The organism is Enterobacter sp. MGH 16 (assembly GCF_000493175.1).
Lineage (GTDB): Bacteria > Pseudomonadota > Gammaproteobacteria > Enterobacterales > Enterobacteriaceae > Enterobacter > Enterobacter roggenkampii.
On sequence record NZ_KI535695.1, the window covers coordinates 1,826,679 to 1,882,771 of the forward strand.

Sequence of the window (56,093 nt, forward strand, 5' to 3'; positions counted from 1 at the left end):
CAGGCAAAAGCAGAAACAACAACTCCAGCATCGTCGATTATTCCTTCACGACCGGCACGCCAGAGCTTTCCGGCATGTCGGACGCAGGCGCAATGTGATGTTCGAGTCGTTTGATTTTACGTTCAGCGCGCGCAAGCGAAACACGGACTTTTAACCAGAACAAACCGCAAACCAGCCAGCCAATGGCAAAGCCTGCAGCAAATAAGACCGCGAGCAGGCTCGACACGCGATACTCGCCCTGAGCCAGCAGATAGTTAAACGTCACCTGCTGATCGTTTTGTGCACCCAATGTGACTGAAATGACAAAAATCGCCAATACCAGTAAGAAAATGAGTAAATATTTCACATTACTTCCCGTTATGTGGTTCAAGCGAATAAAGTATGTTCAACTTACCGCAATCAGCCTTATAAACTACCATTTTAGTGACGGGCGCGAAATGGAAAAAGTGACGCGCCAGTCATGGATCTATGGGCAAAATGCGCAATATCAACCTTCAGGCGTCCGTTTGGTCCCTTTCGGCTATTTCTTCTTTCTCTTCCGGCGGTGGCGTTAGCGGGCCGCAGAATCGTTCAGCCAGCCAGGTCGCCAGCATAACCAGCATCCACGAAATGAGCGTGGCGACGACCAGGTCCCGTGGCCAGTGCATCCCCAGCAGTAAGCGGCTGCCCATCACTCCCGTCGCCCAGACCAGTAAAATCACGATGGTGACCGTTCGACGTCTAGGCCAAAGCAGCCCAACCCCCAGCAGCGCCCAGCTGGCCGCAAACATGGTGTGGCCGGAGGGAAACGCGAACCCGGTCTCTTTCTGCCAGTGTTTACGCAAGAATTTCGGGATATCCTGCTGTTCCGCAAGCTGTTCTTTCACCAGTGCGCCACGATCTTTACGCTTTAAAGTGTAGAACTCATCCACCGGAACATGGTGCGTTTTTTCCAGCCAGACGACAAAAGGACGCGGCTCCTGAACGCGATCTTTCACCCAGGATTTTACGCCCTGACCGATAAGGATAGCGCCACCGAGGATCGCAAAGAGCATTAGCGCCGCGCGCAGACGAAAGCGCAGGCACCACAGAAACCAGGCGCACAGGAGGACGTGAGTGATAACTCCCCAGGGCTGGGTGACCGTTTCCGTAATCCAGTATAACGTTTTCAGCCACGTGGCGTTCTGCCCGGGCTGCCACATCCACCCTGAAAGCCATACGGCCAAAGGCATAATCAGTAAAATGGCCGCACCTGCTGCCGTACGTCTGGCGATTGAATGCATGTCTTCTCCTTTTTGCTAAGCGTCACAATCATAACTGAAATTTGTTCGCTGGGTGGAGATGTCGGATCGTGCTTTTAACGGTCATATCGCATGGTGCCCATTAGGCGAACCTGCTGAGCTTGTGGCAAAATAAACTGATACAGAAAGCAAAACAGGGCACAGGCACGAAACGTGTCAGCCTACTCTGGAGAATCACATGCAGCTTAAACGTGTGGCAGAAGCCAAACTGCCAACCCCATGGGGCGATTTCCTGATGGTGGGTTTTGAAGAACTGGCAACCGGACAGGATCATGTCGCACTGGTTTATGGCGACATTTCAGGGCAGACGCCGGTGCTGTCCCGCGTCCATTCAGAGTGTCTCACCGGCGACGCGCTGTTCAGCCTGCGCTGTGATTGCGGTTTCCAGCTGGAAGCGGCCCTTTCTCATATTGCTGAAGAAGGCCGCGGCGTGCTGCTTTATCACCGTCAGGAAGGGCGTAATATTGGTTTGCTGAATAAAATTCGCGCCTACGCGCTTCAGGACCAGGGCTACGATACGGTTGAAGCCAACCATCAGCTCGGTTTTGCCGCTGACGAACGTGACTTCACCTTATGCGCCGATATGTTCAAGCTGCTGGGCGTAGACGAAGTTCGTCTGCTGACCAATAACCCGAAAAAAGTGGAAATCCTGACCGAAGCCGGGATCAACATCGTTGAACGTGTACCGCTGATTGTCGGCCGTAACCCGAAAAACGCCCACTATCTTGATACCAAAGCTGCCAAAATGGGCCATCTGCTGAAAGAGTGATGCTACCTGAAATTGATGACAAACCCTGTTATCAACAACTTAGCCGTTTTTTGCCGGGTGACGCTGCGCTTACCCGGCCTACTGTAATTTGTAGGCCCGTGAAAGCGTAGCGCCGACGGGCGAAACGTACATCAAGCACTTTGTCAGCAGTCTGAGCCCGGCACGCGTGCCGGGCTCGTTTCATCAATCCAGCATCTTACGAATCACATAATGTAAAATGCCGTCGTTCTGGTAGTAGGTCAGCTCGGTTGCCGTATCAATACGGCACCGACAATCCAGCACCTCGGTTTTCCCGTCTGCCCGCGTTAACGTTACCGGCACCGTTTTACCCGGCTGCAGGTTTTGCAGACCGCTAATATCAATCTGCTCTTCCCCGTTCAGGCCCAGCGTTTTACGCGTCACGCCCTGCGGGAACTCAAGCGGCAGGATCCCCATGCCGATCAGATTCGAACGGTGAATACGTTCGAACGATTCGGCGATGACCACCCGAACGCCAAGCAGGCGCGGGCCTTTCGCCGCCCAGTCGCGGCTGGAGCCGGAACCGTACTCTTTCCCGGCAATCACCGCCAGCGGCGTCCCTTCCTGTTGGTATTTGACCGCCGCATCATAAATCGACACGACTTCCGTCCCCGGCAGATGGCGCGTCATGCCCCCTTCCACGCCCGGCACCATTTCGTTACGAATGCGGATGTTGGCAAAGGTCCCGCGCATCATGACTTCATGGTTACCGCGGCGCGAACCGTAGGAGTTAAAATCGCGGCGTTCCACCCCCCGGCTTTGCAGATAGCGGCCTGCCGGGCTATCGGCTTTGATGCTCCCCGCCGGAGAGATATGGTCCGTCGTGACAGAATCCCCCAGCATGGCCAGGATGCGCGCGCCGTGAATATCCTTAAGCGGCGCCGGCTCGGCCAGCATCTCATCAAAGAACGGCGACAAACGAATATAGGTCGAGTCATCCTGCCAGCCATAGGTATCCGAACCTGCAACGTTGATGGCTTTCCATTCCGGCGTGCCTTCAAAGACTTCCGCGTACTCTTTGCGGAACATCTCGGTAGAAACCTTCTCAACGGCCAGCGCGATTTCACGTGAAGAAGGCCAAATATCTTTCAGATAGACAGGATCATTCTTACGATCGTGACCAACCGGATCGGTCACCAGGTTGATATTCATGTTCCCGGCCAGGGCATAAGCCACCACCAGCGGCGGCGAAGCAAGCCAGTTGGTTTTCACCAGCGGGTGAATGCGCCCTTCAAAGTTTCGGTTACCGGACAGTACGGCGCCGACCGTCAGGTCACCCTGCTTGATCGCCGTTTCGATAGGTTCAGGCAGAGGCCCGGAATTACCAATACAGGTCGTACAGCCGTAGCCCACGAGGTTAAAGCCCAGCTCGTCCAGGTACGGCGTCAGTTTGGCCTGAGCCAGGTAATCCGACACCACTTTGGAGCCCGGTGCCAGCGAGGCCTTAACCCACGGCTGAGGTTTTAGCCCAAGCTCTACCGCTTTCTTAGCCAGCAGACCGGCCGCCATTAATACGCTGGGGTTGGACGTGTTGGTGCAGGAGGTAATCGCGGCAATCACAACCGCGCCGTCCGGAAGCTGATACTGATGTCCGTTCAGAACATAGTCGACGGGACGATGGTCTTTCTGCGCCACGTTCACTTCAAGGGCATTGCTGTCGGCAAACGCTTTCGGCACGTCGGTCAGCGCAACCCTGTCCTGCGGGCGTTTCGGCCCCGCGAGGCTCGCTTCGACGCTTCCCATATCGAGTTCAAGCGTGCTGGTGAAAACAGGCTCATCGCCCGGATTGCGCCACATGCCCTGCGCTTTGGTGTACGCTTCCACCAGCGCGACCTGCTCTTCGCTGCGGCCGCTGAGGCGCATGTACTCCAGCGTGACGTCGTCAATGGGGAAAAAGCCGCAGGTGGCACCGTATTCCGGCGCCATATTGGCAATGGTGGCGCGGTCGGCCAGCGGCAGCGAATCCAGTCCGTCACCGTAGAATTCGACAAACTTGCCTACCACACCATGCTTGCGCAGCATCTGGGTGACGGTCAGCACCAGGTCGGTGGCGGTAATGCCTTCAGAGAGCTTTCCGGTCAGCTTGAAGCCCACCACATCCGGAATAAGCATGGATACCGGCTGGCCGAGCATGGCGGCTTCCGCTTCAATACCGCCGACGCCCCAGCCCAGCACGCCCAGACCGTTGATCATGGTGGTATGTGAATCCGTGCCCACCAGCGTGTCCGGATAAGCCACCCACTCTTTATCCTGCAATTCGCTCCAGACGGCTTTCCCCAGATATTCAAGGTTTACCTGGTGACAAATGCCGGTGCCTGGCGGTACCACGCTAAACCGGCTGAACGCCTGCTGTCCCCACTTCAGGAAGACGTAGCGCTCGTGGTTACGCTCCATCTCGAGACGAACGTTTTCACCAAAGGCATCGTCATCACCGAAGTGGTCAACGGTCACGGAGTGGTCAATGACGAGGTCAACGGGGGAAAGCGGGTTAACCTTTGCCGTATCTCCGCCGAGACGCTTCACGGCTTCGCGCATCGCGGCTAAATCAACCACGGCCGGAACACCGGTAAAGTCCTGCATCAGCACCCTTGCCGGGCGGTAGGCGATTTCTCTGTCGGCATGGGCCTTCTCAAGCCACCCTGCCAGCGCCTGGATATCATCGAGCGTGACGGATTCACCGTCCTGCCAGCGCAAGAGATTTTCAAGTAAAACTTTCAAGGACTTGGGTAAACGCGAAATGTCCCCAAGCGTTCTGGCAGCCAGCGGCAGGCTGTAGTAGTGCCAGGTTTTATTTTCTGCCTGTAACGTATCCTTACTGGCTTCGCGTAGGGTTAACGACATAAGCTCCTCCTTAATCACAGAGATGTCCCGACAATCATCAGGGCTGTAATTAAAGATAACACAAAGATGTCGTAACGTTTTGATAACAACCCAAATTGATAAATTTCGGATTGGTCCACCAGGGGAAACAAAAAACCCCGCCGTAGCGAGGTTTTACAATTTAGTGGAGCGCCAGCCAGATGAGCTGACTCCAGAACAGAATCGACACGCTAAAAACGCCGATCCACGACCAGTATTTGTGAGACGTCATGTTATTCATCATAGGGACACCAGGCATTATTTATAAAAATTCCGAGGTTGTTCCTCAGTGCTATATTGCTGATGTGTATTTATTAAAGAGTACAAAAGTGCAGAGTCGATATTCAGACTATTTGCATCATTACGCAATAAACTAAATTATTGTTTTTTGGGTTCGTCTTCTGCGAACACATCAATAAAAGCCTGCTGCTGCGGCGTCAGTTTCCAGGACGCAGGTACAACAGTTGCAGGTGCTTTACGCCCTCTGTGGCCGTTGTCACGATGCTGACACATCTGTTTTACCGAAGCGGTACGTACCGTCACTGCCATATTTAACCCCAATATCTCCAGGCCAGGAGAGCAACAGCCACCCAAAACAAGGCGGAGACGAGAAAGACCGCCAGCCAGGCTTTACGCTTGAGCGCAGGATCCCTTTGCGGTTCTTCACTTCCTGAAGGCATTGCTAACCTCATACAATCGACATCGCTTATCATTTAGGACCAAACAATTGGTACAATTAATCATCTGTTGAGATAAATCCTAAAGAAACTTTAGCCGAAAAGCCAGTGAATTTACGCACCGGGAGGTATGAAATATTCAATCTTTTGACCAGAAATAAATTATTGAAAAGAAAAATTTGCGGAGGCGTAAATTAGTTTCTACTTTTGTCGCCAATTCACGACATTAAAACCTTACAAAGCAAATGGCTAATGACATTATATGGCAGGGAAAGCAGATGATGATAATTCTAATTTAGCTTTGAGGCGTTATTTCGGTATCTTTCCCTGGGGGAAAGATACCGGGTGTGATTATTTTTCGGGGAGTTTGATGTCTTTAAACATCTCTTCAATATCTTCATTTGAGCGTAATGCCACGGCGGTATCCACCACGTCACGCGTTAAATGAGGGGCAAAGCGCTGAATAAAATCATACATATAGCTGCGCAGGAAGGTGCTGCGGCGGAACCCAATTTTTGTGGTGCTATGGCTGAAAACGTCGTGCGCATCAAGACGCACCAGGTCAGGGTCTGACACCGGATCGACCGCCATGCTGGCGATGACGCCCACGCCCAATCCAAGCCGGACATAGGTCTTAATCACGTCGGCGTCGGTCGCGGTAAAGACAATGCGCGGCGTTAACCCTGCCCGGTTAAATGCCGTATCAAGCTCGGACCGGCCGGTAAAGCCAAACGTATAGGTCACCAGAGGATACTGGGCCAACTCTTCGATAGTGACCGACCCTTTACCCGCCAGGGGGTGATCGGGGGTCACCACAATAGAACGGTTCCAGTGGTAGCACGGGAGCATCACCAGATCGTCATACAGGTGAAGCGCTTCGGTGGCGATGGCAAAGTCTGCATTCCCCTTAGAGACGGCTTCAGCGATTTGCGTTGGCGAGCCCTGGTGCATATGCAACGAGACGCGAGGATAACGCTCGATAAAGCCTTTGATCACGCCGGGTAGCGCATAGCGCGCCTGAGTATGCGTCGTGGCAATATACAGCGAGCCTTTATCCGGCCAGGTATGCTCCCCCGCCACAGACTTAATCGCATCGACTTTAGAGAGGACTTCACGCGCAATGCGGATGATTTCCTGCCCTGCAGGCGTCACCTGAGTGAGATGCTTACCGCTGCGGGCGAAGATCTGAATGCCTAACTCATCCTCAAGCATACGAACTTGTTTGCTGATGCCCGGTTGCGAGGTATAGAGCCCCTCGGCGGTAGAAGAGACGTTAAGGTTATGATTCACCACCTCAACGATATAACGAAGCTGCTGTAATTTCATGCCAGACCATCCGATTTAGCGCATGCGGTCAATCGCTTAAGACGATTTAATAATAAGAAACAGGTTAACTATAACCACTATATCATTTATAGCCTGACTGTATAGTACGGAACAAAAAATAATAACAAGGTAATAAAAAAGGGCCGGAAATCCGGCCCTTTTACAGGTAAGTTACGGTTAGGGAAGATTATTTCTTGCCTTCAACCCATTTGCCATCGACAAAGAAGGCTGACCATCCGGTCGCTTTACCCTCTTTCTCTGCCGCAACATACTGCTGCTTTGTTTTACGGCTAAAACGCACCACGGTTTTGTTGCCTTCCGGATCCTGCTGCGGCGCATCGGCCAGATAACGCAGTTTCTCCGGCAGACGATCGCGGAAGCGATATAGCTCTTCCACCAGCGGCGCGCGGGTTTCGCGCGATTTCGGGAAGGTGTTGGCGGCCAGGAAGACACCTGCCGCGCCGTCACGCAGCACGAAGTACGCGTCGGATTTCTCACACGGCAGCTCCGGCAGCGGAACCGGATCTTCCTTCGGCGGGGCCACTTCACCGTTACGCAGAATTTTGCGCGTGTTTTTACATTCGTCGTTGGTACAGGCCATGTACTTACCGAAACGCCCCATTTTCAGGTGCATTTCAGAACCACACTTCTCGCACTCCACAATCGGGCCGTCATAGCCTTTAATGCGGAACTCGCCCTCTTCGATCTCATACCCGTCACACGTTGGGTTATTACCACACACGTGCAGCTTGCGTTTTGGATCGATCAGGTAGCTGTCCATTGCCGTGCCGCATTTTTTGCAGCGGCGTTTGGCACGCAGAGCGTTAGTTTCCGCATCGTCACCTTCCAGCACGTTGAGAACTTCGTTCTCAGGCACCAGGTTGATGGTGGTTTTACAGCGCTCTTTTGGCGACAGCGCGTAGCCGGAGCAGCCCAGGAACACGCCCGTGGTGGCAGTACGGATCCCCATCTTGCGGCCACAGGTTGGGCAGTCGATGCTGGTCAGTACCATCTGGTTAGGCAGCATGCCGCCCTCTTCAGGGTCTTTCTCCGCTTTTTCAAGCTGGTCGGTGAAGTCGCTGAAGAAGCTGTCGAGGACCTTTTTCCATTCCGCCTGGTGGCTGGCAACCTGGTCGAGACTGTCTTCCATTTGCGCGGTGAAATCGTAGTTCATCAGCTCGCGGAAGTTGGCCTCCAGACGGTCGGTGACGATCTCACCCATTTTTTCCGCATAGAAACGACGGTTTTCAACGCGGACGTAGCCACGATCCTGAATCGTCGAGATAATTGACGCGTAGGTCGACGGACGGCCAATACCGCGTTTTTCCAGCTCTTTTACCAGGGAGGCTTCACTGAAGCGTGCCGGTGGCTTGGTGAAGTGCTGAGCCGGAATCAGCTCAACCAGAGACAGTTCATCACCTTTGTTCACCGCAGGCAGCGTTCGGTCTTCATCACCTTTACGCAGCGCAGGCATCACTTTTGTCCAGCCGTCGAAACGCAGAATACGACCGCGCGCCTTGAGACGGAAATCACCCGCGCCAACGGTCAGCGTGGTGGAGTCGTACTGGGCCGGGGTCATCTGGCACGCCACGAACTGACGCCAGATCAGCTGATACAGCTTCTGCGCGTCGGATTCCATATCTTTCAGCGATTCAGCCAGCACAGAGACGTCAGAAGGACGAATCGCTTCGTGCGCTTCCTGAGAATTCTCTTTGCTGGCGAACTGGTTAGCGCTTTCCGGCAGGTATTTCTTACCGAAGTTGTCGCTGATATAGCCACGCACCATGTTGACCGCGTCCTGACTCAGGTTGGTTGAGTCGGTACGCATGTAGGTGATGTAACCTGCTTCATACAAGCGCTGGGCCATCATCATGGTCTTCTTCACGCCGTAACCCAGACGGGTGCTCGCCGCCTGTTGCAGGGTGGAGGTGATAAACGGCGCACCAGGCTTGCTGCTGGTCGGCTTGTCTTCACGTTCCAGCACCTGATAGCGTGCCTTTTCCAGCAGCGCCACGGCGGCCATGGTCTGGTCGCGGTTTTCCGGGCGGAAAGGCTTATCGTTCTGGTGGCTTACCTGCAGCGGCAGAGCGTCACCGCCCGGCGTGGTCACATTGGCATCGACTTCCCAGAACTCTTCCGGCACGAAGGCTTTAATTTCGCGCTCGCGCTCAACGACCAGACGCACGGCGACGGATTGCACACGACCTGCGGACAGGCCACGGGCAATCTTTTTCCACAGCAGTGGAGAAACCATGTAGCCCACAACGCGGTCCATAAAGCGACGCGCCTGCTGGGCGTTAACACGGTCGATGTTTAGCTCGCCCGGCTTCTCAAACGCCTGACGAATCGCATTCTTCGTAATTTCGTTAAACACTACGCGGCTGTAGCGTTTGTCATCACCCCCGATCACTTCCCGCAGGTGCCACGCAATGGCTTCCCCTTCGCGGTCAAGGTCGGTTGCGAGATAGATGTGGTCTGCTTTTTCAGCCAGCTGCTTCAGCTCGTTAACGACTTTTTCTTTCCCTGGAAGCACTTCATATTGTGCATCCCAGTTATGCCATGGGTTAACACCCATGCGGTTGACAAGCGCGCTACGTTCATCCTTTTTAGGCTTTTTAGCCCCTTTGGTGGAGGTAGAGTCTGCGCTCTTTTTGCTGGCTGAGCCACTGGTCGGCAAATCGCGGATATGACCAACGCTGGACTTAACCACGTAGTCATTACCCAGATACTTATTGATCGTTTTGGCTTTTGCCGGGGACTCAACGATGACGAGAGCTTTACCCATATTCACCTTTACCTAATTTAATTCTTCCAGGAATACGCCGCACGTTGATTTCCCTTCCGCTGACGACGAGCCAATGATATTGCGACTGCGTCAGGAGATATCAACCCCTTTGTCTTACCGGGCGTTAAAGAAAAGACGCCCAGGTGATTGAGTTCTCGGGTATTTTTCTCACATCTCGTGTAATTCGTGACGAATTCCCGGTTGAATGTCAAGCAATTCTGTTGCCAGAATGACGAAAGCGCACACTCTACCTGATAAAATTCGTTACGCAACTTTATTAGCATGCAAAAGCAAATCCTGCCAGCCAGGTCCCTGCACCTTATCCCCTCACATTACAGGGAAAATTTGCCCCCAAAGCGCCCTCGGCGTAGACTATTGTCACTGTTTAAGGAGTGGATTATGCAGAATACGACCCAACCTATTGACCGAGCCTCTCTGCTTATCGAAGCAAACAAGCTTATTCGTGACCATGAAGATACGCTGGCAGGCATTGAAGCCACCGGCGTTGAGCAGCGTAATGGCGTGCTGGTTTTCAGCGGCGAATACTTCCTTGATGAACAGGGCTTACCGACCCCGAAAAGCACCGCCGTGTTTAACATGTTTAAATACCTGGCACATACGCTTTCCGAGAAATATCACCTGGTCGATTAACGCAAAACGCGAGGCATAAGCCTCGCGTTTTTGTTTACAGCAGCGGTTTTTGTCCCCGCTGTAGCCAGCGGAGCAGCAGGCGGTCCGCGCTTTCTGCCGCACTGTTGGTAAAGCGGTCAAGGAGTCGCTTGCGCTGAGCAAAGCGGACGCCCACCAGTTCCCGGCCTTCCATCAGGTTGAGCAGCAGATCGTCGCTGGTTCCGACTTCATCCACCAGCCCTTTCTCCTGCGCCTGAACGCCGTACCAGTGCTCACCCGTTGCGACCTGCTCAATGTCCAGCGTCGGACGCATACGGTGCACAAAGTCTTTAAAGAGATCATGCGTTTCGTTGAGATCCTCACGGAATTTTTGGCGCCCTTCTTCCGTGTTTTCCCCCAGCAGCGTCAGGGTACGTTTGTACTGACCCGCGGTGTGAAGCTCGATATCAATCTCTTTATTTTTCAGGAAGCGGTTAAAGTTCGGGATCTGTGCGACCACGCCGATCGAGCCAATAATCGAGAACGGTGCGGCCACAATTTTGTCCGCCACGCAGGCCATCATGTAGCCACCACTCGCCGCCACTTTATCTACGGCCACGGTCAGCGGGATCTGTTTTTCACGCAGGCGCTGCAGCTGAGAGGCCGCCAGGCCGTAGCCGTGCACCACGCCCCCCGGGCTTTCAAGGCGTACAACGACCTGGTCCTGCGGCGTCGCCACGGCCAGCACGGCAGTGACCTCTTCGCGCAAAGACGCGACTTCATGCGCATCCATGCTGCCTTTAAAATCGAGCACGTAAACCCGTGGCGTGACCTTATCCTGTGGCGTATTGAGCTTCGCCTTTGCCTTTGCCGCTTTGGCTTCCTGCTTATGCTTTTTCTTCTGCGCTTTGAGCCACAGTTTCTGTTGATGACTGTCAAGCAGCGCGAGAGACATCTCTTCCTGCATCTCTTTATACTGCTCGCTCAGGCGGGTGATGCGTAACTCCCCTCGCTGACGCTTGCGCTGCGTCAGGTTGACAATCAGAACGGCAACCACCGCAATGGCAATCACCACCGTCGCGATTTTCGCCAAAAACAACCCATATTGAGAAAGTAATTCCACGCGTTCCACCTTGATTTAACCACGAATCTTTCACGGCAGTGTACAACACCCCCTGCCCATGCGTCTCGCTCGTGACATTACCTCTGCGAGGCGCCTTCAGGAATCCCCGGTCTGGCGCTTAAATATTTGCAAATTGTTAATTTTACAGCAATGCGTCCTGTAGACTGATTGAATTATCAGGCGAATTCGGGCATAAAGCCGAAAAGTCACAAAAGAAGGCGTGTTTAAGTCACCGTGCGCCGAGGAGTCACCTTGCATTATCAACCGCAAAAAAATCTGCTGCAGAACCGCATCATTCTTGTCACTGGGGCCAGCGACGGGATTGGCCGTGAAGCGGCGCTGACCTACGCTGAGTATGGCGCGAGCGTCATCCTGACCGGCCGCAACGAAGAAAAACTTAAAGGGGTGGCGCAGGAGATTGAAGCCGCAGGTGGGATTCCTGCTCGCTGGTACACGCTCGATCTGCTCACCTGCACGCCCGCGTCATGTCAGGAGCTTGCTCACCGCATCAGCACCCATTACCCGCGCCTGGACGGCGTACTGCATAATGCCGGCTTGCTTGGCGAAGTTCGCCCGATGGATGAACAGGATCCCGAGATCTGGCAGGAGGTCATGCAGGTCAACGTCAACGGGACGTTTTTCCTGACCCAGGCACTCCTTCCTTTATTACTCAAATCGGATTCGGGTTCACTGGTGTTCACCTCCTCCAGCGTAGGCCGTGAGGGGCGCGCAAACTGGGGTGCCTATGCCGTATCAAAATTCGCAACCGAAGGCATGATGCAGGTGCTGGCAGAGGAGTACCAAAGCCGCCATCTTCGCGTAAACTGCATTAACCCGGGCGGTACGCGCACAAAAATGCGCGCCAGCGCCTTCCCGACGGAAGACCCGCAGAAGCTGAAAACGCCGGCAGACATTATGCCGCTCTATCTCTGGCTGATGGGCGACGACAGCCGCCGCAAAACCGGGATGACCTTTGACGCCCAGCCGGGCCGTAAACCAGGAATCTCGCAATGAGTGAAGAACGTCATCAGCAGCGCCAGCAGCGGCTGAAGGAACAGGTCGATGCACGCGTCGCGGCCGCTCAGGACGAGCGCGGGATCGTCATCGTCTTTACCGGCAACGGTAAAGGGAAAACCACGGCCGCATTCGGCACGGCGACACGCGCCGTCGGCCACGGGCAGAAGGTTGGCGTTATCCAGTTTATTAAAGGTGAGTGGCCTAACGGCGAGCGTAATCTGCTTGAGCCTCACGGCGTTGAGTTCCAGGTGATGGCGACCGGATTTACGTGGGACACCCAGAACCGCGAAACCGATACCGCAGCCTGTCTGGCCGTCTGGGAGCACGCTAAAAGAATGCTGGTCGATCCTTCACTCAATATGGTTCTGCTGGATGAAATCACGTATATGGTCGCCTACGACTATTTGCCGCTAGAAGAGGTGCTTAATGCACTGAAAAACCGTCCCGCCCATCAGACGGTCATCATCACGGGCCGCGGGTGTCATCGGGATATTCTGGAGCTGGCAGATACTGTCAGCGAGCTGCGTCCGGTTAAACATGCGTTTGATGCGGGCATCAAAGCGCAGATGGGTATTGATTACTAAAGAAAAAAGCCCGGTGTCTTCACCGGGCTTTTACATTAACCGTTGTTATTACGGCTGCCAGAGCGGCGGTTGCTGCTCACCTGGCTGTGACGCTTCACCGCACGGCGAATCTGGTTCGCCTTCATGCGGCGACGATCTTTCTCCACCGCCACTTTAGAAGTAGTTTCCGGCGTCAGGCCGACCAGCTCGCGCAGATAGTTGGTCTGGGTCAGATCCAGTTCGGTATACCCCCCACGCGGCAGGCCTTTTGGCAGCAGGATGTCGCCGTAACGGACACGGATCAGGCGGCTAACCTGCACGCCTACCGCTTCCCAGAGACGACGCACCTCGCGGTTGCGGCCTTCGGTCAGGGTCACGTTATACCACTGGTTGATGCCTTCCCCACCGGTAAATTTGATGGTTTTGAACGCCGCAGGACCGTCTTCCAGCTGAACGCCACGCGACAGGTCGCGCAGTTTATTCTCGTCAACCTGGCCGAACACACGCACGGCGTATTCACGTTCCACTTCACGGCTTGGGTGCATCAGACGGTTTGCCAGTTCACCATCGGTGGTAAACAGCAGCAGACCGCAGGTATTCACGTCCAGACGACCAACGGCAATCCAGCGAGCGCCACGCAGTTTAGGCAGACGGTCAAACACCGTCGGGCGACCTTCCGGGTCATTGCGGGTACACAGCTCGCCTTCCGGCTTGTAGTAAGCCAGCACGCGGCAGATCTGCTCAGCGGACTCTTTCACGGAGATAAGATGACCGTCGATACGGATCTTCAGCCCCGGTACGATTTCTACGCGGTCACCCAGCGTGGCGATTTTACCGTCCACACTCACGCGGCCCGCTTCAATAATGGCTTCGATTTCACGGCGTGAACCGTGGCCGGCACGCGCCAGCACTTTCTGTAACTTCTCGCTCATTGAGCTTCCTCAGGTGTCGCCTTCACAGGCGTCGAATCAGGTCAAAAGAGGGCCGAGCCCTGCTTTGATGGCCGCGTAGTATATCTGCTTATACCATTACAAGAAAGGCTTTACATCGCCCACGCCTTCACGAATCACTTCCGGTGCATCTTCGGTTAAGTCGACCACGGTGGTCGGCTGCTGGCCGAGATAACCGCCGTGAATAATCAGCTCGACCACCTTCTCCAGACGATCTTTGATCTCTTCCGGATCGGACTCGGTAAACTCGCTGCCGGGCAGCATCAGCGAGGTAGACAGCATCGGTTCACCGAGGGTTTTCAGCAGCGCCTGCGCAATCGGGTTCGACGGCACGCGCATGCCAATAGTCTTGCGTTTTTCCTGCAGCAGACGGCGCGGCACCTCTTTCGTCCCTTTCAGGATGAAGGTGTAGTTGCCCGGCGTGTTGTTCTTAATCAGGCGAAACGCCACGTTATCCACATAAGCATAGGTCGACAGCTCAGAGAGATCGCGGCACATCAGGGTAAAGTTATGGCCGTCCGGCAGCTGGCGAATACGGCAAATGCGTTCCATCGCCCCTTTATCTTCAATTTTGCAGCCCAGCGCGTAGCCGGAATCGGTCGGGTAGACAATCACGCCGCCTTTGCGGACGATCTCCACGGCCTGGTTAATCAGGCGTGGCTGCGGGTTATCCGGATGGATATAGAAAAACTGACTCATACTTCCCTCTCTTCAATTTGCTGCGGCTGTTCCCAGAGCTGCCAGACCGGCTCAACGCCAGCGGGCAGCCAGAGCTTGCGCCCCAGTTCGATCCAGGCGCAGGGCTGATGGAAATCAGAACCCTGTGAGCCAAGCAGGCCGTACTGTCGGGCATAGGTCGCGAGCTGCGCGCGCTCGTTGGGTGCCTGCTGACACTGGGCGACTTCCATCGCCTCGCCACCGTTTTCGGCAAAGTGCGACAGCAGCCTTTTCAGCCATTTAGCAGAAAGATTATACCGCCCCGGATGGGCCAGCACGGCCTTACCGCCAGAATGATGAATCACATCAATAGCTTGTTTTATTGTACACCACTGTGGCGGAACGTATCCGGTTTTCCCGCGCGCCAGATACTTTTTAAAGACATCCGCCATCGTCGTGGCTTTACCCGCCTCTACCAGAAAACGGGCGAAATGACCGCGCGTAACCGCCCCGCCGTTCGCCAGCTTTTGCGCACCTTCCAGCGCGCCAGGAATATGTGCCTTTTCCAGACGCTCGCCGATCATCTCTGCGCGCTGGTTGCGGCGCGTTTTTTGTTCTTGCAAAAACTCAATAAGTGCCGGATGGTCTATATCGATGTTCAGGCCAACGATATGAATCTCATGGTTTTCCCAGACGGTCGAAATCTCGACGCCGGGCACCAGATTGAGTGCCAGCCCGCAGCGGGCAATCTCGGCGCGCGCCGCCGGAATGGCATCCGTCGTATCGTGATCGGTTATCGCCAGCGTGCCGATGCGCATTTCAACGGCACGATGAACCAGGGCTTCGGGTGTCAGCAGGCCATCAGAGGCCTGAGTATGGCTGTGTAAATCATAAATAATAGCGTAGGTGGTATCGCTCAAAGCACTTCCCATAACAGGTTGGAGACATCCGAAACCATCATGATACCGACTTATATCGAAATTCTGAAATCAAGGGTTGACAACACGCCATCGAACTAGTTAACTAGTACGCAAGTTCACACGAGAAAGGTATCTGAAAATGACAGCACATTTCACTCTGCACGGTTGGTGGCGTACTTCCTGATCATCGGGCAGTGTCACGCGTCTGCGAAATGCAAACAGATACCCGCCCGCTACCCAGCGGGCTTTTTTTTGAACAGAATAAATGAGAACACCAACATGCAAACAGCCAAACCCCATCTCGAATTGCTGACCTGCGAGGCGGCCTATCGCCACAACCCGACCGCGCTGTTTCATCAGGTGTGCGGGGCACGCCCGGCAACGCTGCTGCTGGAATCTGCGGACATTGACAGCAAGGACGATCTCAAAAGCCTGCTGCTGGTCGACAGCGCGTTGCGCATTACCGCTCTAGGTGACACTGTCACAATCAAGGCCTTATCAGACAACGGCGCCTCGCTGCTGCCACTGCTGGATGCCGCCCTGCCTTCAGGCATCGAAAACGAACGTCATCCAGAAATGCGTATTCTGCATTTCCCGCCGGTTAGCCAGTTGCTGGATGAAGACGCGCGCCTGTGCTCCCTTTCCGTCTTCGATGCCTTCCGCCTGCTGCAGAACCTGGTTACCGTTCCACACGATGAGCGTGAAGCGATGTTCTTTGGCGGGCTGTTTGCCTACGACCTGGTCGCCGGATTTGAAGATTTACCGGAAACCGAGCAGGGCAATCGCTGCCCGGACTACTGTTTCTATCTGGCCGAAACCCTGCTGGTGATCGACCATCAGAAACAATACACCCGCATTCAGGCCAGCCTGTTCACGCCTTCTGGCGCTGAGAAAACCCGTCTGGAGCACCGCATTGCCCAACTGCAGCAGCAAATGACGGAAGCGCCGCCTGCGCTACCGGTGCAGCGCGTCGAGAAGATGACCTGCGATGTGAACCAGACCGACGATCAATACGGTGCCGTGGTTCGCCAGATGCAAAAGGCGATTCGCGCCGGGGAGATTTTCCAGGTGGTGCCTTCCCGCCGCTTCTCTCTGCCCTGCCCGTCCCCGCTGGCGGCTTACGACGTGCTGAAAAAGAGCAACCCAAGCCCGTACATGTTCTTTATGCAGGACAACGACTTCACGCTGTTCGGCGCCTCGCCGGAAAGCTCGCTGAAATATGACGCCACCAGCCGCCAGATTGAGATCTACCCGATCGCCGGAACCCGTCCGCGCGGACGTCGCGCAGACGGCTCGCTGGATCGCGATTTGGACAGCCGTATCGAGCTGGAAATGCGTACCGACCATAAAGAACTCTCCGAGCACCTGATGCTGGTTGACCTGGCGCGTAACGATCTGGCCCGTATTTGCACCCCGGGCAGCCGCTACGTGGCGGACCTGACCAAAGTTGACCGTTACTCCTTCGTGATGCACCTGGTCTCCCGCGTGGTGGGTGAACTGCGCAGCGACCTCGACGTGCTGCACGCCTACCGCGCCTGCATGAATATGGGCACCCTGAGCGGCGCGCCGAAGGTGCGTGCCATGCAGCTTATCGCCGAAGCGGAAGGACGTCGTCGCGGGAGCTACGGCGGCGCGGTAGGTTACTTCACCGCACACGGCGACCTTGATACCTGCATCGTGATCCGCTCCGCCTACGTCGAAGACGGTATTGCCACCGTTCAGGCCGGCGCCGGGATTGTTCTTGACTCTGTTCCGCAGTCTGAAGCTGACGAAACCCGCAGTAAAGCACGCGCGGTATTGCGCGCCATCGCTACCGCACACCACGCACAGGAGATTTTCTGATGGCTGACATTCTGCTGCTCGATAACATCGACTCCTTTACCTATAACCTGGCAGATCAGCTGCGTGCGAATGGTCACAACGTCGTTATCTACCGCAACCACGTTCCGGCTCAGACCCTGATTGACCGTCTGGCGACCATGCAAAACCCGGTGCTGATGCTCTCCCCGGGGCCGGGCGCGCCGAGCGAAGCGGGCTGTATGCCCGAACTGCTGACCCGCATGCGCGGCAAGCTGCCGATTATCGGTATCTGCCTTGGTCACCAGGCAATCGTGGAAGCCTACGGCGGTTACGTCGGCCAGGCGGGCGAGATCCTGCACGGTAAAGCCTCCAGCATTGAACATGACGGCCAGGCAATGTTTGCCGGGCTGCCGAATCCGCTTCCGGTCGCGCGCTACCACTCGCTGGTCGGCAGCAACATTCCCGCCGGGCTGACGATCAACGCCTCGTTTGAAGGGATGGTGATGGCGGTACGTCACGACGCGGATCGCGTCTGCGGGATGCAGTTCCATCCGGAATCCATCCTGACCTCCCACGGTGCCCGCCTGCTGGAGCAGACCCTCGACTGGGCGTTACTGAAGCTGGAGCAGACCAACACCCTGCAGCCGATTCTGGAAAAACTGTACCAGGCACAAACCCTGAGCCAGCAGGAGAGCCACCAGCTCTTCTCCGCCGTGGTTCGCGGCGAGCTGAAGCCTGAGCAGCTGGCAGCCGCTCTGGTGAGCATGAAGGTCCGCGGCGAAAGCCCGCAGGAAATCGCCGGTGCCGCAACGGCCCTGCTGGAAAATGCCGCCCCGTTCCCGCGCCCGGACTATCCGTTTGCCGATATCGTCGGCACCGGCGGTGACGGCAGCAACAGTATCAATATTTCAACCGCCAGCGCCTTTGTGGCCGCAGCGTGTGGCCTGAAGGTGGCGAAGCACGGTAACCGCAGCGTTTCCAGCCGGTCGGGCTCGTCTGATTTACTCGCGGCATTCGGCATTAATCTCGATATGAACGCCGAACGTTCCCGTGAAGCGCTGGATGACCTGGGCGTCTGCTTCCTGTTTGCGCCGAAGTATCACACCGGTTTCCGCCACGCAATGCCGGTTCGTCAGCAGCTGAAAACCCGCACGCTGTTTAACGTGCTCGGCCCGCTGATCAACCCGGCCCATCCGCCGCTGGCGCTAATCGGTGTCTACAGTCCGGAACTGGTCCTGCCGATTGCCGAGACCTTGCGCGTGCTGGGTTACCAGCGTGCCGCCGTGGTGCACAGCGGCGGAATGGACGAAGTGTCATTGCATGCGCCGACGCTGGTAGCCGAACTGCGCGACGGTGAAATCCTGAGCTACCAGCTCGAAGCCGCTGACTTTGGTTTAACTCCGTATCACCAGGAAGCGCTGGCCGGCGGTACCCCGGAAGAAAACCGTGACATTCTGACGCGCTTATTACAAGGTAAGGGAGAGGTCGCCCATGAGGCCGCCGTTGCCGCCAACGTCGCCATGCTGATGCGTTTGCACGGTGAGGAAGACCTTAAGGCCAACGTTCAAAAAGTTCTGGATGTACTGCGCTCCGGTGCAGCTTACGATCGCGTTACCGCACTTGCGGCAAGAGGGTAAAGAATGCAGACCGTTTTAGCGAAAATCGTTGCCGATAAGGCCATCTGGGTGGAAGCCCGCAAGCAACAGCAGCCGCTTGCCAGTTTCCAGAACGACGTCGTCCCGAGCAGCCGTCGTTTCTATGACGCCCTGCAGGGTGCGCGCACCGCGTTTATTCTTGAGTGCAAAAAAGCGTCTCCGTCCAAAGGCGTTATCCGTGACGATTTCGACCCGGCGCGTATTGCCGGCATTTATAAGCATCATGCTTCAGCCATCTCCGTGCTGACGGATGAGAAATATTTTCAGGGCAGCTTCGATTTTCTGCCCATCGTCAGCGGCATCGCGCCGCAGCCGATCCTGTGCAAAGACTTTATTATCGACCCGTATCAGATCTGGCTGGCGCGCTTTTACCAGGCCGACGCCTGCCTGCTGATGCTCTCGGTGCTTGACGACGAGCAGTACCGCCAGCTCTCTGCCGTCGCGCACAGCCTGAACATGGGCGTGCTGACCGAAGTGAGCAACGAAGAGGAGCTGGAGCGCGCGATTGCGCTGGAAGCTAAAGTGGTCGGCATTAACAACCGCGATCTGCGTGACCTGTCCATTGACCTGAACCGCACGCGCCAGCTGGCGCCGCGGCTGGGCTCTGGCGTCACGGTCATCAGCGAATCCGGCATTAACAGCTACGCCCAGGTGCGCGAGCTGAGCCACTTCGCCAACGGTTTCCTGATTGGCTCCGCCATGATGGAACATGACGATCTCAATGCGGCAGTACGTCGCGTGCTGCTGGGTGAAAACAAAGTCTGCGGCTTAACCCGCGAACAGGACGCCCAGGCCGCGTATGAAGCCGGAGCGATTTATGGCGGGCTGATTTTTGTGGATTCCTCTCCTCGCGCGGTCAGCGAAGAGCAGGCGCGTAAGGTCATCGCCGCGGCTCCACTCAGCTATGTTGGCGTGTTCCGCAATTCGGATATCGCCGAGGTGGTTGAAAAAGCCGACGCGTTATCACTGAGCGCGGTGCAGCTTCACGGCGATGAAGATCAGGCCTATATCGATGCCCTGCGCGCCACGCTGGCGCCGCAGGTACAGATCTGGAAAGCGCAAAGCGTTGAGGATACGTTGCCCCCGCGTAACCTGAACCACGTGGATAAATACGTTCTCGATAACGGTCAGGGCGGAACCGGCCAGCGTTTTGACTGGTCCCTGCTGAACGGCGAAAAGCTGGACAACGTTCTGCTGGCGGGCGGATTAAGCCCGGATAACTGCGTAGAAGCCGCGAAAACCGGCTGTGCAGGCCTCGATTTCAATTCAGGCGTAGAGTCCCAGCCGGGTAGTAAAGATGCCAGCAAACTGGCCTCGGTTTTTAAAACTCTGCGTGCATATTAAGGAAGAGAAGATGACGACATTACTTAACCCGTATTTTGGTGAGTTCGGCGGGATGTACGTCCCGCAAATCCTGATGCCCGCGCTGCGCCAGCTGGAAGAAGCGTTTGTAAGCGCGCAGAAGGATCCGGCATTTCAGGCGGAATTTACCGACCTGCTGAAAAACTATGCAGGCCGCCCAACGGCCCTGACCAAATGCCGCAATCTGACGGAAGGCACGAAAACCACGCTGTATCTTAAGCGTGAAGACCTGCTGCACGGCGGCGCGCACAAGACTAACCAGGTGCTGGGCCAGGCGCTGCTTGCGAAGCGTATGGGCAAAACCGAAATCATCGCCGAAACCGGCGCAGGCCAGCACGGCGTGGCCTCGGCGCTCGCCAGCGCCCTGCTCGGCCTGAAATGCCGCATCTATATGGGGGCGAAAGACGTTGAGCGTCAGTCTCCAAACGTTTTCCGTATGCGTCTGATGGGTGCGGAAGTGATCCCGGTGCACAGCGGATCCGCGACGCTGAAGGATGCCTGTAACGAAGCGCTGCGCGACTGGTCTGGCAGCTACGAAACCGCGCACTATATGCTCGGTACCGCGGCGGGTCCGCACCCGTTCCCGACCATCGTGCGTGAATTCCAGCGCATGATCGGGGAAGAGACCAAAGCGCAGATCCTCGAAAAAGAGGGTCGTCTGCCGGATGCGGTCATCGCCTGCGTCGGCGGCGGATCTAACGCCATCGGTATGTTCGCAGACTTTATCGACGACACCCGCGTGGGTCTTATTGGCGTCGAGCCTGCGGGTCACGGCATTGAATCGGGTGAACACGGCGCGCCGCTGAAGCATGGCCGCGTGGGGATCTACTTCGGCATGAAATCCCCGATGATGCAGACCGATGAAGGCCAGATTGAAGAGTCTTACTCTATCTCCGCTGGCCTCGACTTCCCGTCCGTCGGACCGCAGCACGCCTATCTGAACAGCACCGGTCGTGCGGACTATGTCTCCATTACCGATGACGAAGCGCTGGAAGCGTTCAAAACGCTGTGCCGCAGCGAAGGGATCATCCCGGCGCTGGAATCTTCGCACGCTCTGGCCCATGCGCTGAAAATGATGAAAGACAATCCGGAAAAAGAGCAGCTGCTGGTGGTCAACCTTTCCGGACGCGGTGACAAAGATATCTTCACCGTTCACGATATTCTGAAAGCACGAGGGGAAATCTGATGGAACGCTACGATAACGTATTTGCAGAACTGAAATCCCGCCAGGAAGGCGCGTTCGTTCCCTTCGTCACCCTGGGCGATCCGGGCCCTGAACAGTCGCTGAAGATCATCGACACCCTGATTGAATCCGGTGCCGATGCGCTGGAGCTGGGGATCCCGTTCTCTGACCCGCTGGCGGATGGCCCGACTATCCAGAATGCGACGCTGCGCGCGTTTGCTTCGGGCGTGACGCCAACCCAGTGCTTCGAAATGCTGGCAGCGATCCGTCAGAAGCACCCCACTATCCCGATTGGCCTGCTGATGTACGCCAACCTCGTGTTCAACCGCGGTATCGATGAATTTTACGCCGAGTGCGCACGCGTGGGCGTCGACTCTGTTCTGGTCGCCGACGTGCCGGTCGAGGAGTCCGCGCCGTTCCGCCAGGCGGCGATGCGTCACAACGTCGCCCCGATTTTCATCTGCCCGCCGAACGCCGATGACACACTGCTGCGCCAGATAGCCTCTTACGGGCGCGGTTACACGTACCTGCTCTCCCGCGCAGGCGTGACCGGTGCCGAGAATAAAGCGGCCCTGCCGCTGCATCATCTGGTGGAAAAGCTGGCCGAGTACCATGCCGCTCCGCCGCTGCAGGGCTTCGGGATCTCTTCTCCGGATCAGGTCACCGCGGCGATTGACGCGAAGGCTGCAGGTGCCATTTCCGGCTCTGCGATAGTGAAGATCATTGAGAAGAACGTGGACAAGCCCGAGCAGATGCTGGCCGAGCTGAAGGCGTTTGTGACCGCCATGAAGGCGGCAACGCGTAAAGCCTGACCCCTCCACCGTCTGGCACCCTTGCCAGACGGTTACCCTTTCTTCCCCGCCTTCAACAAAGGATTACGTCAAAATTGATCCTATCGATATTTTCGGTGTGAATGGCTTTTCAAACTGTCGTGTGAGCGTATGATCTGGACTCTTTTTTATCTTTAATCCTTCTGAGTTCAGAGGCTTATTCATGTCATGGCAATCCGTCAAACAGGCTTACCTGGTTAAGTTCTGGTCACCCGTTCCGGCCGTTATCGCGGCAGGCATTCTCTCTACTTATTATTTTGGCATTACCGGCACCTTCTGGGCCGTGACCGGCGAGTTCACCCGCTGGGGTGGTCAATTGCTGCAACTCGCTGGCGTGCATGCCGAAGAGTGGGGTTACTTTAAACTCATTCATCTGGACGGCACCCCGCTTACCCGCATCGACGGGATGATGATTATCGGCATGTTCGGCGGCTGTTTCGCGGCCGCGCTGTGGGCAAATAACGTTAAGTTGCGTATGCCCAAAAGCCGGATCCGCATTTTGCAGGCGGTTGTCGGCGGCATGATTGCCGGTTTCGGCGCGCGTCTGGCGATGGGGTGTAACCTTGCCGCCTTCTTTACCGGGATCCCGCAGTTTTCGCTTCACGCCTGGTTCTTTGCCGTCGCCACGGCCATCGGCTCTTACTTTGGCGCAAAATTCACCCTGCTGCCGCTGTTTCGTATTCCAGTGAAAATGACAAAAGTCAGCGCAGCGTCTCCGTTAACCCAGAAGCCCTCTCAGGCCCGCCGCCGTTTCCGCCTCGGAATGCTGGTCTTTTTCGCCATGGTGGCATGGGCGCTTTGCACCGCCCTGAACCAGCCTAAGCTCGGTCTGGCGATGCTGTTCGGTGTGGGTTTTGGTCTGCTCATTGAACGCGCGCAGATCTGCTTTACCTCTGCGTTTCGCGATATGTGGATCACCGGGCGCACGATGATGGCGAAGGCGATTATCGCCGGGATGGCGGTCAGCGCCATAGGCATCTTCAGCTATGTCCAACTGGGCGTCGAACCGAAAATCATGTGGGCCGGTCCTAACGCGGTCATTGGCGGCTTGCTGTTCGGCTTCGGGATCGTGCTGGCTGGCGGGTGTGAAACCGGCTGGATGTATCGCGCCGTGGAAGGCCAGGTGCACTACTGGTGGGTGGGGCTGGGCAATGTGATTGGCTCGACGATCCTGGCGTACTGCTGGGATGACGTGTCTCCCGTCCTGGCCACCCGCTGGGACAAGGTCAACCTGCTGAATACCTTCGGGCCTCTCGGCGGCCTGCTCGTCACCTACGCCCTGCTGTTGGTCGCTTTTTTACTGGTCGTCGCACAGGAGAGACGTTTCTTCCGCCGTGCGGGCGTTAAAACAGAAACGCAGGAGAATGCAGCATGAAAGAGATCGTGCCTGATTATCGTCTGGATATGGTTGGCGAGCCCTGTCCATATCCGGCGGTGGCTACGCTTGAAGCGCTGCCGCAGCTTAAGAAAGGTGAAATTCTGGAGGTGGTCAGCGACTGCCCGCAGTCCATCAACAACATACCGCTGGATGCGAAAAACCACGGTTATACGGTGCTGGATATCCAGCAGGATGGCCCAACCATTCGCTATCTGATTCAAAAATGATCGCTAAGGGCCTCGTCAGGGGCCTTTATCGTATTGAATTATAAGACATCTTGATCCACGGCAAAAACGTTATTTATGACTTAAGTAAAATCTCATTTCCCTTTTGAAGGAGGTTTTCGCGGTTTGATGTATTTACGAGCTTTACTGGTCTTCGCCTTATTGATTCCCTTCCACGCGCTGTCCCTGAATTTCTCTTCTACTTTCCTGCGTCTTAATTGTCCGCAAAGAGGACTTGTCGAGGTTATTCTGCACGTTTATGACCATACTCAGGAACGGTGGCGCGGCCATTTTGAAACCGGTGCGGGGCATAAACGTGCGGGTGATACCGAAATGATCCCGTTTGCCAACGGCGATATTCTCTTCCATTCCTTGTCCAGCGACGCTTTCAGCTATTTATATGATGGGGAAACGATCCTGAGGCACTGCGTAAAGCTTGATGAGCGGCCGGTTTATCCGTCGTTTTGACGTGAGCAAAGCAAACTGGCCACCCTGTGGCCAGTTTGACGGGGGATCAGAAACGATAACCCGCAGAGAACATAAACACCCACGGATCCAGACGAGTGCTGATACTTTGCTGCTGGCCGCCCGCCTTGAAGCGTACGTCCGTATCAATATCCATATACCAGACCGAGGCGTTGATCAGCCAGTCGCGGTTAATCAGATAATCCAGGCCAACCTGCCCCGCCATGCCCCACGAATCTTTCAGGCTGAGATCTGTCAGACCCGCCTCTTTACCGGTATCGTTGAATTTCTCATCAAAGAAGGTGGTGTAGTTCACACCGGCGCCAATATAAGGACGCACCTTGCTGCTTGAGTCGCCGAAGTACCACTGCGCCATCAGCGTTGGCGGTAAATGGTGAACCGTGGCGATATCACCGGTTGGCCCTAGGCCCACGCGATGACGGAACGGCGTTGCGGCAAGAAGTTCAACGCCCACGTTATCCGTCGCCATATAGGTGAAGGTTAAACCTAACTGGGTGTTATTACTGACGTTAAAACCGCCCATTCCCAGCACGTTATCCGAACCTTCAGTTGGGCGAGCCGTAGCCGAACCGGCACGAATAAAGAATTCGCCTGCTTCATGCGCATACGCGCCGCCAGAGAGACTGCTTAATACAAGGGCTGCCACCGCTAATTTTTTCATATCCGCTCCATCGTTGTGGTTTTAATCGCGGATGAGAATATACTCACAAAAGAGTAATAAGTGATCTGCCACAGATCACATTAAAACCAGTAACTTAACATTCATTGATCTGGATTAATTTTTTGTTACGCACTCAAAACCAATAAGTTGTTTCCATGTCAATTTTTGGCATTTCACGGTTACAAAATTTTCCTTTTTCCCCCTCTTGCTCTTCCTCTGGCAGCTGGATAATTTATCGCTCTCACAAATTGATTTGATGCGTTCTTCTTTTGCAGGTGTGCCATGAGTGATATCAACCCGTGCATGACGTGCGGAGCCTGTTGTGCGTATTTTCGAGTCTCTTTCTATTGGGCCGAAGCCAGCGATGGCGGTGGTACCGTTCCGGTTCATCTTACCGAGCCGTTAACCCCCTTTTTGCGCTGCATGAGCGGCACGAACCAAAAGCAGGCCCGCTGTGTGGCGCTACAGGGTGAGCCTGGGGTCTCGACCCGATGTTCCATCTATGAGGATCGCCCCAGCCCGTGCCGGGAATTTGCCATGTCGGGGGAAGATGGCCAGGTCAACGAAGCCTGTAACCGCGCCCGCGCGCGGGTTGGATTACCGCCGCTTTACAAAGATATGCTTTTCCATACAAGCCTTGATGCTGCCACAGCAGGTGCATCCGGTGTACAATTGCCGGCTAATTAACACCTGCAATACTCAAGGAGAGTGCATGTCTATCACGGCGAAGTCTGTCTACCGTGACACGGGAAACTTTTTCCGCAATCAGTTCATTACCTTTTTACTGATCGCGTTGCTTTGCGCCTTTATCACGGTGGTGCTGGGCCATGCCTTCTCACCGAGTGAAGAACAGATTGCCAGCCTGAGCCAGGGCGACCATCTTGCGGGTAGCGTGGGGTTGTTTGAGCTGGTGCAAAACATGACGCCGGAGCAGCAGCAAATTCTGCTGCGCGCCTCTGCCGCTTCCACGTTCTCAGGCCTGATTGGTAATGCAATTCTGGCGGGCGGCGTTTTGCTGATGATTCAGCTGGTATCGGCGGGTCACCGCGTCAGCGCCTTACGGGCGATTGGTGCGAGTGCACCGGTCTTACCTAAGCTGTTTATCCTGATCTTTTTAACCACGATGCTGGTGCAAATGGGGATTATGCTGGTCGTGGTGCCGGGCGTTTTACTGGCTATCGTGCTCGCATTTGCGCCGGTGATGATTGTGCAGGATAAGATGGGAATTTTTACCGCGATGCGCAGCAGCATCAGACTGGCATGGGCTAATATGCGTCTGGTGGCGCCCGCCGTGATCGGCTGGCTGCTGGCCAAAACGCTGCTGTTATTGTTTGCACCGAATTTTGCGGTATTAACGCCTAACGTCGGCGCCGTGGTGGCGAATACGCTGAGCAATCTCATTTCAGCGGTACTGCTCGTCTATCTGTTCCGCCTGTATATGTTAATTCGTCAGTAATCCCGAGGCGGGGGGCATCTCTGTCTCCCTCCCCGCTCAGAAGATGGAATCACAGAATGAAGCAGTTTCTTGATTTTTTACCGCTCGCGGTGTTTTTCGCTGTCTATAAGTTGTACGACATTTTTGCTGCAACAAAAGCGTTAATCGTCGTGACCGCCGTTGTGCTGATCTACAGTTGGATTCGCTATCGCAAAGTCGAAAAAATGGCGCTTATCACGTTCGTTTTAGTAGCGGTGTTCGGTGGATTGACCATTGCCTTGCATGATGTTGAATTTATTAAGTGGAAGGTGACTGTTATTTATGCGTTGTTTGCAGCAGCGCTATTGTTCAGTCAATGGTTCATGAAAAAGCCCCTTATCCAGAGCATGTTAGGTAAAGAACTAACGCTGCCGCAGGTGGTCTGGTCGCGTCTGAATACCGCCTGGGCAATCTTCTTTATTCTTTGCGGTCTCGCTAACATCTATATTGCCTTCTGGCTGCCGCAGGATATCTGGGTCAACTTTAAGGTCTTTGGCCTGACCGCGCTGACGCTTATCTTCACGCTGTTAAGCGGCGTATACATCTATCGTCATATGCCGCAGGACGACAACCACTGATTACTGACTGACCAGAACGTCAACGACGGGCGTTCTGGTCTATTCTCTCCGCACGCGAATCATAGTAGCATCCCGCCTGAAGTCTTCCGTTACGAGTTAAAACAATGACAACAACTAACGCCCCTCAGGGCGAACTGGTTTTACGCACACTGGCAATGCCCGCTGACACCAATGCCAATGGCGATATTTTTGGCGGCTGGCTGATGTCGCAGATGGATATGGGCGGCGCAATTCTGGCAAAAGAGATTGCCCACGGGCGCGTGGTCACCGTGAGGGTGGACGGCATGACCTTCCTGCGCCCGGTTGCGGTGGGTGATGTGGTTTGCTGCTACGCGCGTTGCGTGAAGCGCGGTAATACCTCCATTTCCATCAACATCGAAGTCTGGGTGAAGAAAGTCTCTTCTGAGCCGATTGGGCAACGCTATAAGGCCACTGAAGCGTTGTTTATTTATGTCGCCGTGGACAGCGAGGGTAAACCTCGTCAGCTTCCGCAGGCCTGATCGACAGGCAAAAAAAAGCCTCCTTTCGGAGGCTTTTTTTATTCCATCTGCGCCCCGCCGTTCAGGCGGAAAACAATATTGACGATCAATCCGCTCCCCGGCTTGCCTGGTTCATAGCGCCATCTGCGCATGGCAGATTTCACTTCGCGCTCAAACATATTAGAAGGTTGCGCAGACAAGATTTCCACGTTATCCACGCGGCCATCCGCAGTGACGTCAAATTTCACCCGTACGCGCCCTTCAATACGCAAGGCCTGAGCTCGCGCCGGATACTGAGGCTGATTGCGGCTTACGGCGCGCGGGCCCGCTGGCGCGGTTACGGTTGGCTTTGACGTCGTTGCCGTATTGTTCATCACCGGACGTGAAGGCGCTGCATTTTCGACCGGCTGGGTCGCGCGCGGTTCAACCGGACGTACCTCGCGTTTCGGACGCTCCTCGACCTTCTTCACCGGCTTTGGCTTCGGCTTAGGTTTTGGCTTCGGTTCAGGTTTGTGGATCACCACCGGGGCTTCCTTCGGTGGCTCCGGAACGGGCTCGGGTTCTGGCTCCGGTTCAGCCACCGGCTGTGGCGGCGGAGGGGCAACCTGCGGCGGTTCAAGATCCGCTGGCGAGACCATCGTCACCGAGATCGGCTGCGCGGGCGCGGGCATTTCAATAACCTGATGAACCGAGGTATACAGCAGACCCGCCACAACGGCACCGTGAATCACGACAGAAAGCAGCGTCGGCCAGGGAAAGCGGCGAGGTAAATCAAGGGTCATCGAAGTCATAGTCATCAACGTTAAAAAACCGAACCCTGATTTTAAATGCAAATAGCAATCATATTCAATAAGACACTTTGCTCTGGCGCAATTTTAGCGCCCGAGAGGCCAAAAAAGGCGCATACAGATCAGGGTATTAACATTGTTTTTATTTTACATTGCAGTCGTTTGCCCTTTCACATAACGTAACTGACACTTTTACCGGTTAAGGAGCTTCGCCGTGTTTTACGTGATTTACTCTGAAGATGTTGCTGATTCGCTCGAAAAACGCCAGTCTGTGCGCCCTGCGCATCTGGCACGTTTGCAGTTGCTTCAGGATGAAGGCCGATTACTGACCGCTGGCCCCATGCCTGCAGTAGACAGCAACGATCCGGGTGCTGCCGGTTTCTCCGGCTCCACGGTCATTGCTGAGTTTGAATCCCAGGAAGCCGCTCAGGCCTGGGCTGACGCAGACCCGTACGTTGCAGCGGGCGTGTATGCAAAAGTGACGGTGAGACCGTATAAAAAAGTGTTCTGATACCAAAGCGGCTCCGAAAGGAGCCTTTTTTAGGATGGCGATTACGCGCCGCTGTGCCGGGTAAACTGCTGCTCTGTAATAAGGCTTCCCCACTGATCGCCTTCCCACTCTTTTACCAGCGTAAACCCATACGACTCGTACAGACGCCTGGCGGCGGTCAGCTTATTGAACGTCCAGAGGTGCACAGCTGAAAAACCGGCGCTGTCGCAAAACCGCATGGCTTCATTCAGCAGTTTTTTCCCCACGCCGTGCCCCCGGCAGCCATCATCAAGAATAAACCAGCGAAGATGGGCTTCACCCGGCGCCAGATCCTCGCCATCGATCGCCACCGAGCCGACAATTTTGTCGTTGAGCACTGCCAGCCAAATCTGGTTACAGGGCTTCTCCAGTCTTTCACTAAACTCAGCCAGCCCCGAAGCCACTTTGGCCTCGAAGAAGCGACCAAAATTATGCTCCCGCGAATAATAACTGCCATGCATCTCCGCGATACGGCCAATCATGCCCGGGATATACCCCTGCACTATCTTCAGCTCATCGGGCTGCATATCGTTGCCCACCTCCCGACACGCCAGCAGCGCGTTGGCATAAAGGGAGAGACCCTCAGAAATGGTCAGCTGCTGGGCAGGAGCAAGACGCTTTATTGCTGTGACCACGCGCTCATTGCTGAAGGAATTAATTTTGCTGACCGTCTCGTGACCTTTCGCGGTCAGCCTGAGGCTCTTTGCTCTCGCATCCTCGGTAGAAATGACCTCCTCGAGTTCGCCTGCGGCAATCAGGCGAGCCAGCATCCGGCTGACGCTGGACTTTTCCAGGCCCAGCAGCTGTACCAGCTGACTCGCCGTCATCTCTTTTCGTAGGGCAATTTCGACCAGAGTATGGACGGCCGAAGGCGAGTAATTCGTTGAGGCCAGGGTAGAACCCATAAAACCTAACTCTCGCACCATCAGGCGCGAGGAACGTCGAATAACACTGACTACCGGGGTTTCGCTGTGCATGTTATGTCCTCACCATTTAGTTGTACTATACAACTAAATGGTGAGGGATTGTCAAACAGAATGAAAAAGGCTCCCGCAGGAGCCTTTCATCAATCAGTGCAGCGACGCTAACCTCGCCGCAAACCCGACAAACAGCAGCCCTATCAGCCCGTTCCCCAGCTTTGCCAGTTTCTTTTTCGTTTTGAGATAGCGCGTGACAAATGCACCGGAGAAGATCAGGAAGCTCATGTACATGAAGCTTATCAACTCAAGCGTCGTCGCGAGGATAAGGAAAGAGGTACCGGTGTTCTGCGCATTCACGTCGATGAACTGAACAAAGAACGATACGTAGAACAGAATCGCTTTTGGATTCGTCAGGCTCAGCACCAGCGAACGTTTCATGATCGTGCTGGCAGGCTCGGTGCCGCTTTCCTGAGCGTGATTCTGGCGGGTAATGACCGACCAGAGCATTTTGCCGCCCAGCCACAGCAGGTAGAAGGCGCCGAGATAGCGCACGATATTAAACAGTACCGGCGTGGTCTGGATTAATGCCGCGACGCCCGCCCAGGCAAGAAACATCAGCACCGCATCGCCGATAAATACACCCGTGGCGGCAAGGTACCCTTTTTTAACGCCGTGTCCAATTCCAGTTTTAAGCACAAACAGGGTATTTGGCCCCGGTACCAGCACGATAAAAAACGCGCCAACAACATACGTCCAGAAATTCAGTACGCCAAACTCCGCAAACACTTCTTCTCCCTCCTTTTGCTGAACACAACAGAAATAGCGCTGCAACCACGCTACTCCCAAAAATCAGACCTCATAAAATCAGCGGGCACCATTACGGTGCCCTCATGGTACTCAGATATCCTGGACGGCGAACAGCAACGCGTTGCGGTGCCGGGTCATTCCACATTTTCTGATGGCGTGAATACGCATATTGCGGCGGGATTGTGCTTCCAGCCAACGAGCCTTGCGACGACTCACCTGTCGCAACATGCGCCAGCGCCCTACTTCTGTTCTACTGCGCTTCATGTCTACAACTCTTTCTCAAACAGAGACGCCATTATAAACCCAACCCGGCTGCAAACCAGCGCTTTTACCTGGCGTTTTTATTTGCCAGATGAATCCTGATGCGTACACTCATAACAATACGCTTTCAAAAGGATTTTTTTACCTATGACAACCTTCTACACCGTGGTGAGTTGGCTGGTCATTTTGGGATACTGGCTGTTAATCGCGGGTGTGACGTTACGCATCCTGATGAAGCGCAGAGCCGTACCCTCTGCCATGGCCTGGCTTCTGATCATCTATATCCTGCCGCTGGTAGGAATTATCGCCTATCTCTCTTTCGGTGAGCTTCATCTCGGTAAACGCCGCGCCGAGCGGGCCCGCGCCATGTGGCCCTCCACCGCGAAGTGGCTGAACGACCTTAAAGCCTGCAAGCATATCTTTGCCGAGGAGAACAGCAGCGTCGCCTCGTCACTGTTTAAGCTGTGCGAGCGCCGTCAGGGGATTGGCGGCGTTAAGGGTAATCAGCTCCAACTGCTAACCTCGTCCGACGACGTTATGCAGGCGTTAATCCGCGATATCCAGCTGGCGCGTCATAATATCGAGATGGTTTTCTATATCTGGCAGCCCGGCGGGATGGCTGACCAGGTCGCGGAATCCCTGATGGCCGCGGCGCGACGCGGCATTCACTGCCGTCTGATGCTTGACTCTGCGGGCAGCGTGGCATTTTTCCGCAGTCCCTGGGCAGGGATGATGCGCAATGCCGGTATCGAAGTGGTCGAGGCGCTGAAGGTTAACCTCCTGCGCGTGTTTCTGCGCCGGATGGACCTTCGTCAGCACCGTAAAATGATCATGATCGATAACTATATTGCCTACACCGGCAGCATGAACATGGTTGACCCGCGCTTCTTTAAACAGGACTCGGGCGTGGGCCAGTGGGTGGATTTGATGGCGCGCATGGAGGGGCCGATTGCCACCTCTATGGGCATCGTCTACTCCTGCGACTGGGAGATAGAGACCGGCAAACGCATCCTGCCGCCACCGCCGGACGGCAATATTATGCCGTTTGAAGAGGCCAGCGGTCACACTATTCATACCATTGCTTCCGGGCCGGGCTTCCCGGAGGATTTGATTCATCAGGCGCTGCTGACGGCGACCTACTCGGCGCGTGAATATCTGATCATGACGACGCCCTACTTTGTTCCCAGCGATGACCTCCTGCACGCGATCTGTACCGCGGCGCAGCGCGGCGTGGATGTGAGCATTATTTTGCCGCGCAAAAATGACTCCCTTCTGGTTGGCTGGGCCAGCCGGGCATTCTTTAGCGAACTGCTGGCCGCAGGGGTGAAGATCTACCAGTTCGAAGGCGGACTGCTCCATACCAAGAGCGTGCTTGTCGACGGCGAGTTAAGCCTGGTGGGAACGGTGAACCTGGATATGCGCAGCCTGTGGCTTAACTTTGAAATCACGCTGGTTATTGATGATGCCGGCTTTGGCGGCGATCTCGCGGCGGTGCAGGATGATTATATCTCCCGCTCCCGCCTGCTGGATGCCAGACTGTGGGTAAAACGTCCGCTGTGGCAGAGAATTGCCGAACGACTGTTTTACTTCTTTAGTCCGTTGCTGTAAAACGTGCCCAACGATGTTAAACAGGTAGTCATCATGGAAATGGATCTGAACAATCGCCTGACCGAAGACGAAACGCTCGAGCAGGCCTATGACATTTTTCTCGAACTGGCGGTTGATAACCTCGATCCCGCAGACGTGATCCTCTTTAATCTGCAGTTCGAAGAGCGCGGCGGTGCCGAACTGTTCGACCCTTCAGAAGACTGGGCTGAGCATGTGGATTTCGACCTGAACCCTGACTTCTTCGCCGAAGTAGTGATCGGGCTGGCCGATGAAGACGGTGGCGAAATTAATGATGTCTTCGCTCGCGTCCTGCTCTGCCGTGAGAAAGACCACAAGCTGTGCCATATTCTCTGGCGCGAATAATAAAAAAGGCTGCGATTGCAGCCTTTTTTATTTACTCCGGCAACGGATTTCCGCAGCGGTGACAATAACGCGCGTTGAGTTCATGTTCCCCCTGATGACATCGCGGACATTTGCGCTGCTGCTTGCGGCTCTGAAATGCGCTACTCATGTGCGTGGTAATCAGCCCGGTCGGAATGGCAATGACCGAATAGCCAATCAAAATCAGCACTGAGGCCACAATTCGCCCCAGCGGCGTATGGGGCGTGATATCCCCGTACCCCACGGTCGTTACGGTCACGATCGCCCAGTAGACGGACGCATTGAGCGTCGTAAAGCCATATTTCGGCCCCTCAATCAGATACATCAGTGCGCCAAAAACAATCATGACAATGGCAATAAACGAATAGAACAGAATAAGCTGATGACGGGCGCTGACGATTGCGCTCCAGAATATGCGCAGTGAGGGCATAAAGCGCAGTAATTTCAGAATACGTAATACGCGAATAACGCGCATCGCTCGCCAGGCAAAGACATAGCTCAGGCTGATTTCCGGCCACAGCCACATGACGTAGAGCGGCAGAATGGTGGCTAAATCGATAAATCCCCAGAAGCTGAAAACATATCGGGCCGGGTTAGGCCAGGCAATCACTCGGAGGAGATATTCAGCGGTAAACACCAGGGTAATCGCCAGCTCAAGCCAGACAAAGACATGCCATTCGTCAAACGTCAGGTGGTATTGCGTCCCGGCACCCGATTCAATAAAGATGATAACCACGCTGAGGAGCGCAAATAAACCACAAAGACCCTCGAAGCGCCGTCCGGATACCGTTTCAGGATCGAATAAAACATGATAAAGCCGCCGACGGGCTGACGTGAATAAACGCGACACAGTGACCTCGTAAAAAATAAGGGCTGACATCATGTCAGCCCTTGCGATTATAACGGGTCTACTTTCAGGCAGGAAACCGCATGTCGGAAACTGCCTTCCAGAACCGGCCGCGTTTTCGCACATTCCGGCCCGGCCATAGGGCAGCGCGTGCGGAAGACGCAGCCCGACGGCGGGTTAATCGGTGAAGGCAATTCCCCTTCCAGAAGCTGGATGGTCTTATTCTTTTCCAGATCGGGATCGGGGATCGGCACTGCCGACATCAGCGCTTTGGTGTAAGGGTGCAGCGGATTGTGGTACACCTCGTCATAGGTACCCAGCTCCACGGCGTGCCCCAGATACATTACCAGCACGCGGTCAGAGATGTGTTTCACCACGGCCAGGTCATGCGCGATGAAGATCAGCGACAGCCCCATTTCGCGCTGCAGCTTCTGCAGCAGGTTAACCACCTGCGCCTGAATGGAGACGTCGAGCGCGGAAACCGGCTCATCACAGATAATCAGCTTCGGTTCGAGGATCAGGGCGCGCGCAATACCAATACGCTGACACTGACCGCCAGAGAACTCGTGAGGGTAGCGGTTGATGAGGTTTGGCAACAGCCCAACTTTCAGCATCATCGCCTTAACGCGATCGCGCACTTCCTGGCGGGACATCTTCGGATGATAGGTCCGCAGCGGCTCGGCAATAATCTCACCGATGGTCATACGCGGGTTTAATGACGCCAGCGGATCCTGGAAAATCATCTGGATATCGCTGCGCACGTCGCGCCACTCGTCGGGCTTCATGCCCAGCAGATCTTTACCCAGCCAGGCCACTTTGCCGTCGGTGGCTTTTACCAGACCGATAATGGCGCGCGCAAAGGTCGATTTACCGCAGCCGGACTCGCCCACCACGCCCAGGGTTTCCCCTTCGTACAGACGCAGCGTGACGCCGTCCACCGCTTTCAGGGTCTTCGACGGCTGCCAGAACCACTGTTTGCCGTCCTTGATGTCGAAATGCACTTTAAGGTCAGCAATTTCGAGCAGGACATTGCGTTTTTCATCTAATGCGTTCATACCAGCTCCTCCTGCGGCTTAAAGCAGGCGCGCAGACGGCCTGGTGCAAACTCTTCCAGCGGCGGTGCGCTGTTGCAGATTTCCATCGCGTGCGGACAGCGCGGCTGGAACGGACAGCCTTTCGGCAGGCGCAGCAGGTTTGGCGGGTTGCCCGGAATGGTCAGCAGGGATTCTCCTTCCGCATCGAGACGCGGCACCGCGTTCAGCAGACCAATCGAGTAAGGATGGGCTGGCTGATAGAACACCTCACGCGCTTTGCCGTATTCCATGGTACGACCGGCATACATCACCAGCACTTTGTCACAGATGCCCGCCACCACGCCCAGGTCGTGGGTGATCATGATAATCGCCGTGTTGAACTCACGCTTCAGCTCGTTCAGGAGGGTCATGATTTGCGCCTGAACGGTAACGTCCAGCGCGGTGGTCGGTTCGTCGGCAATCAGCAGTTTTGGCCGACACAGCAGCGCCATCGCAATCATCACGCGCTGACGCATACCGCCGGAGAACTCGTGCGGGAACATACGCATGCGCTTGCGCGCTTCCGGCATTTTCACCGCATCGAGCATTTTGACCGACTCTTCAAAGGCTTCGGCTTTGCCCAGACCTTTGTGCAGCATCAGGACTTCCATCAGCTGCTCACCGACGCGCATGTACGGGTTCAGCGAGGTCATCGGATCCTGGAAAATCATCGAGATCTGCTCGGCGCGCAGCTTGTTCAGCTCTTGCTCCGGCAGGTTGAGGATTTCACGACCGTTGAATTTCGCGGAACCGCCAATCACACCGTTAGCGGCCAGCAGGCCCATTAACGCAAAGGCGGTCTGGGATTTACCGGAACCAGATTCCCCCACGATACCGAGCGTTTCACCCGCGCGCAGGTTGAAGTTAAGATCGTTCACGGCGGTCACATCCCCGTCCGGGGTCTTAAAGGTGACGCGAAGATCTTTTACGTCCAGCAGAAGGTCGCTCCGCTGCTGCGCCTGTGGCGCGGTTGCCGTTTCAATCATTGTCATGACGGCGCTCCTTAACGGTCTTTCGGGTCGAGGGCATCACGCAGGCCATCGCCGATAAAGTTAAAACAAAACAGGGTAACGACCAGGAAACCCGCCGGGTATAACAGCAGCCACGGTGATACTTCCATTGAGTTTGCACCGTCACTCAGCAGCGCGCCCCAGCTGCTCAGCGGCTCTTGCGTACCCAGACCGAGGAAGCTCAGGAAGGATTCAAACAGGATCATGCTTGGTACCAGCAGTGAGGCATAGACCACCACCACGCCCAGCACGTTAGGAACGATATGGCGAACCACGATATTCCCGGTAGAGACACCGCCGACCTGCGCGGCTTCGATAAACTCTTTGCGTTTGAGGCTCAGCGTCTGGCCGCGAACAATACGCGCCATATCCAGCCATGACACCATCCCGATGGCCACGAAGATCAACAGGATATTCTGACCAAAGAAGGTCACCAGCAGGATGACGAAGAACATAAACGGGAAGGAGTTCAGGATTTCCAGCAGACGCATCATCACCGAGTCCACTTTGCCGCCAAGGTAGCCGGACAGTGAGCCATAGAGCGTCCCGACGATCACCGCCACCAGCGCGGCAGCAATCCCGACCATCAGCGAGATACGCCCGCCGATAGCGACACGCACCAGCAGGTCACGTCCGGAGGAGTCCGTGCCAAAATAGTGGCCAGACTCCATATCCGGCGCGCTGGACATCATGCCCCAGTCGGTGTCGAAATAGGTAAATTGCGACAGCATCGGGGCCAGGGTCACAAACAGCGCGATGATCACCAGAACCACCAGACTCGCCACCGCCGCGCGGTTGTGCATAAAGCGACGACGCGCGTCCTGCCAGAGGCTACGACCTTCCACTTCCAGTTTTTCACTGAAGTTTTCCAGCGCCTCGCTGTTTTTCTTACTCAACATCATGGCGTGCTCCAGTTAGTAACGGATTTTCGGGTCGATGACGGCATACAGCACATCGACGATAGCGTTAAAGAGAATGGTCAGCGCACCGACGAGAATGGTCAGGCTCAGTACCAGCGAATAGTCGCGGTTAAGCGCGCCGTTCACAAACAGCTGGCCAATGCCCGGCAGGCCGTAAATGGTTTCGATAACCATCGAGCCGGTGATGATCCCGACGAATGCCGGTCCCATGTATGAGAGCACGGGCAACAGCGCCGGTTTGAGCGCGTGGCGGAAGATAATCCGACGCATCGGCAGCCCTTTCGCGCGCGCGGTACGAATGAAGTTCGAGTGCAGCACTTCGATCATTGAACCACGGGTGATACGCGCGATACTGGCGATGTACGCCAGGGATAATGCCACCATCGGCAAAATCATGAACTTTAATGCCCCGCCGTTCCAGCCGCCGCCAGGCAGCCACTTCAGCGTAATGGCAAATATCATCACCAGTAATGGCGCGACAACGAAGCTGGGTATGACTACCCCGGTCATTGCCACCCCCATTACGGCATAATCCCATTTGGTATTTTGTCTGAGCGCGGCGATGACGCCTGCGGTGACCCCGAAAACAATGGCCAGAATGAATGCCGCTGCACCCAATTTCGCCGAAACCGGGAAGCTGGACGCCACCAGATCGTTAACGGAATAGTCTTTATATTTAAATGACGGTCCAAAATCACCGTGGGCCAGCTGCTTCAGGTAATTGAAGTACTGGGTAGAGATAGGATCGTTTAAGTGGTATTTCGCTTCGATATTCGCCATCACTTCTGGCGGCAGCGTACGCTCACCGGTAAATGGACTTCCCGGCGCAAGGCGCATCATGAAGAAGGAAATCGTGATGAGAATAAATAGCGTTGGAATCGCTTCAAGACAGCGACGTAGGATAAATTTCAACATTGCCCGTACCTTCTGGCGTGTGCCTATATAATGTGACGTTGGTTAGACACCGTGGGGCGAGCACGCCCGCCCCACTCATTGCCATTAATGCTTGATAATATACAAGTTTTTAACGTAGATATTATCCATCGGGTCTTTACCGGTGTACCCACCTACCCACGGTTTCACCAGACGGGCGTTAACGTAGTAGTAAACCGGTACGATCGCGGAATCTTTATCCAGCTGCTGCTCAGCTTTAGAGTACAGTTCAGTACGCTGTGCTTCGTCAGTGGTTTTCAGCGTGTCGGCAATCAGCTTGTCAAATGCCGGGCTCTTATAGTGCGCGGTGTTGTTTGAGCTGTCACTCAGCATGGTGTTCAGGAAGGAGGTCGGTTCGTTATAGTCCGCACACCAGCCGGCACGCGCCACGTCAAAGGTGCCCTGATGACGGCTGTCGAGGAAGGTCTTCCACTCCTGGTTCTCCAGCTTCACGTTCGCGCCCAGGTTCTTTTTCCAGATCGAGGCGACGGCGATAGCCAGTTTTTTGTGCAGATCGGAGGTGTTGTACAACAGGCTGAAGGTCAGCGGCTTATCGGCAGTATAGCCCGCTTCGGCCAGCAGTTTCTTCGCTTCTGCGTTACGCTCTTCCTGCGTCTGTTTGAACCAGTCTGGCTCGGTCAGTTTTGCGCCATCGGTGTATGGAGGGGTATAGCTGTATGCCGGCAGATCGCCCTGGTTTTTCACTTTGTTCACGATGATATCGCGATCCAGTGCCAGCTTCAGCGCAGTACGAACACGTACGTCGGTGAACGGTGCTTTCTGGTTGTTGATTTCATAGTAGTAGGTGCACAGGTACGGGTCGACGTGAACTTCTTTCGGGATCTCTTTCTTCAGCTTCTGGAACAGTTCAATCGGCATGTTGTTATAGGTCATGTCGATTTCGCCGCTGCGGTAGCGGTTGACGTCAGTCACTTCGGAAGAAATTGGCAGGTAGGTCACCTGATTAATGACGGTTTTAGCGTTGTCCCAGTATTGCGGGTTACGCTCAAGCACCATACGCTCGTTGACCACCCAGTCTTTCAGCTTATAGGCGCCGTTGGTCACGATATTGGCAGGCTGGGTCCATTTTTCACCAAATTTTTCCACCGCGGATTTTGGTACCGGGGAGACGGACGGGTGAACCAGCAGCTTATAGAAGTACGGAACAGGTTCGCTCAACGTGACTTCGAAGGTATTGGCATCGATCGCTTTAACGCCCAGATCGGTGATCGGTTTTTTGCCCGCGATGATGTCATCAATATTGGCAATATGGCCATATTGCAGGTAGCTCGCATACGGAGAGGCGGTCGTTGGATTCGCCAGACGCTGCCAGCTATAAACGAAATCTTCAGCCGTGACCGGCGTACCGTCGGACCATTTCGCATCTTTACGCAGATGGAAGGTCCAGACTTTGAAATCTTTGTTTTCCCATTTTTCTGCCACGCCCGGTGCCGGGTGGCCGTCTACGTCAGTTACCAGCAGGCCTTCGAACAGGTCGCGGTTAACGTTAGACTCAGGAACACCTTCAATTTTGTGCGGGTCAAGAGACTGAACTTCCGCACCGTTGTTACGCACCAGCGTCTGCTTCTCCGCCAGCTGAACACCTGCAGGAACGTCCGCAGCCATTGCAGCGTTTCCCGCGATTAGCGCAGTTAAAATCCCCGCCGCTACCAGATTTTTTTTTGTGATGATGGACATTGTGTTGATACTCCACTCATTATAATGACTGGCCTTCGCCAGCTGTGTAATCCCCTGTTGGGGCCTGTACAGCGCAGGAGTTTTTTTTGCTGCTGTCAGGTTCTTCTTTTACTGCTTGCTATCACCGACTTTTTTATTACTGACCGCTCGTATGGCAGTCTTGCGTCGATTCTTTACAGGCCTCCCCTGTTTGAGACCTGTTCTGGATATCCGAGATGAGAACCATATGAAAATAATTCTCATCTGATTGTTTTATGCTGCAAAATATTAGGCCGGAAAGTATCAAATGGCGTAATCGTGCGCCAATACATTTTGCAAATTTGTTAAGCAATTCTCTTTTAGGGTGAGTACCGTATCGTTGAGGGCAGCCCTGCCGGACATCGAACATCACTATAAAGACATGATATTCAATAGGATAGAGAAAATTTTCTCTACAAGCGCGTCGCTGCGCTATCATCGTGTGATTTTGTACAAAAATTTAACAACTGGTTATTATTTAGCACATTCATCTAGGGGAATGTTGAAATTACTAATATCATTTCGGTTATCTCTCAGCAAGCCCCAGAGTATCATGTGAGTAAAATAACAGAGCGATCGAAGATTTTCTGCGCAGGCGGGGTAAGGCGGAATTAATAACCTATTGAAATACAAGAAATGAACATTATTAGTAGAATTTATTATGATATGTGAGCATTTCAACTTTAGTTATATGATTTGCTGATAATCACGTAAAAAAACGGAGCCGTCGCTCCGTTCTTTCATATGAAGTATTAATGCAATAATCCGGGGAAAATGCTTTTAATACCCGTTACGATGAATTCGATCCCTAACGCCATCAGCAACAGGCCCATGATACGCGTAATGACGTTGATGCCCGTCTGACCCAGCAAGCGCACCAGCCAGGGTGCCATGCGGAACACGCCCCAACAGCAGAGCGCAAAAATGGCAATAGCCACGGAAAAGCCAATCAGGTGCATCAGGCTATGATAACGCGTGCCCCAGACAATGGTTGAACTGATGGCCCCAGGACCGGCCATGAGCGGTAAGGCCAGCGGCACCACGCCAATGCTTTCGCGGATGGCGGTTTCTGACTTCTCTTGTTTATTCTGCTTATCCTCGCCCAGCTTACCGCTGATCATGGACATGGCGATGGTCACCACCAGGATCCCACCTGCAATGCGGAAAGAATCTATCGAAATCCCGAAAAGCTGGAGAATCGTGTCGCCGAGAAAAAGAGAGGTGAGCAATATGATCGCCACCGACAGGTTAGCGGTCAGGTTGGTCTTATTCCTGGCCGCCGCTGTCTGGTAACTCGTCATACTAATGAAGACAGGAATGATCCCCACCGGGTTGACCAGGGCAAACAAACCAATAAAAAATTTAAAATACGTTGGAAAATCAAAGAGCGTTTGGATCACGTTTTGCTCCGCTTATACATATGCCCTGGACTGACAATTTGTCATGAGAAATCGCGCTGAAGATACCCTTTTTATCAGCATACTTCACTTGAAATCTGTACCAAAACGTTATCATTTCAGGATGTTAAACATTTGTATAATCAATGATAGTGCCGCTTCCAATACTTACGTAATTATTTAACACTGGAAAAATCAGCACGAAATAACCCTGCTGAAAGGTATCAGCTTAGGGGAAAATTGACGCAGATCATGATTTCCGTACTCAGAAGTGAGTAATCTTGATTACACCCCCAGGGAGGCCACCTGCCAAAAAGGGATGATGCTAAGGTAAGGCTCTTTTAGTAAATTAGTGTGCTGGTGTAGAAAGTAACTCTTTGTTTTATTTTGTGTTACGCAAGTGCTATCGGCTCTGTCTATACTGTGTGACGTATCGAGCGCTGGTTTACTAAAAGAGTTTAAACATTATCAGGAGAGCATTATGGCTGTTACTAATATCGCTGAACTGAACGCCCTCGTCGAGCGCGTGAAAAAAGCCCAGCGTGAATATGCCAATTTCACCCAAGAACAGGTTGATAAAATCTTCCGCGCGGCCGCACTGGCTGCTGCAGATGCTCGAATCCCTCTCGCTAAAATGGCCGTTGCCGAATCCGGCATGGGTATCGTTGAAGATAAAGTGATCAAAAACCACTTTGCTTCAGAGTATATCTACAACGCCTATAAAGATGAGAAAACCTGTGGCGTGCTGTCTGAAGACGACACCTTCGGTACTATCACCATCGCTGAACCTATCGGCATTATCTGCGGTATCGTTCCGACCACTAACCCAACGTCTACCGCTATCTTCAAATCACTGATTAGCCTGAAGACCCGTAACGCAATCATCTTCTCTCCACACCCACGTGCGAAAGACGCGACCAACAAAGCTGCAGATATCGTCCTGCAGGCTGCTATCGCTGCGGGTGCACCAAAAGACCTGATTGGCTGGATCGACCAACCTTCTGTTGAGCTGTCCAACGCGCTGATGCATCACCCGGACATTAACCTGATTCTGGCGACCGGTGGTCCTGGCATGGTTAAAGCTGCATACAGCTCCGGTAAACCGGCTATCGGTGTGGGCGCGGGTAACACCCCTGTTGTTATCGACGAAACTGCTGACATCAAACGTGCTGTCGCGTCTGTACTGATGTCTAAAACCTTCGATAACGGTGTAATTTGTGCATCTGAACAGTCTGTTGTGGTTGTGGATTCCGTATATGACGCGGTTCGCGAACGTTTCGCCAGCCACGGCGGCTACCTGCTGCAGGGCAAAGAGCTGAAAGCGGTTCAGGACATCATCCTGAAAAATGGCGCGCTGAACGCCGCTATCGTGGGTCAGCCAGCCTACAAAATTGCTGAACTCGCAGGCTTTACCGTTCCGGCAACCACCAAAATCCTGATCGGTGAAGTGAAAGTTGTTGACGAAAGCGAGCCGTTCGCACACGAAAAACTGTCTCCTACGCTTGCCATGTACCGTGCGAAAGATTTCGAAGAGGCGGTAGAGAAAGCGGAGAAGCTAGTTGCCATGGGTGGTATCGGTCACACCTCTTGTCTGTACACTGACCAGGATAACCAGCCAGAGCGTGTTGCTCACTTCGGTCAGATGATGAAAACCGCACGTATCCTGATCAACACCCCTGCTTCTCAGGGTGGTATCGGTGACCTGTACAACTTTAAACTCGCACCTTCCCTGACTCTGGGTTGTGGTTCCTGGGGTGGTAACTCCATCTCTGAAAACGTTGGTCCAAAACACCTGATCAACAAGAAAACCGTTGCTAAGCGAGCTGAAAACATGTTGTGGCACAAACTTCCGAAATCTATCTACTTCCGCCGTGGCTCTCTGCCAATCGCGCTGGATGAAGTGATTACTGATGGCCACAAACGTGCGCTCATCGTGACTGACCGTTTCCTGTTCAACAACGGCTACGCTGACCAGATCACCTCTGTGCTGAAAGCGGCTGGCGTCGAAACTGAAGTGTTCTTCGAAGTTGAAGCTGACCCAACCCTGAGCGTGGTACGTAAAGGTGCTGAACTGGCTAACTCCTTCAAACCAGATGTGATTATCGCACTGGGTGGTGGTTCCCCAATGGACGCCGCGAAAATCATGTGGGTGATGTACGAGCATCCAGAAACTCACTTCGAAGAACTGGCGCTGCGCTTTATGGATATCCGTAAACGTATCTACAAGTTCCCGAAAATGGGCGTAAAAGCGAAAATGATCGCGGTCACCACCACTTCCGGTACCGGTTCAGAAGTCACGCCATTCGCGGTAGTAACAGACGATGCAACCGGTCAGAAATACCCACTGGCTGACTATGCGCTGACGCCAGACATGGCTATCGTTGATGCGAACCTGGTTATGGAGATGCCGAAGTCACTGTGTGCATTCGGTGGTCTGGATGCGGTAACTCACGCCCTGGAAGCCTACGTTTCTGTACTGGCATCTGAGTTCTCTGACGGTCAGGCTCTGCAGGCTCTGAAACTGCTGAAAGAAAACCTGCCAGCGTCCTACAACGAAGGGTCTAAAAACCCTGTAGCACGTGAACGTGTCCACAGTGCCGCAACCATCGCCGGTATCGCGTTTGCCAACGCCTTCCTGGGTGTTTGCCACTCAATGGCGCACAAACTGGGCTCACAGTTCCACATTCCTCACGGTCTGGCGAACGCCCTGTTGATCAGCAACGTTATCCGTTATAACGCTAACGACAACCCAACCAAGCAGACTGCTTTCAGCCAGTACGACCGCCCACAAGCACGTCGTCGCTATGCTGAAATCGCTGACCACCTTGGTCTGAGCGCACCGGGTGACCGTACTGCTGCCAAGATTGAGAAACTGCTGGCATGGCTGGAAAGCCTGAAAGCTGAACTGGGTATTCCTAAGTCAATCCGTGAAGCGGGCGTACAGGAAGCTGACTTCCTTGCTCACGTAGATAAGCTGTCTGAAGATGCATTCGATGACCAGTGTACTGGTGCTAACCCGCGCTACCCACTGATCTCCGAGCTGAAACAGATTCTGCTGGATACCTACTACGGTCGTGAGTTCAAAGAAGGTGACGTTGCCGCTGTGAAAACAGAAGCCTCTGTCATCAAAGCTGACAAGAAAGCGAAGAAAAGCGCTTAATTGACATCAGCAGATGAAAAACCCGCCTTTATGGCGGGTTTTTTTATGTCTGAATAATAAGCCAGACGTTATTTTCTGTTGTCGTGCTGAATCGCCGTCAGCGAGCCTACAGACAGCGCTTCTTTATAATGCTTACGGCAGACCGAAACATAGCGTTCATTGCCGCCTATCACCACCTGCTCACCATCTGCATAAGGTTTTCCGGCCTGGTCAAGACGAAGTACCATACTGGCTTTACGACCGCAGAAGCAGATCGTTTTCAGTTCGACAAGTTTATCCGACCAGGCGAGCAAATACTGGCTCCCTTCAAAAAGCTCGCCGCGGAAATCCGTGCGCAGGCCATAACACAGCACGGGGATATCAAGCTCATCGACTACCTCTGACAGGGCATGGACCTGTTCACGCGTCAGAAACTGGCTCTCATCGACCAGGACACAATGAATGGGCTGCGCAGCATGTTCTGCACGAATGTCTTCAAACAGATCGGTTTTCGGGTTAAACAGCCTTGCAGGCGACGAGAGCCCTATTCTGGAGCTCACCTTCCCCGCGCCAAAGCGATCGTCAATTTCCGCCGTATAAACAACGGTACGCATCCCTCGCTCCTGATAATTGTACGAGGATTGCAGCAGCGCGGTGGATTTCCCGGCATTCATTGCCGAATAGTAGAAATAAAGTTGTGCCATTGGCCGTAAAACCCTAATCAATGTGTAATATTCCCGATGAGTCATTGTACCATATTTTGTCTGGTCATCAGCGATGCAGCGCACAGAGGATGCAGTTCAGTACGGCGTTCAGTACCGTCTGTTTAACAAAATAACCCGTTAAAACATGAAGTAAACGCATTCAGCCAGGCGACGAAGTTATAAGTTAAGCCAAACATAACACTTCTTTTTATAGTGGAATCCGTGTCCTTTAAGATTCACTATTTATTAACTATTTCAGGCTTAGCACCAGGGGTGAGAACTAATACAAAAGGCTGATATTTCTCCGCCGCAACTATAATTCCTGCGGGAAATGTCACAAAAAAAAGATGCAGGCGGCCTGTTTTAGCATGCTCAGATGATAACAACCGAGACTGCTGGGTGGCGGAATTTAAGTTAGCGTAATTAATAATAGCGGCAATATTTAGTATTTTTTGAATTCCTTACATTCCTGGCTATTGCACAACTGAATTTATGGCTCTATTATTAGGTCAACAAACCACCCCCCATTATAAGTTTGAGATTACTACAATGAGCGAAGCACTTAAAATTCTGAACAACATCCGTACTCTTCGTGCGCAGGCAAGAGAATGCACCCTCGAAACGCTTGAAGAAATGCTGGAAAAATTAGAAGTTGTAGTTAATGAACGCCGTGAAGAAGAAAGCGCTGCTGCGGCTGAAATCGAAGAACGTACTCGTAAACTGCAGCAATATCGTGAAATGCTGATTGCTGATGGTATCGATCCAAATGAATTGCTGAACAGCATGGCTGCCGCTAAAACCGGTACTAAAGCAAAGCGTGCTGCCCGTCCTGCTAAATATAGCTACGTTGATGAGAACGGCGAAACTAAAACCTGGACTGGCCAGGGTCGTACTCCTGCTGTTATCAAGAAAGCGATGGATGAGCAAGGTAAACAGCTGGACGACTTCCTGATCAAGGATTAATCGAGCCTTATTCAGAAAAATCCCGCTTATTGCGGGATTTTTTTTAACCTAAATTTGTCGCAAACATCCTCTTACACTCTGTCATAAAGCATTATTTAGCAATTTCATCGACTGTACTTTAAGACAGGTTTTCGGGAGTGTTACGGGCATAAAAAAACCGGTGGGCAACGCCTCACCGGTTTGAACATTTGCAGCGGTGGCTTATTTCTTAATACCTACGCTCTCTTTGAGCCAGGTTTTAAATTCTTCGCCGAGGGTATTGTGGCGGATACCATATTCAACAAACGCCTGCATATAACCGAGCTTATTACCGCAGTCATGGCTCTTACCTTTCATATGGTAGGCCTCAACGGTCTCTTTCTCGATCAGCATATCGATGGCATCCGTCAGCTGGATCTCATCACCCGCTCCTGGAGGCGTTTTAGCCAGCAGAGGCCAGATCTCAGCACTCAGGACATAGCGACCTACAACGGCAAGGTTTGAAGGCGCTACGTCGGCTTTAGGCTTCTCTACGACGCCAACCATTGGCACACTCTCACCCGGCTCAAGGTTAACGCCTTTGCAGTCAACCACACCGTATGCCGTTACGTCTTCAACAGGCTCAACCATAATCTGGCTGCTGCCGGTTTCGTCGAAACGCTTGATCATTTCAGCCAGGTTATCCTGAGAAAGATCGGATTCGTATTCGTCCAGAATAACGTCAGGCAGAATTACCGCTACAGGCTCATCACCCACGACTGGGTGTGCGCACATAACAGCGTGGCCCAGACCTTTCGCCAGCCCCTGACGAACCTGCATAATGGTGACGTGTGGAGGGCAAATAGACTGAACTTCTTCTAACAGCTGACGCTTAACGCGCTTTTCCAGCATGGCTTCAAGTTCAAAGCTTGTATCGAAATGGTTTTCGATAGAGTTTTTAGATGAATGCGTAACCAGCACAATTTCAGTGATGCCGGCTGCGATACATTCATTAACGACATACTGGATTAATGGCTTATCAACCAGAGGCAGCATCTCTTTAGGAATCGCCTTGGTTGCTGGTAACATCCTGGTCCCCAATCCCGCTACCGGGATAACGGCCTTTCTGACTTTCGAATTTAGGGCAGCCATTCAAATTCTCCTGAGCTGTTCAAGTTTTGAACTTTTATGCAATAAATAACGCGTTGAGTATATCAGCCTCGCCCCGCAGTCCGGGTCTGAAAAGAACGCGTTGCCGATCAATTAGGATAAATACGCATGAAACCGGGCAGCGATAGTAGCACTCCCCGCAAAACACAGGTAAAGCAATCTTAAAATGACGATCCAATTGCTTATTCCGTGGACAACATTAAGCGTAGCCGCCCCCCGGCGCCCCAAATTTGGCACTGCCAGGAGGAACAGCGGTGGCTAATTTGATTAAGATACGCCGTTCCCAACGTCCCAAGCGGTACACCGTTACTCACCTGAATATGGTGTTCACCGGTATTCAGTGATGCATTGAGACCGGCTGAAACGAGGATCAGATTTTTTAAACCGCTGTGGTAATAGCCGACCAATAGCGGAAACTGTCCAGGCAAATTGGCCTGACGAAAAAGCTGGTTTACCTGTTTGAGTAAACTACCTAACTCCGGCAACCGTTGTCCCTGATGGGATAACTGTTCCTGCAACAAACCATTAAATAGCGCACGAAGAAGCAACGCCGCTAATACACCGTTATCCCCCGCCCGGGTGACATCCAGGGAATAAAACGCAAGGTCAGAGTCAGACAGTGGCGCAATATCCAGCACCAGTCCAGGCTGGTCAGCGGCCACCAGCTGCCGATAATTTACGCGACAGTGGGAAATAGTTTGCTGGACGGGCGGCTGGAGCTCTTGCAACAGTTTCGCCGCAGCAGGCGGATTACTCACCAGAGCGTCCCAGTCCTGGAAAAGACGTTCCTCTTCCTCAACCCGGGAATTAAACATATTCGGATAAAGGCACGCTAAGACCGTTTCTCGCAGCCGGTTCAAATCTTTAACCGGTTTAAGCAGAATATCCTGTACCCCTAGACGTAATGCTTTAGCGATATCCGCCATGTTTTCGGTGGCAGAGATGACCAGAATCGGCGTCTGATTGCCTTCGTTACGCAGATGCTCAACCAGCTTCAGTCCATTCATGCGCGGCATCGCAATGTCGCAAATCATCAAATCGGGCGTAATGCTGATCATTTTTTCCAGGGCGTCGATGCCATCTTCAGCCAGTGACGTCATTGCGCCCAGCGAGGATAACCACGAATCCAGTAGCGATCGGAAAACGGGCTCGTCTTCAACAATCAAAATGTGTTTTCCGGCCAATGGCTGCGTCATGGTTCCTCCCCTGGCTGACAGTAACTAAATAGTGGCATGCGATCGGCACTATCGCCTGTCAGATTTTGCTGAAGTAGTCAAAAAAAGGTGCTTAACGTGCGGTTTGCACAAAAGGCAACAATTCGTCCATTTTCTTTTCGACGGCTAACGAGCCCGCTGCGATGGCGGCCTCAGCCCGATGGAAATCAAGAGTAGAGATTTGCGGGCAGTACGGCTGAATAAGAATATCCGGAGGATCGCCTGCCATACGGTTACGTTTAAGGCGATTCTCGAGTACCTGAATTGACGTGGTCATGATTTCTATCGCCGTCGGCGCAGCAACCGAACGACGTGCGGCCATACGCCCGATTCTTCCGCGCAGGCGCTCGTGCCAGGCCAGTTTCTCGCCCTCAGCATCTTCGCTCTGGAGATTGACCGGCATGAGATCCTGTTGCATCAGGTGGGCGTCGTGCTGCAGGTCGACGGCAATCACGATGTCAGCACCCATTGCACGCGTCAGAGAGATGGGAACCGGGTTAACGACGCCACCATCGACAAGCCAGTAACCGTTGTGTGGGACAGGCGCCATGAGTCCCGGCATACTGCAGGAGGCACGCACGGCAAGTTGGATATCCCCTTCGGTTAGCCAGAGTTCGCGACCTGTACTGAGGTTCGTCGCGACGGCGCCGAAAGGCATCTGACAATCAGTGAAGTCTTCGAGGGGCATAACCTGGCGGAACTGGTTAAAGACGCGTTCGCCGCGCAGCAGTCCACCACGCTGCCAGGAGAGGTCCATCAGACGCAGCACGTCCCAGTAGCTGAAGGAGCGCACCCACGTCTCGAGCTCCGGTAGCTTTCCGCACGCGTAAGCGGAGCCGACAAGCGATCCGATTGAGCACCCTGCAACAATATCGACGGTAATGCCCATCTGATTTAAGGCATTAATCACGCCGATGTGTGACCATCCCCGGGCGGCACCTGAACCCAGCGCCAGCCCAATTTTAACCTTTCTCATTAGTCCTGTTTTACGTCCCCTGGATTCCTGACATGGCATCAACGCAACGCCTCAGTTAACATAGTGCTACCCGAAGCGTTTTACGCCTTTATTTTTTGTTCCAGGAAGAGAATCGTGTCTCAACTCTGCCCTTGTGGTAGCGCTCTGGAGTATAGCCTATGTTGCCAGCGATATCTTTCTGGCGATCAGGTTGCACCAGACCCGTCACACCTTATGCGTTCACGGTACACTGCTTTTGTGATCAAAGACGCAGACTACCTGATTAAAACCTGGCATCCATCCTGCCACGCAGCCGATTTCAAACAGGACATCGAAGCCGGGTTTGCGAACACGCAGTGGCTCGGCCTCACCGTCTATGAATCCTCTCCAGGCAGTCATCAAGATGAAGGTTACGTCAGCTTTGTTGCCCGTTTTACCGAGAACGCTAAGCCTGGCGCCATTATCGAGCGTTCCCGGTTCTTAAAGGAACGCGGGCAATGGTATTATATTGACGGAACGCGTCCACAGTTTGGTCGTAACGATCCCTGTCCGTGTGGTTCAGGTAAAAAATTTAAAAAGTGTTGCGGGCAGTGATGCCTGACAACCCAGACTTCGCAAATACAAACAGGATTTCCCGGCGATGCAATCATTACAACGTAAAGTTCTGCGCACCATCTGTCCCGATCAAAAAGGGCTGATCGCACGAATTACCAACATTTGCTACAAACATGAACTGAATATCGTGCAGAACAACGAGTTCGTTGACCACCGTACCGGCCGCTTCTTCATGCGTACCGAACTGGAAGGTATTTTCAACGACACCACGCTGCTGGCCGATCTGGACAGCGCGCTTCCGGAAGGTTCCGTGCGCGAGCTGATCCCTGCGGGCCGACGCCGCATCGTGATCCTGGTGACCAAAGAAGCACATTGTCTGGGCGACCTGCTGATGAAAGCCAACTACGGCGGTCTGGATGTCGAAATTGCGGCTGTTATTGGTAACCACGAGACGTTGCGCTCGCTGGTCGAGCGCTTTGATATTCCGTTCGAGCTGGTTAGCCATGAAGGCCATACGCGCGAAGAGCACGACGATCTGATGGCGCAGGCCATTGAAGCGCATAACCCGGACTACGTGGTGCTGGCGAAATACATGCGCGTGTTAACGCCGTCTTTCGTGGCGCGTTTCCCGAACAAGATCATCAACATCCACCACTCGTTCCTGCCGGCCTTTATTGGCGCGCGTCCATACCACCAGGCCTACGAGCGCGGCGTGAAGATCATCGGCGCGACAGCCCACTACGTGAATGACAACCTGGACGAAGGTCCCATCATCATGCAGGACGTGATTCATGTGGATCACACCTACACCGCTGAGGACATGATGCGTGCAGGGCGTGACGTTGAGAAGAATGTGTTAAGCCGCGCGCTGTATCAGGTACTGGCCCAGCGTGTCTTCGTTTACGGCAACAGAACCATCATTCTTTAATCTTTCGGAAAATGAATTGATTAGCTTTGCGCCTTTACGGATAAAAAGCAGGCAAACAACTTCATTTCCCTAAAGGAAAGCTTTACAGGGGCGTCTCATTTGATATGATGCGCCCCGCTTCCAGCAGGAAGCAGGCCAGTAAAAAGCATTACCCCGTGGTGGGGTTCCCGAGCGGCCAAAGGGAGCAGACTGTAAATCTGCCGTCATCGACTTCGAAGGTTCGAATCCTTCCCCCACCACCATCTCTCAGCACGACCTCAAAATTTGAATTACCCCTGGTGGGGTTCCCGAGCGGCCAAAGGGAGCAGACTGTAAATCTGCCGTCATCGACTTCGAAGGTTCGAATCCTTCCCCCACCACCATCACTTCCCCAACATAAAAAAACCGAGTCCGCCCTTGTAGGCCGGGTAAGGCGCAGCCGCCACCCGGCGACAGAAACCTACATCGGAGGCAAACGACGCCTGACCGGCGAACTCTTCACAATCGACGTATTACACTGGGCATGTTCCGCCAGGCCGTCCAGCAGCGCATCAAGCTGTTCGATTGACCGCACCACCAGCCTGATGACGAAGCAGTCCTCCCCGGTGACTTTGTCGCTCTCAATACACTCCGGCATCGCCTGAATATACTTATCCACCTTATGCAACAGCCCTGGCAACGGCCGTACGCGCACCAGCGCCTGCAGCGTATACCCCAGCGCCGCCAGATTCACCCGCGCACCATACCCCTGAATCACTCCGCGCTCTTCCAGCCGCTTCAGGCGCTCTGCCGTACTGGGGGACGTCAGACCGATGCGGCCGCTGAGCACCTTCAACGACATGCGCGCATCCTCAACCAGGCAGGCTAAAATTTGTCGGTCGATATCATCGATAAGGCATTCCATTCTTTTCACCTAATTTTAAAAAGTCATTTACCTTTTCAACCTTATCTCACCCCTGTAAAAGCCGACAGCGATTTTCGACAATAGCGTCATTAATCAGGAGGTGGATGATGCGTGATTTCCATAAAGGCGTGTGGCAAATGAGCCTCGCGATGTTAATTTCCGGCTCTATCGGCGCGTTTGTTTTGCTCTCCGGTCTGCCGGTGACGGAAGTGGTGTTCTGGCGCTGTCTTATCGGGGCTATGGCGCTTTTTATTTTTATCCGGGCAAGTCAAAAGCCTTTCAGCCCCCTCACCCGCACCACGCTGCTGCTGGCTATTCTTGGCGGCGTGGCGCTCGTGGTGAACTGGCTGCTGCTCTTCGCGGCCTATGAGCGTATCTCAATTGGTCTTTCAACCGTGGTCTATAACACCCAGCCTTTTATGCTGGTCTTGATGGGGGTGTTTCTGGGCGAACGCGTCAGCCTGGTGAAATGGGGCTGGCTATTCCTCGCCTTTGGCGGCGTGGTGATCCTGCTCTCCAGCGAGCTCACCGGCGCGCATGGCAGCGAATGGCTCACCGGGATAGGTTTGGCCATGGCCGCGGCCTTCTTCTACGCGCTGACGGCAATCATTGCGCGCAAACTGAAAACAATCGCACCGCAGCATATTGCCTTTATCCAGGTGCTGACCGGCGTCGTGATGCTTTTGCCGTTTGCCAGACTGCCGTCATTTTCCGGTGATTTCCCCTGGCCGATGCTGCTGACGCTCGGCATTGTCCATACCGGCATTATGTACCAGCTGCTCTACAGCGCAATTCAGAAGCTGCCTACGCCCATCACCGGCTCCCTGTCGTTTATCTATCCGGTGGTGGCAATTGTTGTCGATAATCTGGTGTTCGGACACGCGCTTAACCTGACGCAGCTGGCGGGCGGCGCGCTGATCCTGTTTGCTGCCGCGGGCAACAACCTGGGCTGGGGTGAAAAAAAACCCCGCGAGTGCGGGGTTAGTATCAAAACGGCGAATTAGCGACGGGCGCGTACAATCTGGTATTTGCGCGTCAGGTACTCCACCGGCGCGCTCCAGATGTGGACCAGGCGGGAGAACGGGAACAGCACAAACAGCGTCATCCCCAGCACCAGGTGAACGCGGAAGATAAACGCCACGCCGTCCAGGTGCTCAGATGCTCCGCCGTGGAAGGTCACCACGGACTGCGCCCAGCCGACCAGCTTCATCATTTCGCTTCCGTCCATATGCTGCGCCGAGAACGGAATGGTCAGCAGACCCAGCGCGCACTGTACCATCAGCAGGGAGAGGATCAGGATATCCGCTGCGGTTGTGGTGGCACGCACGCGCGGGCTGAACAGACGACGCTTGAGCAGCAGCAGGCCGCCAACAAGGGTCATCACGCCGCAGGCACCGCCCGCGATCATCGCCATCTTCTGCTTCACTTCAATCGGCAGCCACGCTTCATACATCCAGTGCGGCGTCAGCATCCCGAGGAAGTGACCGGCAAAAATGCCCAGAATCCCGATGTGGAACAGGTTAGACGCGACGTGCATCCCCTTGCGGTCCAGCATCTGGCTGGAGGCGGCACGCCAGGTGTACTGGCCATAATCGTAACGCAGCCAGCTTCCCACCAGGAACACGGTGCCCGCGATATACGGGTAAATGTCAAAGAAGAACATATTCAGGAAGTGCATTAGTGCCGTCCTCCGTTAGAGATATTCAAATATTGCGGGGCAACCGCGCCGGCAAAACGGCGCTGGTGAGCAGCGATTTCAGACTCGCCGCAGTTCTGGTCGGCAAAGAATTTGACCTGCTCTTCTTCCCAGACCGCATCCAGCGCCTGTGGCGTATCGTCACGGGCCTCATCGGCGATTTTCTCCGCCACTTTTTCACTGTCGACAGAGGCGTTGGCGAGCTTCACCAGCAGATCGAACAGCACCGCGTAGCGGCTCTCACGCTGCTGAAGACGCGCGCCGAGCAGCGCCAGGATCGGCGCGATGTCCTGCAGACCGCCCAGCGCCTCTTCTTTTGGCAGCTGCGCCAGATATTCCAGATAGAGCGGCAGGTGATCCGGCAGCTCGCGGCTGTCGAGCTGCAGGCCGTGCTGCTCGTACTGTGCCATCAGGTCAACCATCGCCTGACCGCGGTCGCGGGATTCACCGTGAACGTGTTCGAACAGCAGCAGCGAGGTCGCACGCCCCCGGTCAAACAGCTGACTGTAGTCCGCCTGCGCATCAAGAAGATCGCGCGCCAGCAGGTCACGGAGGAAAACGCCCAGCTTCTGGGCATCTTCTTTATCCAGGTTTTCAGATGCCGCAAGCGCATCAAAAAGTTCCTGCTGGTGCTGCGCCAGCGCAGCATCCGGGTACTCGAGCAGACGCGAAACAATGACGAGTTCAATCATGAGTGCGGCTCCGTTTTACTGGTCACATCCATGGCGTCGATGCGGCGGCTGTTGAACAGGTTGAATTTGCTGTCTGACCCGTGGCAGCCGTCGCCAAAGGTAAAGCCACAGCCGTTTTTCTCCGGGAAGGCCTCGCGGGCCAGCTCACGGTGGCTGCTCGGCACCACGAAACGGTCTTCGTAGTTGGCTATCGCCAGATAGCGGTACATTTCCTGCGCCTGCGCTTCGGTCAGACCGACCTCTTCCAGCGCGCGGGTGTCGGTTACGCCGTCCACGGTTTCGGCACGCTTGAAGTGGCGCATCGCCAGCATACGCTTCAGCGCCAGCAGTACGGGCTGGGTATCCCCTGCGGTCAGCAGGTTGGCCAGGTACTGTACCGGGATACGCAGACTCTCCACGTCCGGCAGAATGCCGTTGCTGCCCAGCTCACCCGCGTCAGCGGCAGACTGAATCGGCGACAGCGGCGGCACGTACCAGACCATCGGCAGCGTGCGGTATTCCGGATGCAGCGGCAGGGCCAGCTTCCAGTCCATCGCCATTTTGTACACCGGAGACTGCTGCGCGGCGTCAATCACGCTCTGCGGAATGCCGTCCTTCAGCGCCAGCTCAATCACCTTCGGATCGTTCGGGTCGAGGAAGACATCCAGCTGACGCTGATACAGATCCTTCTCGTTCTCGGTGCTCGCGGCGTTTTCAATCGCGTCCGCGTCGTACAGCAGCACGCCGAGGTAGCGAATACGGCCTACGCAGCTTTCGGAACAGACGGTCGGCATACCGGCTTCGATACGCGGGTAGCAGAAAATGCACTTCTCGGACTTGCCGCTCTTCCAGTTGAAGTAGATCTTTTTGTACGGGCAGCCGGTGATGCACATGCGCCAGCCGCGGCACTTGTCCTGGTCGATCAGCACGATGCCGTCTTCTTCACGCTTGTAGATGGCGCCGCTCGGGCAGGTCGCCACGCACGCCGGGTTAAGGCAGTGCTCGCACAGGCGCGGCAGATACATCATGAAGGTGTTTTCGAACTGGCCGTACATCGCCTTCTGCATGTTCTCGAAGTTCTGGTCTTTGGCGCGTTTTTCGAACTCGCCGCCCAGAATCTCCTCCCAGTTTGGACCGCTGGTAATTTTGTCCATGCGCTGACCGGTGATCAGCGAGCGGGGACGGGCGATCGGCTGGTGTTTACCTTCCGGCGCGTTGTGCAGATTCTGGTAGTCGTAGTCAAACGGCTCGTAGTAATCCTCGATGCCCGGCAGGTGCGGGTTAGCAAAGATTTTTCCCAGAAGCCAAGCGCGGTTACCCATGCGCGGCTGCAGCTTGCCGTTGATTTTGCGGATCCAGCCGCCCTTCCACTTCTCCTGGTTTTCCCAGTCGGTCGGGAAGCCGGTGCCCGGCTTGCTTTCCACGTTGTTGAACCAGGCGTATTCCATACCTTCGCGGCTGGTCCAGACGTTTTTACAGGTGACCGAGCAGGTATGGCAGCCGATGCATTTATCCAGATTCAGCACCATGCCGACTTGTGAACGAATTTTCATTTTACGCTCTCCTGTACCTGGTCATTACCTTCGCCGTCTAACCAGTTAATATTCTTCATCTTACGTACCACCACGAACTCATCGCGGTTCGATCCTACGGTGCCGTAGTAGTTAAAGCCGTAGGCCAGCTGGGCATAGCCACCAATCATGTGGGTCGGCTTCGGCGTAATGCGGGTCACGGAGTTGTGGATCCCGCCGCGCTGCTCGGTGATCTCTGACCCCGGCAGGTTCACGATACGTTCCTGCGCGTGGTACATCATGGTCATCCCGGCCGGTACGCGCTGGCTCACCACCGCACGCGCCGTCAGGGCACCGTTGCTGTTGAACACTTCGATCCAGTCGTTATCTTCAATACCCAGATCTTTGGCGTCCGTTTCGCTCATCCAGACAATCGGACCGCCGCGCGACAGGGTCAGCATCAGCAGGTTGTCACTGTAGGTGGAGTGGATACCCCACTTCTGGTGCGGCGTCAGGAAGTTCAGCGCCTTCTCCGGGTTACCGTTCGATTTCGCGCCCATCACCGCTTTCACGGAGCGGGTGTCGATAGGCGGACGGTACACCAGCAGGCTTTCACCGAAGTCGCGCATCCACTGGTGGTCCTGATACAGCGACTGGCGGCCGGACAGGGTGCGCCATGGGATCAGCTCGTGAACGTTGGTGTAGCCCGCGTTATAGGACACATGCTCGTCTTCCAGACCTGACCAGGTCGGGCTGGAGATAATCTTGCGCGGCTGGGCCTGAATATCGCGGAAGCGGATTTTCTCTTCCTCTTTATTCGTCGCCAGGTGCGTATGGTCGCGACCGGTGAACTCGCTCAGCGCCGCCCAGGCCTTCACCGCGACGTGGCCGTT

The 56,093-nt window shown here is 54.4% G+C and carries 59 protein-coding genes, 2 tRNA genes and 1 other annotated feature (2 of these 62 cut by a window edge); of the genes, 27 read left to right on the plus strand and 34 right to left on the minus strand.

The features are described from left to right. The 3 genes from lapB to pgpB form a co-directional block, all read right to left on the minus strand. Positions 1–31, minus strand: partial view of a lipopolysaccharide assembly protein LapB gene (gene lapB, locus L362_RS14080; RefSeq protein WP_021240297.1) — the start only. 1,139 nt of this gene lie to the left of the window's left edge; the window shows 31 of its 1,170 coding nt (coding positions 1–31); it begins with the start codon at positions 29–31; its stop codon lies beyond the left edge, outside the window. Positions 32–37: 6 nt separating this feature from the next. Then, positions 38–346, minus strand: a complete 309-nt coding sequence (locus L362_RS14075; protein ID WP_008501212.1) for a LapA family protein — start codon at positions 344–346, stop codon at positions 38–40. Positions 347–494: 148 nt separating this feature from the next. Continuing rightward, on the minus strand, positions 495–1,262 hold the full coding sequence (gene pgpB, locus L362_RS14070) for a phosphatidylglycerophosphatase B (RefSeq protein ID WP_008501211.1): 768 nt from the start codon (positions 1,260–1,262) through the stop codon (positions 495–497). Between the two features lie 196 nt (positions 1,263–1,458). On the opposite strand from pgpB, the gene ribA reads away from it, so the two are divergent. Further along, positions 1,459–2,049, plus strand: a complete 591-nt coding sequence (gene ribA / locus L362_RS14065) for a GTP cyclohydrolase II (RefSeq protein WP_008501210.1) — start codon at positions 1,459–1,461, stop codon at positions 2,047–2,049. A 183-nt stretch (positions 2,050–2,232) separates the two neighbouring features. Here the strand turns inward: ribA and acnA are convergent, their stop codons facing one another. The 6 genes from acnA to topA form a co-directional block, all read right to left on the minus strand. Continuing rightward, positions 2,233–4,908: an aconitate hydratase AcnA gene (gene acnA / locus L362_RS14060; protein ID WP_023344330.1), complete on the minus strand. Its 2,676-nt coding sequence runs from the start codon at positions 4,906–4,908 to the stop codon at positions 2,233–2,235. Positions 4,909–5,068: 160 nt separating this feature from the next. Next, positions 5,069–5,167, minus strand: coding sequence for a small membrane protein YmiC (gene ymiC / locus L362_RS24925; protein WP_032638005.1), 99 nt, complete (start codon positions 5,165–5,167; stop codon positions 5,069–5,071). A 137-nt stretch (positions 5,168–5,304) separates the two neighbouring features. Then, the gene (locus L362_RS24810) at positions 5,305–5,475 is read right to left on the minus strand and encodes a hypothetical protein (protein ID WP_021240301.1); all 171 of its coding nucleotides are present in this window, start codon (positions 5,473–5,475) and stop codon (positions 5,305–5,307) included. Positions 5,476–5,477: 2 nt separating this feature from the next. Further along, positions 5,478–5,618, minus strand: coding sequence for a YmiA family putative membrane protein (locus L362_RS0122965; RefSeq protein WP_213374860.1), 141 nt, complete (start codon positions 5,616–5,618; stop codon positions 5,478–5,480). A gap of 336 nt (positions 5,619–5,954) precedes the next feature. Continuing rightward, positions 5,955–6,929, minus strand: a complete 975-nt coding sequence (cysB, locus tag L362_RS14055) for an HTH-type transcriptional regulator CysB (RefSeq protein ID WP_008502814.1) — start codon at positions 6,927–6,929, stop codon at positions 5,955–5,957. 187 nt (positions 6,930–7,116) lie between these two features. After that, entirely contained in the window at positions 7,117–9,714 is a 2,598-nt protein-coding gene (gene topA, locus L362_RS14050; RefSeq protein ID WP_023344331.1) for a type I DNA topoisomerase, read from the minus strand. A gap of 399 nt (positions 9,715–10,113) precedes the next feature. On the opposite strand from topA, the gene L362_RS14045 reads away from it, so the two are divergent. Next, positions 10,114–10,365 carry a YciN family protein gene (locus L362_RS14045; protein WP_003856804.1) on the plus strand — a complete coding sequence of 84 codons (252 nt, stop codon included), beginning with the start codon at positions 10,114–10,116 and terminating at the stop codon, positions 10,363–10,365. A gap of 34 nt (positions 10,366–10,399) precedes the next feature. Here L362_RS14045 and sohB read toward each other — a convergent pair whose 3' ends face one another. After that, the gene (sohB, locus tag L362_RS14040) at positions 10,400–11,446 is read right to left on the minus strand and encodes a protease SohB (RefSeq protein WP_023344332.1); all 1,047 of its coding nucleotides are present in this window, start codon (positions 11,444–11,446) and stop codon (positions 10,400–10,402) included. Positions 11,447–11,698: 252 nt separating this feature from the next. Between sohB and L362_RS14035 the strand changes: the two genes are divergently transcribed. Both L362_RS14035 and cobO read left to right on the plus strand, forming a co-directional pair. Continuing rightward, a complete protein-coding gene (locus tag L362_RS14035) occupies positions 11,699–12,460 on the plus strand; it encodes a YciK family oxidoreductase (RefSeq protein WP_008502811.1) in 762 nt (253 codons plus the stop codon). After that, the gene (gene cobO, locus L362_RS14030; protein ID WP_023344333.1) at positions 12,457–13,047 is read left to right on the plus strand and encodes a cob(I)yrinic acid a,c-diamide adenosyltransferase; all 591 of its coding nucleotides are present in this window, start codon (positions 12,457–12,459) and stop codon (positions 13,045–13,047) included. The genes L362_RS14035 and cobO overlap by 4 nt, the downstream gene beginning before the upstream one ends. A gap of 35 nt (positions 13,048–13,082) precedes the next feature. Here the strand turns inward: cobO and rluB are convergent, their stop codons facing one another. The 3 genes from rluB to rnm all read right to left on the minus strand — a co-directional run bounded on the left by rluB (position 13,083) and on the right by rnm (position 15,553). After that, complete coding sequence (gene rluB / locus L362_RS14025; protein ID WP_008502809.1) at positions 13,083–13,958, minus strand: 23S rRNA pseudouridine(2605) synthase RluB; 876 nt, start codon at positions 13,956–13,958, stop codon at positions 13,083–13,085. Between the two features lie 96 nt (positions 13,959–14,054). Further along, positions 14,055–14,675 carry an L-threonylcarbamoyladenylate synthase gene (locus tag L362_RS14020; protein ID WP_023344334.1) on the minus strand — a complete coding sequence of 207 codons (621 nt, stop codon included), beginning with the start codon at positions 14,673–14,675 and terminating at the stop codon, positions 14,055–14,057. Beyond that, the gene (gene rnm, locus L362_RS14015; protein WP_032637766.1) at positions 14,672–15,553 is read right to left on the minus strand and encodes an RNase RNM; all 882 of its coding nucleotides are present in this window, start codon (positions 15,551–15,553) and stop codon (positions 14,672–14,674) included. Before rnm ends, L362_RS14020 begins: the two co-directional genes overlap by 4 nt. Before the next feature lie 139 nt (positions 15,554–15,692). Between rnm and trpL the strand changes: the two genes are divergently transcribed. The 9 genes from trpL to L362_RS23825 all read left to right on the plus strand — a co-directional run bounded on the left by trpL (position 15,693) and on the right by L362_RS23825 (position 24,453). After that, positions 15,693–15,737: a trp operon leader peptide gene (gene trpL / locus L362_RS25100; protein ID WP_106993556.1), complete on the plus strand. Its 45-nt coding sequence runs from the start codon at positions 15,693–15,695 to the stop codon at positions 15,735–15,737. Beyond that, positions 15,714–15,807 (plus strand) — a sequence feature (Trp leader region). (Overlaps the previous gene by 24 nt.) Positions 15,808–15,832: 25 nt before the next feature. After that, on the plus strand, positions 15,833–17,395 hold the full coding sequence (locus tag L362_RS14010; protein ID WP_023344336.1) for an anthranilate synthase component 1: 1,563 nt from the start codon (positions 15,833–15,835) through the stop codon (positions 17,393–17,395). Next, a complete protein-coding gene (trpD, locus tag L362_RS14005) occupies positions 17,395–18,990 on the plus strand; it encodes a bifunctional anthranilate synthase glutamate amidotransferase component TrpG/anthranilate phosphoribosyltransferase TrpD (protein ID WP_023344337.1) in 1,596 nt (531 codons plus the stop codon). Before L362_RS14010 ends, trpD begins: the two co-directional genes overlap by 1 nt. A gap of 3 nt (positions 18,991–18,993) precedes the next feature. Continuing rightward, entirely contained in the window at positions 18,994–20,352 is a 1,359-nt protein-coding gene (gene trpCF, locus L362_RS14000) for a bifunctional indole-3-glycerol-phosphate synthase TrpC/phosphoribosylanthranilate isomerase TrpF (RefSeq protein ID WP_023344338.1), read from the plus strand. Between the two features lie 10 nt (positions 20,353–20,362). Then, on the plus strand, positions 20,363–21,556 hold the full coding sequence (gene trpB, locus L362_RS13995) for a tryptophan synthase subunit beta (protein WP_008502804.1): 1,194 nt from the start codon (positions 20,363–20,365) through the stop codon (positions 21,554–21,556). Beyond that, complete coding sequence (trpA, locus tag L362_RS13990) at positions 21,556–22,365, plus strand: tryptophan synthase subunit alpha (protein ID WP_023344339.1); 810 nt, start codon at positions 21,556–21,558, stop codon at positions 22,363–22,365. Before trpB ends, trpA begins: the two co-directional genes overlap by 1 nt. A gap of 181 nt (positions 22,366–22,546) precedes the next feature. Next, on the plus strand, positions 22,547–23,758 hold the full coding sequence (yedE, locus tag L362_RS13985) for a selenium metabolism membrane protein YedE/FdhT (protein ID WP_023344340.1): 1,212 nt from the start codon (positions 22,547–22,549) through the stop codon (positions 23,756–23,758). Next, positions 23,755–23,988 (plus strand): sulfurtransferase-like selenium metabolism protein YedF, encoded by a 234-nt coding sequence (gene yedF / locus L362_RS13980; RefSeq protein WP_003856774.1) that lies wholly within the window; start codon positions 23,755–23,757, stop codon positions 23,986–23,988. Before yedE ends, yedF begins: the two co-directional genes overlap by 4 nt. Before the next feature lie 126 nt (positions 23,989–24,114). After that, positions 24,115–24,453: a hypothetical protein gene (locus L362_RS23825; RefSeq protein WP_071787681.1), complete on the plus strand. Its 339-nt coding sequence runs from the start codon at positions 24,115–24,117 to the stop codon at positions 24,451–24,453. Positions 24,454–24,499: 46 nt separating this feature from the next. Here the strand turns inward: L362_RS23825 and ompW are convergent, their stop codons facing one another. Beyond that, positions 24,500–25,132, minus strand: a complete 633-nt coding sequence (gene ompW / locus L362_RS13970) for an outer membrane protein OmpW (RefSeq protein ID WP_008502800.1) — start codon at positions 25,130–25,132, stop codon at positions 24,500–24,502. Positions 25,133–25,414: 282 nt separating this feature from the next. Between ompW and L362_RS13965 the strand changes: the two genes are divergently transcribed. The 4 genes from L362_RS13965 to yciA all read left to right on the plus strand — a co-directional run bounded on the left by L362_RS13965 (position 25,415) and on the right by yciA (position 27,684). After that, positions 25,415–25,819, plus strand: coding sequence for a YkgJ family cysteine cluster protein (locus L362_RS13965; protein WP_021240310.1), 405 nt, complete (start codon positions 25,415–25,417; stop codon positions 25,817–25,819). 25 nt (positions 25,820–25,844) lie between these two features. After that, on the plus strand, positions 25,845–26,588 hold the full coding sequence (locus tag L362_RS13960) for a YciC family protein (protein ID WP_023344342.1): 744 nt from the start codon (positions 25,845–25,847) through the stop codon (positions 26,586–26,588). Between the two features lie 56 nt (positions 26,589–26,644). Beyond that, positions 26,645–27,184 (plus strand): septation protein A, encoded by a 540-nt coding sequence (locus tag L362_RS13955; protein ID WP_008502797.1) that lies wholly within the window; start codon positions 26,645–26,647, stop codon positions 27,182–27,184. A 104-nt stretch (positions 27,185–27,288) separates the two neighbouring features. Further along, positions 27,289–27,684, plus strand: coding sequence for an acyl-CoA thioester hydrolase YciA (yciA, locus tag L362_RS13950; RefSeq protein WP_008502796.1), 396 nt, complete (start codon positions 27,289–27,291; stop codon positions 27,682–27,684). A gap of 38 nt (positions 27,685–27,722) precedes the next feature. On the opposite strand, the gene tonB is transcribed toward yciA, so the two are convergent. After that, positions 27,723–28,445, minus strand: coding sequence for a TonB system transport protein TonB (gene tonB, locus L362_RS13945; RefSeq protein WP_032637768.1), 723 nt, complete (start codon positions 28,443–28,445; stop codon positions 27,723–27,725). Between the two features lie 220 nt (positions 28,446–28,665). Here tonB and L362_RS13940 point away from each other — a divergent pair, with 220 nt between their 5' ends. Beyond that, the gene (locus tag L362_RS13940) at positions 28,666–28,962 is read left to right on the plus strand and encodes a YciI family protein (RefSeq protein WP_008502794.1); all 297 of its coding nucleotides are present in this window, start codon (positions 28,666–28,668) and stop codon (positions 28,960–28,962) included. Between the two features lie 41 nt (positions 28,963–29,003). Here the strand turns inward: L362_RS13940 and L362_RS13935 are convergent, their stop codons facing one another. The 3 genes from L362_RS13935 to L362_RS24645 form a co-directional block, all read right to left on the minus strand. Further along, a complete protein-coding gene (locus L362_RS13935; RefSeq protein ID WP_023344344.1) occupies positions 29,004–29,957 on the minus strand; it encodes a bifunctional helix-turn-helix transcriptional regulator/GNAT family N-acetyltransferase in 954 nt (317 codons plus the stop codon). A 93-nt stretch (positions 29,958–30,050) separates the two neighbouring features. Next, positions 30,051–30,686: a leucine efflux protein LeuE gene (leuE, locus tag L362_RS13930; RefSeq protein ID WP_008502792.1), complete on the minus strand. Its 636-nt coding sequence runs from the start codon at positions 30,684–30,686 to the stop codon at positions 30,051–30,053. Positions 30,687–30,797: 111 nt separating this feature from the next. Then, the gene (locus L362_RS24645; protein WP_021240326.1) at positions 30,798–30,971 is read right to left on the minus strand and encodes a YciY family protein; all 174 of its coding nucleotides are present in this window, start codon (positions 30,969–30,971) and stop codon (positions 30,798–30,800) included. A 144-nt stretch (positions 30,972–31,115) separates the two neighbouring features. Between L362_RS24645 and cls the strand changes: the two genes are divergently transcribed. Both cls and L362_RS13920 read left to right on the plus strand, forming a co-directional pair. Further along, positions 31,116–32,576, plus strand: a complete 1,461-nt coding sequence (cls, locus tag L362_RS13925) for a cardiolipin synthase (RefSeq protein ID WP_008502791.1) — start codon at positions 31,116–31,118, stop codon at positions 32,574–32,576. 33 nt (positions 32,577–32,609) lie between these two features. Beyond that, positions 32,610–32,939, plus strand: a complete 330-nt coding sequence (locus L362_RS13920) for an HI1450 family dsDNA-mimic protein (protein WP_023292232.1) — start codon at positions 32,610–32,612, stop codon at positions 32,937–32,939. 31 nt (positions 32,940–32,970) lie between these two features. On the opposite strand, the gene L362_RS13915 is transcribed toward L362_RS13920, so the two are convergent. The 7 genes from L362_RS13915 to L362_RS13885 all read right to left on the minus strand — a co-directional run bounded on the left by L362_RS13915 (position 32,971) and on the right by L362_RS13885 (position 40,856). Then, positions 32,971–33,840, minus strand: a complete 870-nt coding sequence (locus L362_RS13915; protein ID WP_023344345.1) for an ion transporter — start codon at positions 33,838–33,840, stop codon at positions 32,971–32,973. A 14-nt stretch (positions 33,841–33,854) separates the two neighbouring features. Beyond that, the gene (oppF, locus tag L362_RS13910) at positions 33,855–34,859 is read right to left on the minus strand and encodes a murein tripeptide/oligopeptide ABC transporter ATP-binding protein OppF (protein ID WP_008502789.1); all 1,005 of its coding nucleotides are present in this window, start codon (positions 34,857–34,859) and stop codon (positions 33,855–33,857) included. Continuing rightward, positions 34,856–35,869: an ABC transporter ATP-binding protein gene (locus L362_RS13905; protein ID WP_023344346.1), complete on the minus strand. Its 1,014-nt coding sequence runs from the start codon at positions 35,867–35,869 to the stop codon at positions 34,856–34,858. The genes oppF and L362_RS13905 overlap by 4 nt, the downstream gene beginning before the upstream one ends. A gap of 11 nt (positions 35,870–35,880) precedes the next feature. After that, positions 35,881–36,789, minus strand: coding sequence for an oligopeptide ABC transporter permease OppC (gene oppC / locus L362_RS13900; protein WP_008502787.1), 909 nt, complete (start codon positions 36,787–36,789; stop codon positions 35,881–35,883). Positions 36,790–36,801: 12 nt separating this feature from the next. Continuing rightward, positions 36,802–37,722 (minus strand): oligopeptide ABC transporter permease OppB, encoded by a 921-nt coding sequence (gene oppB / locus L362_RS13895; protein ID WP_008502786.1) that lies wholly within the window; start codon positions 37,720–37,722, stop codon positions 36,802–36,804. A gap of 84 nt (positions 37,723–37,806) precedes the next feature. Beyond that, a complete protein-coding gene (gene oppA, locus L362_RS13890; RefSeq protein ID WP_023344347.1) occupies positions 37,807–39,438 on the minus strand; it encodes an oligopeptide ABC transporter substrate-binding protein OppA in 1,632 nt (543 codons plus the stop codon). A gap of 770 nt (positions 39,439–40,208) precedes the next feature. Then, positions 40,209–40,856, minus strand: coding sequence for a YchE family NAAT transporter (locus L362_RS13885; protein WP_008502784.1), 648 nt, complete (start codon positions 40,854–40,856; stop codon positions 40,209–40,211). Between the two features lie 478 nt (positions 40,857–41,334). Between L362_RS13885 and adhE the strand changes: the two genes are divergently transcribed. Continuing rightward, the gene (gene adhE, locus L362_RS13880; protein WP_008502783.1) at positions 41,335–44,013 is read left to right on the plus strand and encodes a bifunctional acetaldehyde-CoA/alcohol dehydrogenase; all 2,679 of its coding nucleotides are present in this window, start codon (positions 41,335–41,337) and stop codon (positions 44,011–44,013) included. Positions 44,014–44,081: 68 nt separating this feature from the next. On the opposite strand, the gene tdk is transcribed toward adhE, so the two are convergent. Next, a complete protein-coding gene (tdk, locus tag L362_RS13875) occupies positions 44,082–44,696 on the minus strand; it encodes a thymidine kinase (protein WP_008502782.1) in 615 nt (204 codons plus the stop codon). Positions 44,697–45,245: 549 nt separating this feature from the next. Between tdk and hns the strand changes: the two genes are divergently transcribed. Next, positions 45,246–45,659 (plus strand): histone-like nucleoid-structuring protein H-NS, encoded by a 414-nt coding sequence (gene hns / locus L362_RS13870; RefSeq protein WP_008502781.1) that lies wholly within the window; start codon positions 45,246–45,248, stop codon positions 45,657–45,659. Between the two features lie 201 nt (positions 45,660–45,860). Here the strand turns inward: hns and galU are convergent, their stop codons facing one another. From galU to rssA, 3 genes are all read right to left on the minus strand, one after another. Then, complete coding sequence (galU, locus tag L362_RS13865) at positions 45,861–46,769, minus strand: UTP--glucose-1-phosphate uridylyltransferase GalU (protein WP_008502780.1); 909 nt, start codon at positions 46,767–46,769, stop codon at positions 45,861–45,863. A 200-nt stretch (positions 46,770–46,969) separates the two neighbouring features. Beyond that, positions 46,970–47,983, minus strand: a complete 1,014-nt coding sequence (rssB, locus tag L362_RS13860; RefSeq protein WP_021240333.1) for a two-component system response regulator RssB — start codon at positions 47,981–47,983, stop codon at positions 46,970–46,972. A 91-nt stretch (positions 47,984–48,074) separates the two neighbouring features. Continuing rightward, positions 48,075–48,977: a patatin-like phospholipase RssA gene (gene rssA, locus L362_RS13855; protein WP_032637770.1), complete on the minus strand. Its 903-nt coding sequence runs from the start codon at positions 48,975–48,977 to the stop codon at positions 48,075–48,077. Between the two features lie 114 nt (positions 48,978–49,091). Between rssA and L362_RS0122970 the strand changes: the two genes are divergently transcribed. The 4 genes from L362_RS0122970 (at position 49,092) to L362_RS13840 (ending at position 50,801) form a co-directional block, all read left to right on the plus strand. After that, positions 49,092–49,550, plus strand: a complete 459-nt coding sequence (locus L362_RS0122970) for a YchJ family protein (protein WP_032637772.1) — start codon at positions 49,092–49,094, stop codon at positions 49,548–49,550. Between the two features lie 46 nt (positions 49,551–49,596). Beyond that, entirely contained in the window at positions 49,597–50,439 is an 843-nt protein-coding gene (gene purU, locus L362_RS13850; RefSeq protein ID WP_023344350.1) for a formyltetrahydrofolate deformylase, read from the plus strand. 157 nt (positions 50,440–50,596) lie between these two features. After that, positions 50,597–50,681 (plus strand) — tRNA-Tyr (locus L362_RS13845). Between the two features lie 35 nt (positions 50,682–50,716). Further along, positions 50,717–50,801, plus strand: a tRNA-Tyr gene (locus L362_RS13840). 77 nt (positions 50,802–50,878) lie between these two features. On the opposite strand, the gene L362_RS13835 is transcribed toward L362_RS13840, so the two are convergent. Beyond that, positions 50,879–51,322, minus strand: a complete 444-nt coding sequence (locus L362_RS13835; protein ID WP_021240337.1) for an Lrp/AsnC family transcriptional regulator — start codon at positions 51,320–51,322, stop codon at positions 50,879–50,881. 107 nt (positions 51,323–51,429) lie between these two features. Here L362_RS13835 and L362_RS13830 point away from each other — a divergent pair, with 107 nt between their 5' ends. Continuing rightward, a complete protein-coding gene (locus L362_RS13830) occupies positions 51,430–52,326 on the plus strand; it encodes a DMT family transporter (RefSeq protein WP_023344351.1) in 897 nt (298 codons plus the stop codon). On the opposite strand, the gene narI is transcribed toward L362_RS13830, so the two are convergent. The 4 genes in view from narI to L362_RS13810 are tightly spaced (each overlapping or abutting the next) and all read right to left on the minus strand, a layout consistent with a single transcriptional unit that may run on beyond the window. Then, positions 52,323–53,000: a respiratory nitrate reductase subunit gamma gene (gene narI, locus L362_RS13825; RefSeq protein ID WP_021240339.1), complete on the minus strand. Its 678-nt coding sequence runs from the start codon at positions 52,998–53,000 to the stop codon at positions 52,323–52,325. The genes L362_RS13830 and narI overlap by 4 nt on opposite strands. Then, positions 53,000–53,710 carry a nitrate reductase molybdenum cofactor assembly chaperone gene (gene narJ, locus L362_RS13820; protein WP_008503001.1) on the minus strand — a complete coding sequence of 237 codons (711 nt, stop codon included), beginning with the start codon at positions 53,708–53,710 and terminating at the stop codon, positions 53,000–53,002. The genes narI and narJ overlap by 1 nt, the downstream gene beginning before the upstream one ends. After that, positions 53,707–55,242: a nitrate reductase subunit beta gene (gene narH / locus L362_RS13815; RefSeq protein ID WP_023344352.1), complete on the minus strand. Its 1,536-nt coding sequence runs from the start codon at positions 55,240–55,242 to the stop codon at positions 53,707–53,709. Before narH ends, narJ begins: the two co-directional genes overlap by 4 nt. After that, a protein-coding gene (locus tag L362_RS13810) for a nitrate reductase subunit alpha (protein ID WP_023344353.1) crosses the window boundary here: on the minus strand, positions 55,239–56,093 show its 3' end. It continues 2,889 nt past the right edge of the window; only the last 855 of its 3,744 coding nucleotides appear in the window; the start codon falls outside the window, past its right edge — the gene reads right to left on this strand; it ends in the stop codon at positions 55,239–55,241. The genes narH and L362_RS13810 overlap by 4 nt, the downstream gene beginning before the upstream one ends.

What these genes read in the sequence shown, in the direction of transcription:
- pgpB (WP_008501211.1), bottom strand. Translation starts at nt 1,262, where the DNA reads ATGCATTCAATCGCCAGACGTACGGCAGCAGGTGCGGCCATTTTACTG.
- rssA (WP_032637770.1), bottom strand. Translation starts at nt 48,977, where the DNA reads ATGAGAAAGGTTAAAATTGGGCTGGCGCTGGGTTCAGGTGCCGCCCGG.
- yedE (WP_023344340.1), top strand. Translation starts at nt 22,547, where the DNA reads ATGTCATGGCAATCCGTCAAACAGGCTTACCTGGTTAAGTTCTGGTCA.
- tonB (WP_032637768.1), bottom strand. Translation starts at nt 28,445, where the DNA reads ATGACCCTTGATTTACCTCGCCGCTTTCCCTGGCCGACGCTGCTTTCT.
- L362_RS13935 (WP_023344344.1), bottom strand. Translation starts at nt 29,957, where the DNA reads ATGCACAGCGAAACCCCGGTAGTCAGTGTTATTCGACGTTCCTCGCGC.
- trpCF (WP_023344338.1), top strand. Translation starts at nt 18,994, where the DNA reads ATGCAGACCGTTTTAGCGAAAATCGTTGCCGATAAGGCCATCTGGGTG.
- acnA (WP_023344330.1), bottom strand. Translation starts at nt 4,908, where the DNA reads ATGTCGTTAACCCTACGCGAAGCCAGTAAGGATACGTTACAGGCAGAA.
- oppC (WP_008502787.1), bottom strand. Translation starts at nt 36,789, where the DNA reads ATGATGTTGAGTAAGAAAAACAGCGAGGCGCTGGAAAACTTCAGTGAA.
- L362_RS13955 (WP_008502797.1), top strand. Translation starts at nt 26,645, where the DNA reads ATGAAGCAGTTTCTTGATTTTTTACCGCTCGCGGTGTTTTTCGCTGTC.
- rssB (WP_021240333.1), bottom strand. Translation starts at nt 47,983, where the DNA reads ATGACGCAGCCATTGGCCGGAAAACACATTTTGATTGTTGAAGACGAG.
- tdk (WP_008502782.1), bottom strand. Translation starts at nt 44,696, where the DNA reads ATGGCACAACTTTATTTCTACTATTCGGCAATGAATGCCGGGAAATCC.
- yedF (WP_003856774.1), top strand. Translation starts at nt 23,755, where the DNA reads ATGAAAGAGATCGTGCCTGATTATCGTCTGGATATGGTTGGCGAGCCC.
- trpA (WP_023344339.1), top strand. Translation starts at nt 21,556, where the DNA reads ATGGAACGCTACGATAACGTATTTGCAGAACTGAAATCCCGCCAGGAA.
- L362_RS13835 (WP_021240337.1), bottom strand. Translation starts at nt 51,322, where the DNA reads ATGGAATGCCTTATCGATGATATCGACCGACAAATTTTAGCCTGCCTG.
- hns (WP_008502781.1), top strand. Translation starts at nt 45,246, where the DNA reads ATGAGCGAAGCACTTAAAATTCTGAACAACATCCGTACTCTTCGTGCG.
- oppA (WP_023344347.1), bottom strand. Translation starts at nt 39,438, where the DNA reads ATGTCCATCATCACAAAAAAAAATCTGGTAGCGGCGGGGATTTTAACT.
- L362_RS14045 (WP_003856804.1), top strand. Translation starts at nt 10,114, where the DNA reads ATGCAGAATACGACCCAACCTATTGACCGAGCCTCTCTGCTTATCGAA.
- L362_RS13905 (WP_023344346.1), bottom strand. Translation starts at nt 35,869, where the DNA reads ATGACAATGATTGAAACGGCAACCGCGCCACAGGCGCAGCAGCGGAGC.
- cobO (WP_023344333.1), top strand. Translation starts at nt 12,457, where the DNA reads ATGAGTGAAGAACGTCATCAGCAGCGCCAGCAGCGGCTGAAGGAACAG.
- yciA (WP_008502796.1), top strand. Translation starts at nt 27,289, where the DNA reads ATGACAACAACTAACGCCCCTCAGGGCGAACTGGTTTTACGCACACTG.
- L362_RS13960 (WP_023344342.1), top strand. Translation starts at nt 25,845, where the DNA reads ATGTCTATCACGGCGAAGTCTGTCTACCGTGACACGGGAAACTTTTTC.
- ribA (WP_008501210.1), top strand. Translation starts at nt 1,459, where the DNA reads ATGCAGCTTAAACGTGTGGCAGAAGCCAAACTGCCAACCCCATGGGGC.
- galU (WP_008502780.1), bottom strand. Translation starts at nt 46,769, where the DNA reads ATGGCTGCCCTAAATTCGAAAGTCAGAAAGGCCGTTATCCCGGTAGCG.
- trpB (WP_008502804.1), top strand. Translation starts at nt 20,363, where the DNA reads ATGACGACATTACTTAACCCGTATTTTGGTGAGTTCGGCGGGATGTAC.
- L362_RS14010 (WP_023344336.1), top strand. Translation starts at nt 15,833, where the DNA reads ATGCAAACAGCCAAACCCCATCTCGAATTGCTGACCTGCGAGGCGGCC.
- ymiC (WP_032638005.1), bottom strand. Translation starts at nt 5,167, where the DNA reads ATGAATAACATGACGTCTCACAAATACTGGTCGTGGATCGGCGTTTTT.
- ompW (WP_008502800.1), bottom strand. Translation starts at nt 25,132, where the DNA reads ATGAAAAAATTAGCGGTGGCAGCCCTTGTATTAAGCAGTCTCTCTGGC.
- cysB (WP_008502814.1), bottom strand. Translation starts at nt 6,929, where the DNA reads ATGAAATTACAGCAGCTTCGTTATATCGTTGAGGTGGTGAATCATAAC.
- oppB (WP_008502786.1), bottom strand. Translation starts at nt 37,722, where the DNA reads ATGTTGAAATTTATCCTACGTCGCTGTCTTGAAGCGATTCCAACGCTA.
- adhE (WP_008502783.1), top strand. Translation starts at nt 41,335, where the DNA reads ATGGCTGTTACTAATATCGCTGAACTGAACGCCCTCGTCGAGCGCGTG.
- L362_RS13920 (WP_023292232.1), top strand. Translation starts at nt 32,610, where the DNA reads ATGGAAATGGATCTGAACAATCGCCTGACCGAAGACGAAACGCTCGAG.
- cls (WP_008502791.1), top strand. Translation starts at nt 31,116, where the DNA reads ATGACAACCTTCTACACCGTGGTGAGTTGGCTGGTCATTTTGGGATAC.
- narI (WP_021240339.1), bottom strand. Translation starts at nt 53,000, where the DNA reads ATGCACTTCCTGAATATGTTCTTCTTTGACATTTACCCGTATATCGCG.
- oppF (WP_008502789.1), bottom strand. Translation starts at nt 34,859, where the DNA reads ATGAACGCATTAGATGAAAAACGCAATGTCCTGCTCGAAATTGCTGAC.
- narJ (WP_008503001.1), bottom strand. Translation starts at nt 53,710, where the DNA reads ATGATTGAACTCGTCATTGTTTCGCGTCTGCTCGAGTACCCGGATGCT.
- rluB (WP_008502809.1), bottom strand. Translation starts at nt 13,958, where the DNA reads ATGAGCGAGAAGTTACAGAAAGTGCTGGCGCGTGCCGGCCACGGTTCA.
- narH (WP_023344352.1), bottom strand. Translation starts at nt 55,242, where the DNA reads ATGAAAATTCGTTCACAAGTCGGCATGGTGCTGAATCTGGATAAATGC.
- L362_RS24645 (WP_021240326.1), bottom strand. Translation starts at nt 30,971, where the DNA reads ATGAAGCGCAGTAGAACAGAAGTAGGGCGCTGGCGCATGTTGCGACAG.
- trpD (WP_023344337.1), top strand. Translation starts at nt 17,395, where the DNA reads ATGGCTGACATTCTGCTGCTCGATAACATCGACTCCTTTACCTATAAC.
- purU (WP_023344350.1), top strand. Translation starts at nt 49,597, where the DNA reads ATGCAATCATTACAACGTAAAGTTCTGCGCACCATCTGTCCCGATCAA.
- L362_RS13915 (WP_023344345.1), bottom strand. Translation starts at nt 33,840, where the DNA reads ATGATGTCAGCCCTTATTTTTTACGAGGTCACTGTGTCGCGTTTATTC.
- L362_RS23825 (WP_071787681.1), top strand. Translation starts at nt 24,115, where the DNA reads ATGTATTTACGAGCTTTACTGGTCTTCGCCTTATTGATTCCCTTCCAC.
- L362_RS0122965 (WP_213374860.1), bottom strand. Translation starts at nt 5,618, where the DNA reads ATGAGGTTAGCAATGCCTTCAGGAAGTGAAGAACCGCAAAGGGATCCT.
- topA (WP_023344331.1), bottom strand. Translation starts at nt 9,714, where the DNA reads ATGGGTAAAGCTCTCGTCATCGTTGAGTCCCCGGCAAAAGCCAAAACG.
- L362_RS24810 (WP_021240301.1), bottom strand. Translation starts at nt 5,475, where the DNA reads ATGGCAGTGACGGTACGTACCGCTTCGGTAAAACAGATGTGTCAGCAT.
- L362_RS13830 (WP_023344351.1), top strand. Translation starts at nt 51,430, where the DNA reads ATGCGTGATTTCCATAAAGGCGTGTGGCAAATGAGCCTCGCGATGTTA.
- L362_RS13965 (WP_021240310.1), top strand. Translation starts at nt 25,415, where the DNA reads ATGAGTGATATCAACCCGTGCATGACGTGCGGAGCCTGTTGTGCGTAT.
- L362_RS14020 (WP_023344334.1), bottom strand. Translation starts at nt 14,675, where the DNA reads ATGAGTCAGTTTTTCTATATCCATCCGGATAACCCGCAGCCACGCCTG.